The organism is Nocardiopsis sp. iso_238, assembly GCF_056173325.1.
This window is the reverse complement of the sequence record NZ_CM149668.1, coordinates 3,700,637-3,758,307: the sequence shown is the minus strand read 5'-3', so window position 1 is coordinate 3,758,307 and position 57,671 is coordinate 3,700,637. Positions and strand designations below refer to the sequence as shown.

The 57,671-nt window shown below is 71.3% G+C and carries 48 protein-coding genes and 1 riboswitch (2 of these 49 running past the window's edge); of the genes, 29 read left to right on the top strand and 19 right to left on the bottom strand.

What is annotated here, in order from left to right:
* Both AC0VYL_RS17120 and AC0VYL_RS17115 read right to left on the bottom strand, forming a co-directional pair.
* Positions 1–818: the 5' portion of an McrC family protein gene (locus AC0VYL_RS17120; RefSeq protein ID WP_475480816.1), read on the bottom strand. 409 nt of this gene lie to the left of the window's left edge; the window shows 818 of its 1,227 coding nt (coding positions 1–818); the start codon lies at positions 816–818; its stop codon lies off the left edge, out of view.
* Positions 815–2,878 carry an McrB family protein gene (locus AC0VYL_RS17115; protein ID WP_475480815.1) on the bottom strand — a complete coding sequence of 688 codons (2,064 nt, stop codon included), beginning with the start codon at positions 2,876–2,878 and terminating at the stop codon, positions 815–817. Before AC0VYL_RS17115 ends, AC0VYL_RS17120 begins: the two co-directional genes overlap by 4 nt.
* 594 nt (positions 2,879–3,472) lie before the next feature.
* Here AC0VYL_RS17115 and AC0VYL_RS17110 point away from each other — a divergent pair.
* Both AC0VYL_RS17110 and AC0VYL_RS17105 read left to right on the top strand, forming a co-directional pair.
* Positions 3,473–3,823: a hypothetical protein gene (locus AC0VYL_RS17110; RefSeq protein WP_475480814.1), complete on the top strand. Its 351-nt coding sequence runs from the start codon at positions 3,473–3,475 to the stop codon at positions 3,821–3,823.
* Positions 3,823–7,524, top strand: a complete 3,702-nt coding sequence (locus AC0VYL_RS17105) for a caspase, EACC1-associated type (protein WP_475480813.1) — start codon at positions 3,823–3,825, stop codon at positions 7,522–7,524. The genes AC0VYL_RS17110 and AC0VYL_RS17105 overlap by 1 nt, the downstream gene beginning before the upstream one ends.
* Before the next feature lie 60 nt (positions 7,525–7,584).
* Here the strand turns inward: AC0VYL_RS17105 and AC0VYL_RS17100 are convergent, their stop codons facing one another.
* Positions 7,585–8,046: a hypothetical protein gene (locus AC0VYL_RS17100; protein ID WP_475480812.1), complete on the bottom strand. Its 462-nt coding sequence runs from the start codon at positions 8,044–8,046 to the stop codon at positions 7,585–7,587.
* A gap of 124 nt (positions 8,047–8,170) precedes the next feature.
* The gene (locus AC0VYL_RS17095; protein ID WP_475480811.1) at positions 8,171–8,680 is read right to left on the bottom strand and encodes a TspO/MBR family protein; all 510 of its coding nucleotides are present in this window, start codon (positions 8,678–8,680) and stop codon (positions 8,171–8,173) included.
* Positions 8,681–8,981: 301 nt separating this feature from the next.
* Here AC0VYL_RS17095 and AC0VYL_RS17090 point away from each other — a divergent pair, with 301 nt between their 5' ends.
* The 6 genes from AC0VYL_RS17090 (at position 8,982) to idi (ending at position 15,537) form a co-directional block, all read left to right on the top strand.
* Positions 8,982–9,146 carry a hypothetical protein gene (locus AC0VYL_RS17090; protein WP_475480810.1) on the top strand — a complete coding sequence of 55 codons (165 nt, stop codon included), beginning with the start codon at positions 8,982–8,984 and terminating at the stop codon, positions 9,144–9,146.
* Positions 9,147–9,183: 37 nt separating this feature from the next.
* Positions 9,184–10,674: a cryptochrome/photolyase family protein gene (locus AC0VYL_RS17085; protein ID WP_475480809.1), complete on the top strand. Its 1,491-nt coding sequence runs from the start codon at positions 9,184–9,186 to the stop codon at positions 10,672–10,674.
* 473 nt (positions 10,675–11,147) lie between these two features.
* Entirely contained in the window at positions 11,148–12,551 is a 1,404-nt protein-coding gene (locus AC0VYL_RS17080) for a family 2B encapsulin nanocompartment shell protein (protein ID WP_475453992.1), read from the top strand.
* 31 nt (positions 12,552–12,582) lie between these two features.
* Positions 12,583–13,833 (top strand): family 2 encapsulin nanocompartment cargo protein terpene cyclase, encoded by a 1,251-nt coding sequence (locus tag AC0VYL_RS17075; RefSeq protein WP_475480808.1) that lies wholly within the window; start codon positions 12,583–12,585, stop codon positions 13,831–13,833.
* A gap of 119 nt (positions 13,834–13,952) precedes the next feature.
* The gene (locus AC0VYL_RS17070) at positions 13,953–14,831 is read left to right on the top strand and encodes a geranyl diphosphate 2-C-methyltransferase (RefSeq protein WP_475453988.1); all 879 of its coding nucleotides are present in this window, start codon (positions 13,953–13,955) and stop codon (positions 14,829–14,831) included.
* A gap of 112 nt (positions 14,832–14,943) precedes the next feature.
* A complete protein-coding gene (gene idi, locus AC0VYL_RS17065) occupies positions 14,944–15,537 on the top strand; it encodes an isopentenyl-diphosphate Delta-isomerase (protein ID WP_475453986.1) in 594 nt (197 codons plus the stop codon).
* A gap of 72 nt (positions 15,538–15,609) precedes the next feature.
* Here idi and AC0VYL_RS17060 read toward each other — a convergent pair whose 3' ends face one another.
* The gene (locus AC0VYL_RS17060; RefSeq protein WP_475480807.1) at positions 15,610–15,912 is read right to left on the bottom strand and encodes a hypothetical protein; all 303 of its coding nucleotides are present in this window, start codon (positions 15,910–15,912) and stop codon (positions 15,610–15,612) included.
* Between the two features lie 109 nt (positions 15,913–16,021).
* Positions 16,022–16,705 carry an HNH endonuclease family protein gene (locus AC0VYL_RS17055; RefSeq protein WP_475453982.1) on the bottom strand — a complete coding sequence of 228 codons (684 nt, stop codon included), beginning with the start codon at positions 16,703–16,705 and terminating at the stop codon, positions 16,022–16,024.
* A gap of 403 nt (positions 16,706–17,108) precedes the next feature.
* Here AC0VYL_RS17055 and AC0VYL_RS17050 point away from each other — a divergent pair, with 403 nt between their 5' ends.
* From AC0VYL_RS17050 to AC0VYL_RS17025, 6 genes are all read left to right on the top strand, one after another.
* A complete protein-coding gene (locus AC0VYL_RS17050; RefSeq protein ID WP_475480806.1) occupies positions 17,109–18,665 on the top strand; it encodes an ABC transporter substrate-binding protein in 1,557 nt (518 codons plus the stop codon).
* A gap of 69 nt (positions 18,666–18,734) precedes the next feature.
* Positions 18,735–19,646: an ABC transporter permease gene (locus tag AC0VYL_RS17045; RefSeq protein ID WP_475480805.1), complete on the top strand. Its 912-nt coding sequence runs from the start codon at positions 18,735–18,737 to the stop codon at positions 19,644–19,646.
* 3 nt (positions 19,647–19,649) lie between these two features.
* Positions 19,650–20,603 (top strand): ABC transporter permease, encoded by a 954-nt coding sequence (locus AC0VYL_RS17040; protein ID WP_475453976.1) that lies wholly within the window; start codon positions 19,650–19,652, stop codon positions 20,601–20,603.
* Complete coding sequence (locus tag AC0VYL_RS17035; protein WP_475480804.1) at positions 20,600–21,460, top strand: ABC transporter ATP-binding protein; 861 nt, start codon at positions 20,600–20,602, stop codon at positions 21,458–21,460. The genes AC0VYL_RS17040 and AC0VYL_RS17035 overlap by 4 nt, the downstream gene beginning before the upstream one ends.
* Positions 21,460–22,263: an ATP-binding cassette domain-containing protein gene (locus AC0VYL_RS17030; protein ID WP_475480803.1), complete on the top strand. Its 804-nt coding sequence runs from the start codon at positions 21,460–21,462 to the stop codon at positions 22,261–22,263. The genes AC0VYL_RS17035 and AC0VYL_RS17030 overlap by 1 nt, the downstream gene beginning before the upstream one ends.
* Before the next feature lie 50 nt (positions 22,264–22,313).
* A complete protein-coding gene (locus AC0VYL_RS17025; RefSeq protein ID WP_475480802.1) occupies positions 22,314–23,678 on the top strand; it encodes an alpha/beta hydrolase domain-containing protein in 1,365 nt (454 codons plus the stop codon).
* Between the two features lie 84 nt (positions 23,679–23,762).
* Here the strand turns inward: AC0VYL_RS17025 and AC0VYL_RS17020 are convergent, their stop codons facing one another.
* The 7 genes from AC0VYL_RS17020 to AC0VYL_RS16990 all read right to left on the bottom strand — a co-directional run bounded on the left by AC0VYL_RS17020 (position 23,763) and on the right by AC0VYL_RS16990 (position 32,301).
* Complete coding sequence (locus AC0VYL_RS17020; protein ID WP_475480801.1) at positions 23,763–24,860, bottom strand: ArsR/SmtB family transcription factor; 1,098 nt, start codon at positions 24,858–24,860, stop codon at positions 23,763–23,765.
* 76 nt (positions 24,861–24,936) lie between these two features.
* The gene (locus AC0VYL_RS17015) at positions 24,937–25,833 is read right to left on the bottom strand and encodes a GntR family transcriptional regulator (protein WP_475480800.1); all 897 of its coding nucleotides are present in this window, start codon (positions 25,831–25,833) and stop codon (positions 24,937–24,939) included.
* 134 nt (positions 25,834–25,967) lie between these two features.
* On the bottom strand, positions 25,968–26,990 hold the full coding sequence (pdxA, locus tag AC0VYL_RS17010) for a 4-hydroxythreonine-4-phosphate dehydrogenase PdxA (RefSeq protein ID WP_475480799.1): 1,023 nt from the start codon (positions 26,988–26,990) through the stop codon (positions 25,968–25,970).
* The gene (locus AC0VYL_RS17005) at positions 26,987–28,186 is read right to left on the bottom strand and encodes a four-carbon acid sugar kinase family protein (protein WP_475480798.1); all 1,200 of its coding nucleotides are present in this window, start codon (positions 28,184–28,186) and stop codon (positions 26,987–26,989) included. The genes pdxA and AC0VYL_RS17005 overlap by 4 nt, the downstream gene beginning before the upstream one ends.
* The gene (locus AC0VYL_RS17000; protein WP_475480797.1) at positions 28,183–29,247 is read right to left on the bottom strand and encodes a 2-keto-3-deoxygluconate permease; all 1,065 of its coding nucleotides are present in this window, start codon (positions 29,245–29,247) and stop codon (positions 28,183–28,185) included. Before AC0VYL_RS17000 ends, AC0VYL_RS17005 begins: the two co-directional genes overlap by 4 nt.
* Positions 29,248–29,409: 162 nt before the next feature.
* Entirely contained in the window at positions 29,410–29,889 is a 480-nt protein-coding gene (locus AC0VYL_RS16995) for a hypothetical protein (protein WP_475480796.1), read from the bottom strand.
* A 138-nt stretch (positions 29,890–30,027) separates the two neighbouring features.
* On the bottom strand, positions 30,028–32,301 hold the full coding sequence (locus tag AC0VYL_RS16990) for a HelD family protein (protein WP_475480795.1): 2,274 nt from the start codon (positions 32,299–32,301) through the stop codon (positions 30,028–30,030).
* A gap of 366 nt (positions 32,302–32,667) precedes the next feature.
* Here AC0VYL_RS16990 and AC0VYL_RS16985 point away from each other — a divergent pair, with 366 nt between their 5' ends.
* From AC0VYL_RS16985 to AC0VYL_RS16960, 6 genes are all read left to right on the top strand, one after another.
* Positions 32,668–34,875, top strand: coding sequence for an anthranilate synthase component I (locus tag AC0VYL_RS16985; protein WP_475453953.1), 2,208 nt, complete (start codon positions 32,668–32,670; stop codon positions 34,873–34,875).
* 110 nt (positions 34,876–34,985) lie between these two features.
* A complete protein-coding gene (locus tag AC0VYL_RS16980) occupies positions 34,986–35,126 on the top strand; it encodes a GPGG-motif small membrane protein (protein ID WP_475453951.1) in 141 nt (46 codons plus the stop codon).
* 186 nt (positions 35,127–35,312) lie between these two features.
* On the top strand, positions 35,313–36,110 hold the full coding sequence (gene thyX, locus AC0VYL_RS16975; protein ID WP_475453949.1) for an FAD-dependent thymidylate synthase: 798 nt from the start codon (positions 35,313–35,315) through the stop codon (positions 36,108–36,110).
* A 251-nt stretch (positions 36,111–36,361) separates the two neighbouring features.
* Complete coding sequence (locus tag AC0VYL_RS16970) at positions 36,362–37,297, top strand: PRC and DUF2382 domain-containing protein (RefSeq protein ID WP_475480794.1); 936 nt, start codon at positions 36,362–36,364, stop codon at positions 37,295–37,297.
* A 107-nt stretch (positions 37,298–37,404) separates the two neighbouring features.
* Positions 37,405–38,589, top strand: a complete 1,185-nt coding sequence (locus tag AC0VYL_RS16965) for an amidohydrolase (protein ID WP_475480793.1) — start codon at positions 37,405–37,407, stop codon at positions 38,587–38,589.
* A gap of 316 nt (positions 38,590–38,905) precedes the next feature.
* Positions 38,906–39,382: an SRPBCC family protein gene (locus AC0VYL_RS16960; RefSeq protein ID WP_475480792.1), complete on the top strand. Its 477-nt coding sequence runs from the start codon at positions 38,906–38,908 to the stop codon at positions 39,380–39,382.
* Here AC0VYL_RS16960 and AC0VYL_RS16955 read toward each other — a convergent pair.
* Positions 39,347–39,556, bottom strand: coding sequence for a hypothetical protein (locus tag AC0VYL_RS16955; protein ID WP_475480791.1), 210 nt, complete (start codon positions 39,554–39,556; stop codon positions 39,347–39,349). The two genes, AC0VYL_RS16960 and AC0VYL_RS16955, sit on opposite strands and share 36 nt — an antisense overlap.
* 140 nt (positions 39,557–39,696) lie before the next feature.
* On the opposite strand from AC0VYL_RS16955, the gene AC0VYL_RS16950 reads away from it, so the two are divergent.
* From AC0VYL_RS16950 to AC0VYL_RS16915, 8 genes are all read left to right on the top strand, one after another.
* Positions 39,697–41,094, top strand: coding sequence for a flavin monoamine oxidase family protein (locus AC0VYL_RS16950; RefSeq protein ID WP_475453941.1), 1,398 nt, complete (start codon positions 39,697–39,699; stop codon positions 41,092–41,094).
* A gap of 200 nt (positions 41,095–41,294) precedes the next feature.
* Entirely contained in the window at positions 41,295–42,047 is a 753-nt protein-coding gene (clsA, locus tag AC0VYL_RS16945) for a cardiolipin synthase ClsA (RefSeq protein ID WP_475483529.1), read from the top strand.
* Between the two features lie 219 nt (positions 42,048–42,266).
* Entirely contained in the window at positions 42,267–44,771 is a 2,505-nt protein-coding gene (locus tag AC0VYL_RS16940; RefSeq protein ID WP_475463111.1) for a sugar phosphate nucleotidyltransferase, read from the top strand.
* Between the two features lie 824 nt (positions 44,772–45,595).
* Positions 45,596–46,138, top strand: coding sequence for an FHA domain-containing protein (locus tag AC0VYL_RS16935; RefSeq protein WP_049566369.1), 543 nt, complete (start codon positions 45,596–45,598; stop codon positions 46,136–46,138).
* Between the two features lie 171 nt (positions 46,139–46,309).
* Positions 46,310–46,783 carry a bifunctional nuclease family protein gene (locus tag AC0VYL_RS16930; protein ID WP_378743599.1) on the top strand — a complete coding sequence of 158 codons (474 nt, stop codon included), beginning with the start codon at positions 46,310–46,312 and terminating at the stop codon, positions 46,781–46,783.
* 412 nt (positions 46,784–47,195) lie between these two features.
* On the top strand, positions 47,196–47,696 hold the full coding sequence (locus tag AC0VYL_RS16925; RefSeq protein WP_475453938.1) for a MerR family transcriptional regulator: 501 nt from the start codon (positions 47,196–47,198) through the stop codon (positions 47,694–47,696).
* A gap of 151 nt (positions 47,697–47,847) precedes the next feature.
* A riboswitch (glycine riboswitch) is annotated at positions 47,848–47,939 on the top strand.
* Between the two features lie 97 nt (positions 47,940–48,036).
* The gene (gene gcvP, locus AC0VYL_RS16920) at positions 48,037–50,934 is read left to right on the top strand and encodes an aminomethyl-transferring glycine dehydrogenase (RefSeq protein WP_475480790.1); all 2,898 of its coding nucleotides are present in this window, start codon (positions 48,037–48,039) and stop codon (positions 50,932–50,934) included.
* A gap of 265 nt (positions 50,935–51,199) precedes the next feature.
* Positions 51,200–52,459: a tetratricopeptide repeat protein gene (locus AC0VYL_RS16915; protein ID WP_475480789.1), complete on the top strand. Its 1,260-nt coding sequence runs from the start codon at positions 51,200–51,202 to the stop codon at positions 52,457–52,459.
* 52 nt (positions 52,460–52,511) lie between these two features.
* On the opposite strand, the gene AC0VYL_RS16910 is transcribed toward AC0VYL_RS16915, so the two are convergent.
* The 4 genes from AC0VYL_RS16910 to AC0VYL_RS16895 form a co-directional block, all read right to left on the bottom strand.
* Complete coding sequence (locus AC0VYL_RS16910; RefSeq protein ID WP_017544800.1) at positions 52,512–52,700, bottom strand: DUF5999 family protein; 189 nt, start codon at positions 52,698–52,700, stop codon at positions 52,512–52,514.
* Positions 52,701–52,918: 218 nt separating this feature from the next.
* On the bottom strand, positions 52,919–54,349 hold the full coding sequence (locus AC0VYL_RS16905) for a threonine/serine exporter family protein (protein ID WP_475453932.1): 1,431 nt from the start codon (positions 54,347–54,349) through the stop codon (positions 52,919–52,921).
* Positions 54,350–54,566: 217 nt separating this feature from the next.
* Complete coding sequence (locus AC0VYL_RS16900; protein ID WP_475453930.1) at positions 54,567–55,334, bottom strand: response regulator; 768 nt, start codon at positions 55,332–55,334, stop codon at positions 54,567–54,569.
* A 117-nt stretch (positions 55,335–55,451) separates the two neighbouring features.
* Positions 55,452–56,255, bottom strand: a complete 804-nt coding sequence (locus AC0VYL_RS16895; RefSeq protein WP_475480788.1) for a RecB family exonuclease — start codon at positions 56,253–56,255, stop codon at positions 55,452–55,454.
* 120 nt (positions 56,256–56,375) lie between these two features.
* On the opposite strand from AC0VYL_RS16895, the gene AC0VYL_RS16890 reads away from it, so the two are divergent.
* Positions 56,376–57,542 (top strand): site-2 protease family protein, encoded by a 1,167-nt coding sequence (locus AC0VYL_RS16890; RefSeq protein ID WP_475480787.1) that lies wholly within the window; start codon positions 56,376–56,378, stop codon positions 57,540–57,542.
* A 57-nt stretch (positions 57,543–57,599) separates the two neighbouring features.
* On the opposite strand, the gene AC0VYL_RS16885 is transcribed toward AC0VYL_RS16890, so the two are convergent.
* Positions 57,600–57,671, bottom strand: the 3' portion of a protein-coding gene (locus AC0VYL_RS16885) for a hypothetical protein (protein WP_475480786.1). The gene runs 402 nt beyond the window's last position; only the last 72 of its 474 coding nucleotides appear in the window; its start codon lies off the right edge, out of view; the stop codon is at positions 57,600–57,602.

Here is a 57,671-nt window from a genome sequence, read left to right as displayed (position 1 = left end):
GACTCGGAGAGGGCTCGGGTCGCGAAGTCCTCGAAGACCTGCCACATGCGCAGGACGAGACCGTCGGCGCGCAGGGTGTCGTCCTCGCCGAACTCGTAGGACCCCGACCTCAGGATGAGTTCGGCCAGCCTGAGCGGGTTGTGCAGGCGGGAGTTCAGGCGGCTGGGCTGCCACGCGGGGAGCTCCAGGCCTGGCGGCAAGGGGCTGACTCCGTCCAGCCGGGTGAGGATCCTGCGCAGAAGGGCTCGTGTGGTCGGGGCGGTCCCGGGCAGGCGCAGAAGCTTGCGTGCGGCGGTGAGCAGGATGCTGTTCTCGCTGATGTCCGCGGTGTGATCGTCGTATCGGACCTCAGCAGGTAGGAGCATGCCGAACCGGCGACGGGTCTGATCCGCGGCGCGCAGCCTGCCCCGTAACACCGGAGCTGACTCCTCCACGGTTCGGTAGCCCATCAGGACCCCATTGCCCAGTGCACGCTCACACATCCGGGCGAAGGCGTGCGCGACAGCGGGAAGGAGGTCGTCGTGCCCCTGGACCCGCACTTGCTCCCGGTCCCACCTCGTGCCCGTCTGGGCGTAGCCGATCAGGAAGAACAACCGGTGCACGGGCAGTTTGGGGACGATGACCAGGTCGACCGACACCCCGCGGGTGCTCAGCCGCACCGAGCCGACCATCTCTCGGTCCGCGTTGACCCGCCACCGCCCGTCGGGTTCGGGCACCACGGTGGCCAGCCCGGACGCGGCGATCAGAGCCGCCTGCGCCGGGGCCAGGGCGACCCCGCTGCGAGGGCGGTGCTCGGTCAGTCGGAGCGTGTCGCTCATGGCTGTTCGCCTGGCCCCAGGGCCTGGCGGAGCGCGGCCAAGCCGTACCGCCCCGCCACGTCGGTGCCGTCACCGTAGTGGTGTTCCTCCAACAGGGGGAGGATCTGGTGGCGCCACACGCGTTCCAGGCCCTGAGGTGAGGAGTGGATCGACGTCCGCATCAGGTACGAGGGGCCGATCCGGAAGTCACGGTCGTCGATCCGGTTGTTGAGCTCCTCCAGCAGGAGCGCGGAGGTCTCCGGTAGTCCGTGGTGATGCAGCCACTGCCGCAGCACCGAGCCCACCGGCTCGGACGAGGGGTGTAGTTCGATGAACCAGAAACGTCGGCGCATCGCCGTGTCCACGAGGGCGATGGAGCGGTCGGCGGTGTTCATGGTGCCGATGATGACCAGGTTTCTCGGCAGATCGAAACCGGCGTCGCCCTCGGTTCCGTAGAGCAGGCGGACCGACCTGTTGCGGTACTCCAGCAGGAAGTAGAGCTCCCCGAAGACCTTGGCGAGGTGCCCCCGGTTGATCTCGTCGATGATCAGCACGAACGGTTCCGAGGGGTGCCTGCGTGCCGCGCTGGCGAGGGTACGCAGCGGACCGTGGCTGAGGGTGAAACCGGCCGGTCGTTCAGAGTCTCCGGGGTGGGGGCGGTAGCCCTCGAAGAAGTCCTCGTAGGAGTAGGACGGGTGGAACTGTACGAGCTGGACGTTCTCCGGCCGGTCACCGGTGAGGTGCCGGGCCAGTTCCTGGGCCAGGTGGGTCTTGCCGGTGCCCGGAGGACCGTAGAGCACCAATTGTTGCTTGTCGCGCAGTAGGTCCACGCACTCGGCGAGCCACTCACGGTCCATGTACACACTTCGGGCGAACTCGTCGGTGGGTCCGGGGAGGGAGGGCCCATCCGGCGCTGACACTGTCTGTGGGGCGCCGGTGAGGAGCTGTTCCAGGTCCTTTGCGAAAGCAGTGAGGTCGAGCAGGTCGGTGTTGGGTGTGCCGACCCGGGCAGCGAGTTCCCGGGGCAGGTCCCGGGACAGGTCGAGGGGGCTGGACACGGTGTGCCATTCCACCGGACGCAGCAGCTGGTCCGGGGCCGCGGGGTCCTCGGACCGAACCTCGTTGGAGGAGATCCTGCCCAGGTGGATCTCCTGGCCTATGTTGGTCAGCACAAGGTCCCCGGGGCGTATCCGCGAAACGAAGGCGTGCAGGGAGAAGGCGAGGCGTTCACGTTCCTCCACGGTCCAGTGGCCGTTGTTCACGTCGACGTTGTCCCGGACCGCCTTCTCACTCATCCCCGCCCGCAGCGCGCCGGCGGACTCCTCGTGCAGGGAACAGACACCGTGTTCCAGCCAGAGTGAACGGACGAGACTGTTTCCCTGGCTGTCGGTTCCGCGAAGCAGCCAGGCACGCGAGGGTGCCTCGTCCGGGGCCGAGGCTGATTCCCTGTCCAGGGAGGCGAGCTGCTCGGCCAAGTCCTGCTGGGAGAGTCGGTGGCTGGCCAGTGTCCACCCCTCAGGCCCGAGAATGCCGTCCGAACCCAGCAGTTTCAAGGCCTGTGCGCGCTCCTCCTCTGTCAGGTGCGCGGGCCCAGGGGATCCGCCCTCCGAGCTCAGGACACGGTGCCACCCCTCGGGGCGTACTGCGGACAGGTACGGTGCGAGGTCCTCACCGCGCAGCCCGGTCTGTTCGGCGAGGTCGTCCAGGCTGACCCACCACCCCTCGGACAGCGTCTGGAGGAAGTCGCACGCCAATTCATAGCTTTCCTTGGCCTGGTTCCACCTCTGGTAACGCTCGTCGATCAGGCCACCGATGTCGTCGTCCTTGGTCAGCTCCCCGAGCGCGTGGCGGCCGGCGCCGGTCAGCTGCCATGTGCCGTTCCCGTCCTTGCGCAGCCATCCCGCCTTGACGATGCCCGCCGAGTTCCAGGTGAAGCGGGTGAAGGCACCGCTCTTCCCCGTGCCCGCGTTTGCCCATTCCTGCTCCAGGCCGGGGTTCCGGCCGAGGATACGGTTCCACACTTCGCTCTTGTGCAGGCCTGCGGGAAACTCGTCGAGCACCTCGAGGAGTGTGCGCGTCATCCGTGAAGCGAGTTCGCTTCTGGTTGCCAAGGGGATACCTCCAGGCCAAGGCCAGGTCGGTGGGGTTCTGGATGAAATGAGCGTACAAGGGGCGAAGAGGCGAAGAACGGGCAGCCAATCCGACTAGCCGTCGACTCATCCCAGGAAGCGCTGGCGGGTCACGCGTGGCGGCCTACTCGCAGACTGCGACCGGAGAGTCAAGGAGTGGGGCGAATGAACCCGTCCGGTCTTGGGGGACGTCTGCGGGCACCGACTACGGCCGTGCGGCGGTGGTAACGATCTTTGGGTTGGTTCGGGCCTTCGAGGCGGCGTGATTCCGTATCCGGTCACGCTGAACAAGTTGGCAGCCTCTGGTCAGCACGTTGAGTGGATCTGCTCGGACTTGCCGGTCCCGCGCCAGCGTTCAGAGGTCTCGTGTCGCATGGCCGGTTCCGGTCAGTGGTCGAAAGTCCCTGACGAACGACGTATCCGGCTGGTAGACCTGCGTGGCGGAGTGTCAGCGGGTCGTGACGGAGCGGCCCCTTGCCGGGGAATCGGGAGAACGCGCGCGTGGAGCCGAGCGAGCTTGTGGCCAGGATCGTCTTTGAAGAGGACGTGACAGAAGAAGAGGCGGAGCAGCACACCCGGGACCTGGTTCTCCTTTTGGAGGACCTGGACGTCGACGAGGTGGGTGTGCCGGAGGGCGATGCGGGGACGGGAACCAGGTCAGCCGATCCTGCTTGGCTCGCGGGGGCGGTGGTAGTGGCCGGTGCGGTCCTCAAACCGGTGCTCTCCGCTCTGGTGGAGCTCCTGGGGAAGTGGATCGAACAGAGCGGTCAGCGGTCGGTGACGGTGGAGCTCGGCGACGCCAAGGTCACCGTGAAGGGTCGCGTGGCCACGAAGGACGTCGAGTCCTATGTGCGGGCCCTGAACGAGGGGCGCAAGCTCCAGGGGACCGGTGACTGATGCGTCGGACAGCGATCCTCATCGGGGTCAACCGCTACGACGACCTGGCCCCGCTCGACTCACCGCACGAGGACGTCCACGCCATCGAACGGGTCCTGAAGGCCAACGGGCACTACGACCGGGTCCAGCCACTGTTGGACCCCACCCGAAACGAGGCCATGGAGGCCCTGGAGACGGCGCTGTCGGAGGGCAAGCCCGACGACCTCCTCCTCGTCTCCTTCTCCGGGCACGGGGTCAAGGACAAGCGGGGACGGCTGCACCTGGCCCTTCGGGACACGCGCCGCAAGCGCCTGGAAACGACGGCGCTGTCCGCGGAGGTCCTCAAGCGGTTGCTGGAGGACTCTCGGATGCGCAGCAAGGTGCTGTTGCTGGACTGCTGCCACGGAGGGGCGTTCGCCGACGGTTTCGCGACCCGGTCCGGTGGTGGGGAGGAGGCCGAGCCCCTGGATCTGGAACGCCAGCTCAGCGATGGAGCCGGGACCTACGTGATCGCGGCCTCGGGTGCCCTGGAACTGGCTCGGGAGGGTGACAACAGCGCGGGTGTGCGTCCGTCCCCGTTCAGTGCCTCCGTGGTGCGCGGGCTGGCAGGGGCGGCCACCGACTCCAACGGCGACGGGTGGATCGACGCGGTCGACCTCTACCAGCACGTCCACCGCGAGGTCGACCACGTGGAGGGCCAACGCGTCACGGTCTCCTCCCTGGGGGTGCGCGGTTCCCTGGTGCTGGCCCGGCACACGGGGTCGGCGACCGCCGCCGACCTCCCGAAGGCCCAGGCCGGTACAGGGGAGGAGGGCAGTGCGGAGGAACGCGTCGAAGCTCCCGCCGGGGAGGCGGGCCGGGGCGAGCACCGTGCTGGCGGTGTGTGGGGCTGGGGCCCCTACCTCGACTACCTGCGCGACTGCCTGGTGAAGCAGAGCGTGTTGCAGCAGCTGCCGGACGCGAGCGGACGGGACGCGGCGGTCTGCGACATGGGCTCGGAGGTGCTCCTGAGCAGGGCGGAGGACCGGTGGCGACTGACGGGCCGGGCCGAGGGCCTGGCCCGGGAGGCGGTCGACGAGGGCCGCCCCCTGCGTTACGGCTATCCGGCGGTGCTCTTCGACCCGGTGCGGTCCGAGCGCGGCCGTGGCCGCAGGGCCAAACTCGCCCCGTTGTTCGTGATGGACGTGGAGGTCGAGGAGGAGAACGGCGAGCGCTTCCTTGTTCCTGTCGGTGAGCCGGAGCTCAACCGGGAACTGTTGGTCTCGGCCGCCGACCTGGACGAGGGGGACATCGAGGAACTGGTCACCTGGTTCGAGGTCGACTGGGACGGGGGAGGGGTCTCGGGCCTCGCCGACAAGGCGCGCACGGTCTGCGACCGTTTGCGCCTGGCCAGGGTCGACGACCTGATCGCCGGGGAGTTGCGCGGGTCGTTGGACGTGCGGCACGGTGCCCGCAGGGGCGCACAGAACGCCGCCGTCCTCTACCGGGGGGACCCCGCCGCGACGGCCGTCAAACAGTTGCTCGGCGATCTGGACCGGAGGAGTGGAGGGATCCGCCTCGAGAAGATCGACGGGACCGCGCTCGCGACCCTGACCGGTGCCCCGCCGACCACCGGTGGTGCGAGGCCGGTGCTGCCCGTCGTGACCGGTCGCAGCAACACCGCGCAGGAGGAGATCCTCGCCTCCGCCATGAGCCAGGTGCTGACCGTGGCCACCGGCGCTCCCGGAACCGGTAAGAGCGAACTCATCACCTCCGTGGTCACCACGGCCATCGCTGCCGGGCAGTCGGTCCTGGTCGCCTCCACCAACAACACGGCCGTGGACGAGGTGGTCACGAGGGTCAACAAGCTCGGCCCGGACGCGGATCTGATGGTGCGCACCGGGAAGCAGGAGCATCGTGCACGTGAATCCGAAAGACTCAACGCCCTGTTGGCCGCCGAGTGGGGCGCGGCGGACACGGCCACCGCGCACGCGCGTCTGGCGGTCCACCAGAGGGGGTTGGACGCGGGACGTGACGAGCTGGCGGAGGCGGAGCGGACGGAGCGACGGTTGGCGCTGCTGGCCGAGGCACGGAACCGGCTGCGGCGCGGCCTGCCGACAGCGGTCGCCGCGTCCGCTTTCGAGAGGCCGCAGGACCGGGGCCGCTGGACCCGCAGGGTGGAGGCGTCCCTGGAGTCACGTTGGACGGGCTGGTGGCACCGGTGGTTGACGCGTCGGGGGCTCGGCGTCTCGGGGACGGACCAGGAACTGTCCAGCATCCTGGCGTACCTGACCACGGAGAACGAGTGGTGGGAGCTGCGCGAGCGGTCGGAGCGGGGACCAGGCCCAGAGCAGACGGCGGACAGGATGCGTGGCCTGCGCGAGGAGCGGCGCGAAGCCAGCACCGAGTACCTGCTGGGTCAGGTCGCTGACTCGCTGCGCCGGGGGAGGACCGTCGTCGAGGGGCGTCTGCGCAACCTCGCCTCCGGGCAGAACGGGTGGAAGGGCATGAAGGCGTTGGTGCGCACCGTGCCCGCGTGGGCCACGACGTCCCGGTCGGTGCGCGGGGTCTTCCCGCCCGAACCCGGGCTGTTCGACCTGGTGGTGATCGACGAGGCGAGTCAGTGCACGGTCGCTGACCTGGTGCCGCTGCTCTACCGGTCACGTCGGGCCCTGGTGATCGGAGATCCCTACCAGCTGCAACCGGTCAACCCCATGACCGCACAGGACGACCGGCGGATCCTCTCCGCCCACGGGTTGCCCGCAGGGGAGACGGAGGAACGGTCGCTCTCCTTCGGTGGGTCCTCCGCGTACCACGCGGCGGCGTCCGCGCTGGTCGCGGGCGGTGGCGAGGTCCTGTGGCTCGACGAGCACTACCGCTGCCACCCCGACATCGTCGCGCCGGTGAACCGCCGTTTCTACGGCGAGCGTCTGGCGGTGCGCACCAACAGTGCCGCTCTCGCCGCTCCGGGCGACCCCGCCGTGCAGTGGATCGACGTGCGTGGTGCCTGCGAACGTCCCGGAGGACGCTCCTGCCTCAACCGGGAGGAGGCGGAGTCGGTGCTCGACCTGCTCCGTAAGCTGTGGCGGTCCCTGCCCCCGGAGGCGAGCATCGGAGTGGTCTCGCCGTTCGCCCCGCAGGTTCGTCTCATCGAGGACAAGCTCGGGGACGCTGCCACCGACCGCATCCGCGTGGGCACGGCGCACCGGTTCCAGGGTGGGGAGCGTGACGTCGTCGTCATCTCACCCGCGGCGGCCGCCGGTGTGCACCGGAGCAGCGGGAACTGGGCGCGCCAGCAGCAGAACCTGTGGAACGTGGCGGTCACCCGCGCCCGCTCGCGCTTGTACGTGGTCGGCGACCGCGAGTACTGGGCCGACCAGGGCGGGCTGCTGGGCGACCTCGCGACGCAGGAGGAGGCCTCGGGCGTCGGTGCGCTCGATGAGGCCGGCAGCCTGCTGTTCGAGGCGCTGACCGTGCGCGGAAGCAGCCCGAGGGTCGGCCACCGTGTCGAGGGGTACTCCTGTGACCTCCTGGTCCCGGGGGAACACACGGATACGGCGGTGATCGTCGATCGTGCCGGGGTCGCATCCACCGCCGCTCCTGCTCCGGGACGGACACTCCAGCGCGTCCTGGACCGGACGGCCCTGTTCGAGGGGGTCTCCGGCGCACGCACGGTACGCGTACCCGCCTGGCGATGCCTCGCCGAACCCGAGACGGTGGCGGGCGAGCTCATCGGTGGTTGAGCCGGGCCGAGCTCCTGGAACGTCTGGCCATCCATCCGCCCCGCAGGGCGAAGGTGACGGTCAGCGCGGGTTGGGAGCGCCGTTCCAGTAGTGGCCGCAGACCCCGCCCACCTCCTCGGAGAGAGTGGTGGTGAGGTCGGGGTCCCAGCCCTGCTCCATGAGCCAGGCGCGGACGTCGTCGCGTTCCTTGCGGATACGCCGGTAGGCGTCCCGAACCCTCGCGAAGCGCTCCTTGCGCCCAGGGCGTTCACGCCGGAGGTCGCGGCGGGCCTTGGTGATCCTGCGCCCGTAGTACTCCTCGATCACCGCGGCTGCGTTGAGGTGGCTGAGGAAACCGTCCTCCTGCCAGTCGGACAGTTCCCTGGCGCGGAGTTCCTCCAGTTCCCTGCCGGTGCCGCCTGGATCGCCGCCGGAGGCGCGCGCGGCGCGTGCCACGCCCTGGGTGTTCTCCAGGCGGCCGGTGAGGAACTCCTCGATGGCGGCCAGTGCGGTGGATTGCGTGGCCTGTCCGTCCGACGCCATGGTCGCCTCCGGTCTCGGTCCTGTTCGGTACGGGTGATGAGCTACGCGTCACCCTCGAACAGGTTCGCACGCGGGCGGTGCCGAGTGGTCGGCGAGACGGGCCACGGAGTCGGACGGCCGGTGGTCAACTCCCCGTGTTGAGCGACCAGATGGAGAAGTTGAGCGCGGTCGCGAACGCCACCCAGGCCCAGTAGGGCACCAGCAGGGCCGCGGCCCAACGGGACACGCGGGCGAACAGGAGGATGGTCACCGCCAGGGCGACCAACAGCAGCACGATGTCCACCAGGGCGGTTCCCCGGAGTCCGGCGGTGAAGAACAGCGGCGACCACGCCGCGTTCAGGAGCAACTGGGCGGCGAACAGGGACAGTTCCGTGCGGGCTCCCTGCCAGCCTCGCTGGCGCCAGACCAGCCAGCCGGACACGGCGATCATCGCGTACAGCACTGTCCACACCGGGCCGAACAGCCAGGACGGTGGTGCCCACGACGGTTGTTGGAGAGCCGCGTAGTCCCCGGCCGTTCCGGGATTGGAGAGCACCCCCACCAGCGCGGCCGCGGTCACGGCGGCGGCGAACACCAGGGCCGCGAGGAGTGCGGACGCGGTCGACGGGGTGATTCTGGGCGTGGCGGTGGTCATGGCTTCCCTTCGAGCGCAGGAGCGCTGGCTTGTGGTCGGCTGGCGCACTGAGGTGGCGGCGCCGACATCATTGGCTTATTACTCGTATGTCGAGTAACTCGTTTTCCAAACGTTTATCTGTCAGAGAGTATGTGTCCCTGAGCGCAGCGTCCCGCCTCTGTGCCTCCCACTCCCAGGGCGGAGTCGGCCACATACTGTCCCCGTGGGCGATGCGGCCGTCGAGGGAGAGCCCTGCGGGAGCGGAGGACTCCACCGCTCGTCGGCGTGTGGGTGGAGCCCTCCTCGCGCGTTTCCCCGCGTGATGGGTGCGATCACCGTCGGGTACGCCCTCGTCATGGGCGTCGGCCTGCCCACCGACGCCGACCGCTGCGCCGCGTTGGCGGTCGCGGGAGGGTTCGGTGTGCTGTGCGCGCTGAGCGCCGTCGGAGCGCGTCGCCCGCAGCGGTCCGGCCGCGAAGCCATGTGAGCGCGTCCCCAACACGACACCGAAGGAACTGGTGCACATGACCCAGGACAGACCTCTGTGGTTGTTCGGTGACCAGCTCGGCGGGCACTTCCACGGCACCCACCGGAACCGGGGCCGACCGATCCTGTTGATCGAGTCCGAGCTGGCCCTGCGGCGGCGGCCGTACCACCGGCAGAAGCTGCACGTGGTCCTGGCGGCCATACGGCGGTTGGCGCAGGACCTGGGGGACCGGGTCACCTACGTCCGGGCGGCGACCTACCGGGAGGGGCTGCGCCGGTTCGGTCGGACGGTGGACGTGCACGAACCCGGGTCGCACGCGGCGTCGGCGCTGGTCGAAGGCCTTCGGGAGGAGGGACTGGTCGGCGAGGTCCTGCCCACTCCCGGGTTCGTGTTGGGGAGGGCCGAGTTCGCCGAGTGGGCGCAGGGCCGGTCGGGGTTCCGGATGGAGGACTTCTACCGGGACCAGCGCCGCAGGTTCGGTGTCCTGCTGGAACCGGACGGCGGCCCCGTGGGTGGCGGGTGGAACTTCGACAGGCGGAACCGTGAGGGGCCGCCCAGGGCAGCGACGCTGGGGGTGCCCGCGCCGTGGCGCCCCCGGGAGAACTCCATCGACCGAGGGGTCCGGCGGGACCTGGACGCGTTGTGCGGCGAGACCGGGAGCAGGGTGGTGGGCGGGGACGGCCCCCGCCTGTTCGCGGTGGGCCGCGCCGAGGCGGGGCGGGCGCTGCGCCGGTTCCTCGATGGGCGGTTGCCGACGTTCGGCGCGCACCAGGACGCCATGTTGGAGGACGACTGGAGCATGTCGCACTCGCTCCTGTCCGTCCCGCTCAACCTGGGACTGTTGGATCCGCTCAGGGTCGTCGGGGGAGCCGAGCGCCGGTACCGGGAGGGCGCCGCGCCGCTGGCGTCGGTCGAGGGGTTCGTTCGGCAGGTGCTGGGGTGGCGGGAGTGGACCTGGCACCTGTACTGGCACCTGGGCCCGGACTACCTGCGGTCGAACCACTTCGGGGCGACGACGGAGCTGCCCGGGTGGTGGCGCGCACTTGACCCCGAGGGGACCGAGGCCCGGTGCCTGAGCCGGACCATGGCGGGGGCGCGCGAGCGGGGCTACGCCCACCACATCGAGCGGCTCATGGTGCTGGGCAGTCACGCGCTCCAGCGGGGGTACCGGCCCGACCAGTTGAGCGCGTGGTTCGCCACCTCGTTCGTGGACGGCTTCCCCTGGGTGATGGCCACCAACGTCATCGGGATGAGCCAGTACGCCGACGGCGGGCAGGTGGCCACCAAGCCCTACACCTCCGGTGGGGCCTACATCCGTCGCATGAGTGACCACTGCGGCTCGTGCCGGTTCGACCCCGGGGTGCGGGTGGGACCCCGGGCCTGCCCGTTCTCCGCCGGGTACTGGGCGTGGATGAGCCGCAACGAGGAGGCGCTCGCCGGCAACCACCGGATGGCGCGCCCCCTCGCGACGATGCGGCGGCTGCCGGATCTGGAAGCACTCGTCGAACAGGAGCGGCAACGGGAGTAGCCGTGGGTGATTTGGGCCTTTGGGGTGGTTTCTTCGGTGACCGAAAAGGGGCGAGTTCGGTGGTCATGGATCCCCGAATGAACCCGGCCTTGGTCCGATTTTTGATCATTTCTTGGTTGCTTGGGTGATTATGTCCGCGTGTTGTGGGTGCTGGGCAGCGAGAGGGGTCGGGGTCTCATTGCTGCTGATCATGTGGGGTGCTTCGCTGATCGTGGTGGGCGATCTGTGGCGAAGATCCCGATTTGGGAATCGGAGATTTGCGGGTTGCTCTTCTTGTGTCTGAAAATGGGATTCCTGTGATTTCGCGGTGGTGTTTCTCGTAAGGTGGGCCGCGGTTTGTGGGGGACGGTTCGGGAGCGGTCGTATTGCGCCCGTCCCGGTGCTTTCCGTCCCCTTCGCCCTCTCAGTCCGTGCACGGCGGCTCCACCGTCGAGCACGGGTACACGCGACCACGATGAAGAGAGACACCTCCGATGTCGATCGACTCAGCCCCCGAGGTTCGGACCAGCGATCAGCAGAGCCTGGCGACCGCGGCCGCGCGGAACCTGGCGACCACCACCAAGTCCGCTCCGCAGATGCAGGGGAAGAGCTCCCGCTGGCTGCTCAAGACGCTCCCCTGGGTGCAGACCGACGGCGGCGCCTACCGGGTGAACCGCCGACTGACCTACACCATCGGCGACGGCCGGATCGACTTCGAGCAGACCGGCTCCGAGGTGCGCGTGATCCCGCGCGAGCTCGGGGAGCTGGCCGTGCTGCGCGGCTACGACGACATCGAGGTCCTGGAGGCCCTGGCCGGGCGCTTCACCCAGCGGGAGTTCGAGCCGGGTGAGGTCCTCGCGCAGGAGGGCACTCCCGCCGACCGGCTGTTCCTCCTGGCACACGGCCGTGTCCACAAGACCAGCGAGGGCGCCTACGGGGAGACCAACCGCCTCGGTGTGCTCGTGGACGGCGACAACGTCGGTGAGCGGTACCTCCTGGACACCGACCCCGTCTGGGGATTCACCGTCAAGGCGGCCACCGCGGGCACCCTCCTGGAGCTCCCGCGCCGGGAGTTCATCGCCCTCCTGGACGACTCACCCAGCCTCCAGGCCCAGGTCCAGGCGTTCCTGTCGGTCCCCGGACGCAGCCAGAACAAGTACGGCGAGGCCGAGATCGCCCTCTCCTCCGGGCACTCCGGTGAGGTCGAGATCCCCGGCACCTTCGTCGACTACGAGCTCAGGCCCCGTGAGTACGAGCTGAGCGTCGCCCAGACCGTGCTGCGCGTGCACACCCGGGTGGCCGACCTCTACAACAAGCCGATGAACCAGACCGAGCAGCAGCTGCGGCTGACCATCGAGGCGCTGCGCGAGCGCCAGGAGCACGAGCTGGTCAACAACCGCGAGTTCGGACTGCTGCACAACGCGGACTTCCGCCAGCGCATCCAGACCCACTCGGGCCCGCCCACCCCGGACGACCTCGACGACCTGGTGAGCATGCGCCGCAACACCCAGTTCATGTTCGCGCACCCCCGGGCCATCGCGGCCTTCGGCAAGGAGTGCAACAAGCTGGGCCTCAACATCGGCACCGTCGAGGTCGGCGGCCACCACCTGCCCGCGTGGCGCGGGGTTCCGATCCTGCCGTGCGGCAAGATCCCGATCTCCGAGCACCAGACCTCCTCGATCATCGCCGTGCGTACGGGCGAGGACAACGAGGGCGTCATCGGCCTGCACCAGACCGGCCTGCCCGACGAGGTCGAGCCCGGCCTCAACGCCCGGTTCATGGGCATCGACGACAGGGCGCTCATCTCCTACCTGGTGAGCACCTACTACTCCGCCGCCGTGCTCGTCCCGGACGCCCTGGGCGTCCTGGAGAACGTCGAGGTCCGCCCCCGTGCCTGAACGATCCACACCGTCAGGGAAGGAGGCCTGAGTGTCACTGCTGTCCCGGATGTCCTCGACCAGCGCCGGACACTCGACGGCGGAGCTGGTGCGCTCGCTGCTGCGCGACCCCCAACGCCCGGGCAAGGCCGACCTGTTCGCGGCCCCGGCGAGGTCCGCGGGCGGGCTGAGCCTGCCCGGCGGACCCACCGGCCTGGGGACCTCGGCCGCCAGGATCCTGCTGCCCGACCGGTCGCCCGTGTCCGAGCCGAGGGGCGCACGGACCGCCACCCTGGTCCCGCCCGCGCCCGTGGGCCCCGGACTCCCGAAGGACGACGGCGGCTCACCGGTCCCGGTCCTGTACTGCCCTCCCGCGGTCCGGGACGACCCGGCCCTGGGGGAGGAGGTCAACGACCGGCTGGTCGAGTGGGCCGAGGAGGTCGGGGTGTACCCCGGTCAGCTGGACCGGGTGCGCGCGTGCGACTTCGGCCGCCTCATCATGCTCGCCCACCCCGAGTCCGACGACCCCGAACGGCTGCTGGCCGCGGCCAAGTGCGCGCTGTCCGAGTGGTCGGTGGACGACCACTACATGGACGGTGAGGTGGAGGAGGCCCGGCCCGAACTGCTCGGGCAACGGCTGGCGATCGCCCACTCGGTGATCGACCAGGCGCACCTGCCGCTGCGGTACGCCCCGCAGCTGGAGGAGGTCGTCCAGGCCGACCCGGTGATGGTGGCGCTGCGCGCCGCCCTGGACAACCTGTCCGACCACGCGTCGTCCGCGCAGGTCCGCCGGTTGCGGCACGAGCTGGCCATCATGTTCGTGGCCTACAACCAGGAGGCGGTCTGGGCGGCGACCCAGCAGCGGCCCCCGGTCTGGGAGTTCCTCATGCACCGGCACGAGAACAGCTTCGTGCCCTGCATGGTGCTCATCGACGCGGTCGCCGGTTACGAGCTGTCCCAGGGCGAGTTCTCCGACCCCCGGGTGCGGAGGGTCTTCACCCTGGCGGGGTCGGCGAGCGTGATCGTGAACGACCTCTACTCGATGGGCAAGGAGGACCCCTCCGACTTCAGCGTGCCGAGGCTGATCGCCACCGAGGAGAACTGTTCGGAGCGCGAGGCGATCGAGCGCACCGTCCTGCTCCACGACGAGATCATGCACACCTACGAGGCGGAGGCGGCCGCGCTCGCCCTCTCCGGCTCACCGGAACTGCGCCGCTTCCTCGCCGGAGTGTGGGCCTGGCTCGGGGGAAGCCGGGAGTGGCACGCCCGGACCGCGCGCTACCACGGCGCCGCCGCCAGCTGACCCCACCGCATCCGAGACCCCTCCGAGCGGGGGCGCGTGCCCCCGCTCAGGTTCGGTGTGCCCCGCGAACGCGGTGCGCCCCCGAACACAACACGTCATCCATGACAAGGAGCAACACGATGACCACCACCATGCCCTCTCACAACCCGGTGCGAAACCAGGGCCCGGTACTGCGGACCGCCTACCAGCAGTCCGTGGCGGACTACTGGAACGCGGAGAAGGACCCCGTGAACATCCGCCTGGGTGAGGTCGACGGTCTCTTCCACCACCACTACGGGATCGGCGACTACGACCCCTCCGTGCTGGAGGGCCCCGAGGAGACACGCGAACAGCGGATCATCGAGGAGATGCACCGCCTGGAGACCGCGCAGGCGGACGTGCTCCTGGACCACCTCGGTGACATCACTCCGGACGACCGCATCCAGGACACCGGCTCCGGCCGCGGCGGCACCAGCTTCATGGCCAACGCCCGGTTCGGCTGCCACGTGGACGGTGTGAGCATCTCCGAGCAGCAGGTGGAGTTCGCCAACGCCCAGGCCCGGGAGCGGGGCGTGGACGACAAGGTGCGCTTCCACTTCCGCAACATGCTGGACACCGGCTTCGAGTCGGGTTCGATGCGGGCCAGCTGGAACAACGAGTCCACCATGTACGTGGACCTGTTCGAGCTCTTCAGCGAGCACTCCCGCCTGCTGGAGTACGGCGGCCGCTACGTCACCATCACCGGCTGCTACAACGACGTGACCGGCGGCCGGTCCAAGGCGGTCAGCCGGATCGACGAGCACTACACGTGCAACATCCACCCCCGGAGCGAGTACTTCCGGGCGATGTCCGCCAACAACCTGGTGCCGATCAACGTCGTGGACCTCACCGCCGCGACCATCCCGTACTGGGAGCTGCGGGCGCAGTCCCAGGTCGCGACCGGGGTCGAGGACCCCTTCCTGACCGCGTACAAGGAGGGCAGCTTCCACTACCTGCTCATCGCGGCCGACAAGGTCTGACCCTCCCTCCCGCACACGGCCCGGTGTCCGGGGCGCCCCTCCCTCAGGGGCCGCCCCGGCCCGGGCCGTCACTCGCGGCACACCACACCACCGTCGAACACGAAGGGCGCTCATGACCACCGACACCCATGCCGGGTCCGTGAACGAGACCGTGCGGGACGAGCCCCGGCCGATCATGCTCGAACTGGTCGACGAGGACGGGAACACCACGGGCACCGCCGAGAAGCTGTCCGCGCACCAGGCCCCGGGACAGCTGCACCGGGCGTTCTCGGTCTTCCTGCTGGACGAGCGGGGCCGACTCATGCTCCAGCGCCGCGCCCTGTCCAAGTACCACTCGCCGGGCCTGTGGTCCAACACCTGCTGCGGCCACCCGGAACCCGGTGAGCTCCCCTTCGTGGCGGCGTCCCGGCGCACGGGAGAGGAGCTGGGGGTGGCGCCGGCGCTCATGCGCGCGGCCGGAACGGTGAGCTACCACCACACGGACCCGGTCTCCGGGCTCGTGGAACGCGAGTACAACCACCTGTTCGTCGGGGTGGTCCGCGGCCGGACCCGGCCCGACCCCGAGGAGGTGGCGGAGACGTCCCTCGTGGACGCCGCCGGGCTGGAGCGGCTGCGCGCGGCCGCCGAGTTCTCGGTGTGGTTCCCCACGGTCCTCGACGCCGTGCGGCCCTCCCTGCGTGAGCTGGGACCCGAGGCCGGCTGGTGAGCCGAAGGCCGGGGCGGCGGGTGCGACCCACCGCCCCGGCCAGGGCGTTCGGACCCGGACCGGTGCCGGGATTCAGACGTCGCAGTCCTTGCAGCGGCTGGTGGCGACCCGGTCGGTGTTGCCGTGGGTGGCCCGCAGGGGCGAGCTCTCACTGATCCGGCGCCACACGGAGGGATCGGCGTCGAGGACCCATCCCCACCGTGGGGCGCTGACCCCGCTCGGGTACTGGTGCTGGCAGCCCGGAAGGTGGGCCCTTCCGCTGCTGTGGATGTGGATCTCGCTCACGGGGGTCGCCTCGCCGCGACGACGGTCGGTTCCGAGAGCGCAGGCGCAACCGCCGTCCAGGGGGAGTTCGCAGAAATCACAGCGTTTCATCGCACCATCATGCCGAGAGGGTGAACCGTGCGGAAGCCCCCTTCCGCCATCGCGCCGAACACGTCCGGGCCGTGTGGACCAGCGTCCACACGGCCCGGATCGTCGGGGGTCAGCAGCGGGCGTTGATGGTGCCCTGGATGGAGGACTTCTCGGCGCTGGTCACGGACAGGCCGTAGCGGTGCTTCACGTTGACCCAGGCCTTGACGTAGTCGCAGTGGATCGCGGTACGCGGCGGCATCCAGGCGGAGGGGTCCCGGTCGCCCTTGGAACGGTTGCTGCTGGCGGAGACCGCCCACAGCTGGGGAGCGGAGACGTCGTTGGCGAAGGCGCGCCGCTGGTTGGCGGACCAGTTGTTGGCGCCCGACCGCCAGGCGTCGTGGAGCGGCACCATGTGGTCGATGTCGAACGAGGACGCGTTGTCGGTCCACACCCCGTCGTACTCGCTGGACCACCGGCCGGACGTCGGCTGGCAGTTGCCGTCCACCTGGACGGTGTGGCCGTCGCGGCGCAGGACGGTCTCGCGCGCGTCGCAGGGGCTGGTGATGACCACCCAGTGCGGGAAGAGGCTGCGGTCGTAGCCCGCACCGTTGTTCTTGGCGCGGACGGTCAGGCCGTTGAGCTGCGACTGCGCCGCCGAGGTGGAGGGGATACCGGGCGGCAGGACGTGGTGGGCCAGGGCCGGGGTGGCCCAGCCGAGGACCGCGACGAGAACGGCGGCGGTGAGGGCGGACAGGGCGCCGACCACCGTCCGGCGCGCGCGGGTGAGGGGGAACGTACGGGGGATCGCGGGCAACGCTGCTCCTTGGGGGAGGAGGGAGTCGGTCGAACCCTCACACCATGGTGTGTCTCGGCCGGTATGACCAGACCCCTCCGCGTGAAATCCGTGCCGTGTTCCGGTGGCGGCGCGGTGACGGGTCGGCGGACGCCCTGCCCCCGACGATCGACCCCACCCGTGTGCGGCGCCCACCCGGCCACGCCGGGGGTGACCGCTCCGTCCGAGGAGGACAGCCCGATGTGGTCGCTGTGAGTGGGGTCACGGACACCCACGGTCCCACCAGTCACACCTGTAACTTCCGTCACCTGATCGTTTCTTACCGGGGTCGCGGTAAACGATGCCTTTCACGTGGGTGAACCATGCCTAACCTGTGGGTGTCCCCACGGGACCACCATCCCGATTTCCCCGAAAGGCCTGATCCGTGATCTCTCAGCGCAGCGCGGCCGCACTTGGACTGGTGGGCGGTACGGCACTCCTCCTGTCCGGCTGCGGCTCCCCTCAGGGCGGCGGAGCCTCCTCGGAGCCGGTGACCGGAGGCGAGCTCGTGGTCGCCTCACTGCCCGCCGTCATCGATCCGCACGCCACCACCTCGCGTTCCAACTGGATGGTCGCCGCCTCGGTGTGTGAGGGCCTGTTCGCCAACGCGGCCGACACCTCGATCCAGGACGGCCTCGTGGACTCCTACGAGTACGACGTCGACGCGGGCGTGTACACGCTTCGCCTGAGGGAGGGCGTCCCGTTCCACGAGGGCGGCCAGCTCACCGCCGCCGACGTCGTGGCCTCGCTCGACCGCTACGCCGACTCCGACCCGGGTGAGCTCTTCAACAGCCTGGTGGAGGAGGTCGCCGAGACCGACGACCTCACGGTCACGATCACCACCGTCAACCCCACGGGCGCGATCCCCGCCCTGCTCTCCACGCCCGACACCGGCGCCTACGTGATGTCGGCGTCCTCGCTGGAGGCCGCCGGGGACGACGAGCTGTCCTCACTGGACTGCACCGGCCCCTACCGCCTCGACGAGTTCACGGTGGACCGCCAGGCCACGGCCTCCCGGTTCGACGAGTACGCCCCGCGCGACGAGGACCCGGACGGCGCGGCGGGGGCGAAGACCGCCCACGCCGACACCCTGAAGTTCGTCCCGTTCAACGAGTCGAACACGCTCAACCAGCTGCGCACGGCCGAGGTGAACGTCGCCCCGCAGTTCCTCGGCGTCGACCAGCTGGACGTCTACGAGGCCGACCCCTCGCTCCAGGCGGTGCTGAGCGAGGACTCCGAGTTCTCCATCATGCAGTTCAACCTGCGGTCCGAGCTGATGGGCGACGTGCTCATGCGCCGCGCCGTGCTCAACGCGCTGGACTTCGCGGAGATCGAGACCCAGTACCTCGGCGGAACCGACTACTTCACCGAGGACTCCAGCTTCTTCCCGCCCGGCTCGCCCTGGTACTCCGACGCCGGATCCGAGGCCTACACGGACCGTTCCGCCGAGGAGGCCGAGCGCCTGCTCGACGAGGCCGGGTACGACGGCACCCCGGTGCGCGTGCTCTACCGCCCCTCCAACGACAACTACGGCCCCATCGTCCAGCAGCAGCTGGAGGCGGTCGGCCTCAACGTCGACCTCCAGGCGATGGACGCCGCCACCTTCGGCTCCACGCGGACCGAGGAGGACACCTGGGAGGTGTTCCTCGGCGGGGGCGCGGCCTACTCCGACCCGCTGACCGTGGTCTTCCTCAACGACGACTTCCCCGGCTGGTGGGCCACCGAGGAGAAGGCCGAGCTCATGGCCGCCGTCACCGAGGGAGAGGACACCGAGAGCCGTAAGCCCGCCTGGGACGAACTCCAGGAACTCATCTGGGAGGACGTCCCGTTCATCCGCTTCGGCCACGAACCCCGTCTCGCGGTGACCTCCGCCGACGTCGGCGGTTTCGAGGCCACGCAGGGGACCGTCCGGGGCTTCTACAACATCTGGATCGACCAGTAGGACCCCGCCGCCCGGCGGCCCGCCGCACGGTCGCCGGGCCCGGAACCCACCGCGCACGAAAGACTCCTCATGAGAACCACCCTGCGGTCCCTCTCCAGGGACCCGAGCGCGATGACGGGCGCCGCGATCGTCGCGGTCATCACGCTGCTGGCACTCCTCGCCCCCGTCCTGGGCGGCGACCCCGACCTGCTCCGACCGAGCGAGCGACTCCAGGCCCCCGGAACCGGTGGCCCCCTGGGCACCGACGAGCAGGGCCGCGACATGTGGACGGTGCTGCTCCACGGAGCCCGCACCTCGCTCGGCATCGCCGCAGCCTGCACGGTGCTCGCCATCGTCGCCGGGTTCCTCACCGGCGTCGTCTGCGGCTACTTCCGCTGGGTGGACGCGGTCGTCATGCGCGTCATCGACGGGCTGATGTCGTTCCCCAACATCATCCTGGTCATGAGCCTGGTCGGCGTTCTGGGCCGGGGAGTGGGGCCGGTCCTGTTCGGCCTCACCGTGGTCCTGGTACCGCCGATCGCCCGGGTGGTCCGCGCGGCCGCGCTCACCGCGCGCTCCGCGCCCATGGTGGAGTCCGCCCGCGCGCTGGGGGCCCGTGACTCCTGGATCCTGTTCCGCTACGTGGCACCCGAGTCCGTCTCGGTGCTCATCGTCCAGGCGACCATGGGCTTCGCCGCCACGGTGCTGTCCATCGCGGCCCTGAGCTTCCTCGGTATCGGACTGCCGCCGGACGTGCCCAGTTGGGGCGCGAGCCTGTCCGCCGCGCAGCAGTACGCGGCGGTGGCCTGGTGGATCGGGGTGTTCCCCGGTGCGGCGATCCTGCTGACCGTCCTCGGGCTCATCCTCCTCGGAGACGGGCTGCGCGACGCCATGGACCCGCGGGCCCGGCGCCTGGCCGAGCTGGCGCGCTCCTCGAAGTCCTCGGCCCGGTCCTCGCGGCGGGCCCGGACCACCGTCCCCTCCGACGAGAAGGACGGGTGACCCGTGCTCTCCTACGTGTTCAAACGCCTGTTGGCGCTCATCCCGACCGTCGCCGTGCCGATGGTGCTGCTCTTCGTCCTGCTGCGGCTCACCCCGGGCGACCCGGCCGCCGTCATCCTCGGTGAGAACGCCACGGCGACCGAGATCGCGGAACTACGCACCGAGCTGGGCCTGGACGCCCCGATGTGGCAGCAGTTCCTCGACTGGCTCGCCCGGATGGCGCGGTTCGACTTCGGGGAGTCCATCTTCCTGCACGCTCCCGTGGCCGAACTGGTCCTGTCCGCGGCGCTCGTGACCGGCCAGCTGGCGCTGATCTCCATGCTCCTCGCGCTGCTCATCGGCCCCGCGCTCGGCGCCGTCGCCGGAGCCACGAGGTCGAGGGCCCTGGACCGGACCATGGTGGTCGGGTCGGCGGTGGGCGTGGCCATGCCCACCTTCTGGCTGGCCATCCTGATGGTCATGCTCTTCGGGGTGACCCTCCAGTGGCTGCCGGTCGCGGGGTTCACCCCGATCACCGAGGACCCCGTCCAGTACGTGCGCCACATGGCGCTGCCGTGCCTGGCGCTGGGCACCCTGGAGGCGGCCACGCTCTTCCGGTACTCGCGCAACGGCGTGCTCGACGCCAAGCACCAGCCCTTCGTGGCCACGGCCCGGGCCCAGGGCCTGCCCGAGCGCACCATCACCCGCTCCTACGTCTTCCCGGCCGCGCTCGCGCCCCTGGTCACCGTGGTCGGGCTCTCCCTGGCCTCGATGCTCGGCGGAGCGGTCGTGACCGAGAACGTCTTCTCTCTGCCCGGGCTGGGCAAGCTGCTGCTCACCGCCGTCGAGCGGCGCGACTACCCGCTCATCGAGGGCTGCATCTTCTTCATCGCGGTGGCCTTCGTCCTCGTCAACCTGCTGGTCGACGTGGTCGCAGCCACACTCGACCCCCGCATCAGGCTGGAGGCCAAGGAGTGACCACGAACTCCACCGACGACATCCTGCTGGACGTGCGCGGACTCGACGTCGACGTCCTGACCCCGGAGGGCCCGCGCCGCGTGGTGCACTCCCTCGACCTCACCCTCCGTGGTCGGGGCACCCTGGGCATCGTGGGCGAGTCCGGTTCGGGGAAGTCCATGACCGCCACCGCCGTCATGGGCATCCTCCCCGAGACGGCGCGCGCCTCCGGGCAGGTGCTCTACCGGGGCCGCGACCTGCTGGCCCTGCCCGCCCGCGAACGGCGCGCCATGGCCGGACGGGAGATGGGCTTCGTGTTCCAGGAGCCCATGAGCGCCCTGCACCCCACCAAGACCATCGGCGGGCAGATGGCGGCGCCCCTGCGCCTGCACCTGGGACTGACCCGGCGCCAGGCCCGGGCGCGCAGCGCCGAACTCCTGGACCTGGTCGGGATCCCGCCCTCCCGGGGCGTCCTGGACGCCTACGTGCACCAGCTCTCGGGCGGCATGCGCCAGCGCGTCATGATCGCCATGAGCATCTCCTGCGAGCCCGCCCTGCTCATCGCGGACGAACCCACGACCGCGCTCGACGCCACCATCCAGAAACAGATCCTCGACCTCCTGGCCGACCTGCGAGAGGAACTCGGGCTGTCCGTGCTGCTCATCAGCCACGACCTGGGACTGGTCTCCCGGTACACGGACGACGTCGTGGTCATGCTCGACGGTCACGCCATGGAGTCCGGCCCCACCGACCAGGTGGTGTCCGCACCGGAGTCCGGCTACACCCGCGGCCTGCTGGAGGCCTCACCCCGGCTCGGGCACAGCCCGGACCGCCTCCCCGTCATCGACAAGAGCCGATTCACCAAGGCGGTGCAGTGATGAGCACGACCGACGGCGCCGCGGGAGCCGAACCCGTCCTGCGCATGGAGCACGTGACCAAGAGGTTCCGCCTCGGCGGGATCCTGCGCCGCACCGCGCACGTGGCGGTCCGGGACGCGTCACTGGAACTGGGGCGCGACGAGGTCCTGGGCCTGGTGGGCGAGTCCGGTTCGGGCAAGTCCACCCTGGGCCGCATGGCCATCGGACTGATCCGGCCCACCTCGGGCTCGGTGACGGTGCTGGGCCGGGACATCCTGTCCATGCGCCGGTCCGAACTGCGGACCTACCGCCGCCGCATGCAGATGGTCTTCCAGGACTCGTCCAACTCCCTCAACCCGCGCATGACCCTGCGCGAGCTGCTGGAGGAGCCCTACCGGGTCCAGGGGCTGCACACCCCCGCCGAGCGGGAGGGTCGGGCCCTGGCGCTCGCCGACGAGGTCGGGCTGGCCCGGTCCTGGATGGGGCGCCTGCCCCACGAGTTCTCCGGTGGCCAGCGCCAGCGCGTGTCCATCGCCCGCGCCCTGGCCCTGGAACCCGAACTGATCGTCGCCGACGAGCCGGTCTCGGCACTGGACGTGTCCGTGCAGGCCAAGGTCCTCAACCTGCTCAAGGACATCCGCCGGGCGCGTGGCCTCTCCCTGCTCTTCGTCAGCCACGACATGGCCGTCGTGGACTTCATGTGTGACCGCGTCGCCGTCCTGAACGGCGGCCGGGTCGTCGAGTCCGGGCCCACGTCCCGGGTGCTCCGCGCCCCCGAGGACGACTACACACGCACTCTGATCGAGGCCGTGCCCCGACTCTGACCGCACGTTCCCGCCCGTCCCGCCCCCTTCCGCTCTGGAAGAAGGAGAACATGACCACCCGACACGCGCAGGCGAAGCATGCCCTCATCCGGGGACCCGTCCCCGAGACCGAGGGGAACCGGGCCGTGGTGCTCGAACCCTACGGGGTCGACCGCATCCCCACCTACGACTACGTCCAGGAGGAGTACCTCGTCTCCGGCACGGCCGCCGACGACCCCTACAGCACCCGCGTCCTCATCCGACGTCCCGCGGACATGTCGCTGTACACGGGGCGGGCGCTGGCCGAGGTGAGCCACATCTGGGGCGGGAACTCGGTGTGGCGGGCCTTCAACCGCCAGATCATGCGCGGGGGCTTCATCTGGGTGGGCATCGACTCCCAGGCCCCGTCCGCGCTCGACCTCATCAAGGGGGTCGACCAGCGCCGGTACGCGGAGATGACCTTCTCCTCCGGGGAGCTGGCCAAGGACTTCGCGGGCAGTATCCCCTTCACGGAGAACCCCACGCCGGAGGTGCTGGCCCGCGAGTACGACGAGTTCAAGGAACGGTGGTGGCGGGCCACGCCGCAGTCGTTCGAGATCATCGCCCAGGTGGCCAACGCCCTGAGGGAGGGCCTGCCCGGCCTGCCCGAAGCCGCCGTGCGCACCCTGCTGTTCGCGGGGATCTCCCAGACCGGCGGCGTCGTGCGCAGGTTCGTGGAGCGCCACCACGCCGCCCTGCGACGGCCGGACGGAGGACCCGTCTTCGACGGGTACATGCCCTGTGCGTCGGGAGGGCCCGCGCTGCCGGACGTGGACGTGCCCGTCATGGAGGTCCTGGGGGAGGCCGAGTTCCAGTCCGTGCGCTGGGCGTGCGGGGTCTCGGGCCAGGTACGGGGGCTCACGCACCGCAGGCCGGACTCGCCGTTCTTCCGGCTGTACGAGGTGGCCGGGATGGCGCACCGGGAGACCCGGCACATGAGTGACCGGGACCGCGAGCGGCTCCGGGACTGCCCGCTCCCCGAGGGTGCCCGGTGGTCCACCTTCCCCAACTCCCACGTGTACAACGCCCTGCTGGAGTCGCTGTCCGCGTGGGCGCGGGGCGAGGCGACACCCCCGGCCTCCCGCCTCCTGGAGACGGAGGGCGACACCGACACCGTGCTCAGGGACGGGATCGGCAACGCCAGGGGCGGGCTCCGCACCACCCACACCGACGCGCCGCTCTCCACCCTGGTGGCAGCCACCCCGATGGGTCGACCCTCCTGGTACCACGGCAGTGAGACCCCGCTCGCTCCCGAACGGCTCGTGGAGCGCTACGGGGACGCGGACGGCTACCGTCGCGAGCACTCACGGGCCCTGGACCGCATGCTGGCCGACGGCTTCGTCCGGCCGGAGGACGCCGAGCAGCTGCGGCTGGAGGCGGAGCTGGTCGACTTCTGACCGGCGCGGATCCCGTTCGGCGCGTGTGCGGGCCGGGGCCCGGGGAGGGGGTGGGACACCGGGCGCGGTACCCACCCCCGGGCCTCACTGCACGAGCCGGGTGAGGAACTGGTGTCCCAGTGAGTAGACGGTGCCGAGTCTGATGCGGTGGCGCACCAGCCTGCCGTCGCGTACGGACTCCAGCAGCCCGGCCTCGCGCAGGCGTCGCAGGTGTCGGGAGACCTGGGGTTCGGTCATCCCGACCCGCGCCGCCAGCTCGCCGGTGGTGCAGTGCTCGTTGACCAGGTGTCGGCACAGCACCAGGCGGGCGGGGTCCGAGAGCACGGCCATGCGCCGCTGCAACTCCTTGAGAGGGACGTCGATGGTGCCCATCTCGGTGATCGGGAACTGCACCACGATGGGCAGGTTCGCGCGGGGCTGCGCCTCCTCGAACTTCACCACCAGGTGGGGGCGGGTGAACAGGCTGGGCACCAGGACCAGATCGCGTCCCGCACAGGAGACGAAGGCGTTCTGGAGCTTGTCGTAGGCCACCTGCGCGGTCTGCGGCAGGTAGTGGCCGCCCGGTGTGAGGGAGGCCAGCACGACCCCGAGCCGGTCCTGGGAGAAGCGCCCCCGCACCTCGCGTCCGGCCGTGGCGAGCTGGGGCAGGGTCGCCTCCCAGCGGGCACGGAAGAACGTGTCGTGACAGTGCTGGAGCAGGTCGGACAGGTTCTGGCGGAAGGCCGCGCGGTCCGCCAGGAAGAGCTCGCCCAGCTCCTCGCGCTCCTCGCTCTTGGCTCGGCAGACCTCCAGGAACTCCGCACGGTGGTCGTGGGGGTCACGCAGGCCGTAGTAGCGCTCCCAGCTCCCGCTCGCGATGGTCTCCGCCACCATGGAGTCGAACACCGGCGCGGGCATGGCGTTCATCAGGGCCAGCTCGTCCTGGAACGTCGCGGGGTGGCTGGTGTCCAGGGGCAGCAGCGCGCGCAGTCGGAACCTGGCCCACAGGGGCGCGAAGGTGCGCAGGCGCCGCTCGGTGGCCCGGTCCACCCCGGACCGCACGGCGCGGATGTCCCGGCTCGCCCCCGGGTGGTGGCCCGGTTCGGCGACGCTGTGCAGGAACGCCATCAGTTCGGCGAGCGGCGAGGGCCGCACCACCACACGTGAGGCGTCGGTGCTGACCAGGTCGAACACGATGGGCATGCCCAGATCCTAGTGACCCCCGGGACCCGACCCGCCGTGCGCCCCTCGGCGCGGGAACCCCGAGGGGTCGGGAGGCTCAGCCCTCGGCGCGCAGACGGTCGAGTTCGGAGCGCAGCTCGGCGGCGAGGGCCACGGCGCGGTCGAGCCCGCCGTGCGGGGCGGGCTCCCCGGACGAAACGGCCGACGGAGCCGGGCCAGCGGCCAGCGACGGACCCGGCGCGATCCGCACCTGGTCGGTGGCGCCGTCCGCCTCGATGTCGAAGACGACGCGGTCGGAGCGGTGCCAGCTCTCGAACCACTCCAGGGGCAGGCCGTCCTGGTCGAAGGTGCCGCCCTCCAGGAGCAGGAGCGGGACCCCGTCCGGGACCCCCAGCTCACGGGCGATGCGCGGGTCGGCCGGGACGGCGCGGATCTGCCTGCGGCCACTGCTGGGCACCGCGCCGAAGCGGACCTCCATGAGCCGGTGCAGGGAGGCGTTGGCCAGCATGGCCGAGTCCAGTTCCGCGAAGCGGTCCGCCGGGAGCCAGGTGCGCACGTAGGACAGGGCCTCGTCGTCGACCGACCGGACGCGCTCCAGCCGCAGCAGATCCTCGGTCACCAGGTGGTGGACGGCGGAGGGCGGGCCGGTGCGGGCCCGTTCCAGGGAGAGCACGGCGGTGCGCAGGCTCAGCCCCTCGGCGGAGAACTGGTCGAAGAGCCCGGTCACCCGCTGCACGAGCCGGTGGTGTTCGGTGGGGACCGCGGCGACCGGAGCCCGCCCCCGGGTCCGGCGGACCGATCCCTCGTCCTCCAGGGTGGCCAGGGCCTGGCGGACCACACTCCGGGAGACACCGAAGCGCTCACGCAGGGCGGCCTCGCTGGGCAGGGCGTCACCGGGCGGGATCGAGCGGTCGCGGATCTCCGCGCGCAGGGCGTCGGCCACCTGGGCGTGCAGGGGCCGGGAGTCGGAGCGGTCGACAGGCATGGCCGTCATTCTAGGGCGTGTGGCGCGGGAGCCACGGAGCGCCGGAGCATCTCCGGCCGCGTCCGACGGGCCGCCGGACGCGGCGCGCCCCCGTCCCCCGGAACCGGAGGGGGACGGGGGCGCGCCGTGGTGCGTCCGCCCGGTCAGGAGGCGGTGGCCTTCCACACGTGTCCCCAGCCGGGAGCGAGCTCGGCGGCCCGGCGCAGGGCCAGGACCAGACTGGCCTCGCGGGCGATGCCCTGGCCCGCGATGTCGAACGCGGTGCCGTGGTCCACCGACACCCGCACCACCGGAAGCCCGGCGGTGATGTTCACGCCGTCGTCGCCGTAGACGGCCTTGAAGGGCGCGTGGCCCTGGTCGTGGTAGCAGACCGCGACCAGCTTCCACTTGCCCCGGACGGCCGCCGGGATGAGCGCGTCGGCGGGGATCGGCCCGTGGGCGTTGATCCCCTCGGCGCGGGCGCGTTCGACGGCCGGGGCGAGCACGTCGGCGTCCTCGTCGCCGAACAGGCGGTTCTCCCCGGCGTGCGGGTTGAGCCCGGCCACGCCGATGGGCTCGTCCGCCTCACCCTGGGCGCGGGCGAAGGCGCTCATCAGCCGCAGGACCTCCAGGGTGCGTTCCTGGGTGACGTCCTCGATGGCGCGGCGCAGGGAGACGTGCGTGGTCAGGTGGAAGAAGGACAGCTCACCCGCGGACAGCACGAGGCTGTAGTCGCTGACGCCGAACTCGTGCGCGAGCAGCTCGGTGTGGCCCGGCCACTGGTGCCCGCCCAGGTGCATGGCGGCCTTGTTCAGCGGGGGAGTGACGATCCCGTCGACCAGGCCACGCTTGGCGAGGTCCACGGCCTCGATCACGAAGCGGGCCGCTCCGTCGCCCGCCTCCGCGCTCAGTTCGCCGTAGGGCACGTGGCCGAGCGAGGGGCCGGTCTGCACGACGTCGATCACACCGGGTGTGTCGGCCGCGTCGGCGGGTGAGTCGATCGGGTTGACCGCCGACGCGTCCCCGCCCACGGCGGTGACGGCCCTGCGCAGGGCGTCCGCGTCACCGACGACGACGGGCCGGGACAGTTCACGGACCTCCGGGTGGTGGAGGAGCGCCTTGGCGGTGATCTCCGGACCGATACCCGCGACGTCGCCGAGGGTGACCGCGAGGGTGGGGCGGCTCATGTGCTGCTGCCTTTCGTGTTGCGGACCGCGTCAGCGGCCTCGATGAGGGCGGTGGGGGAGCCGAAGCCCCCGGCCTTGGTGACGATGGCCAGCCCCTCGCGGGGGCCGCCCGCCAGGGTGCCCAGCGGGATGCCCGGGGCGACCTCGCCGGTCAGGGCGATGGCCCTGGCCCGGAGGGACGCGGTGAGGGCGCGGGCCCCGTCGCCACCGGTGACGACGAACCCGGACAGCGGGTACCGCTCGGCCACGCGCGCGGCCAGCTCCCCGAAGCGCCGGGCGACCAGGGCGGGGTCGAGCCCGCTGGTGCGGTCGTCGGGGGCCACGAGGGCGGTGTGCGGGTGGGAGGGGTCGAAGGTCTCCAGGACCCGGTCGGACCACTCCCGCCAGGCGGTGTCGTCGGCCAGCGCGTGGGCGTCGGGCTGCTCCACCCGTGTCCACTCGTCCGCCAGGAGCTCCGCGACCTGTCCGCGCGCGGCCTGGTGGAGGGAGGTCACCACCACCAGGGCCGGGCCGGGCTCCAGGACCGGGCGCCAGGTCTCCGCCAGCCGTGTGGCGAGGCCGGCCGAACCCACGGGGACGGCGCGGTCACCCAGGAACGTGACGGCGGCGGCGACCCGGGCCAGGTCGGCGTCGGTCTCCGCGTCGACGACGGCCACGGGCGCGGCGTCGCGGAGCAGGGCGGCGTTCCGCTCGGGGTCGTCACCGGTCAGCCGGACGTACCGGGCGTCCAACAGCTCGGCGATCCGGCTCTCGGTCACCGGGGAGACCGGGTCGTCCCCGACGGCGGTCCGGTGGACCTCGACCCCGTCCACCAGGAGGACCCCGTCGCGGACGACGCGGCCGTTGGCGGGGAAGGCCGGGCAGACCACGGCGACGGTTCCGGGCGGGGAGACGGACAGGACCCCGTCGATCTCCGCGCGGATGGGGCCGCGCAGGGTCGAGTCCACCTTCTTGTAGACCAGGTCCGCGCCCGCGTCGCGGAGCCCGCGCACGGCCTCGGCGGCCGCGGAGGCGGCCCGCTCCGGCGGCAGGGCGCGGGAGTCGGTGGTCACGGCGACCACGTCGGCGGTGGACTCCGCGGTGCCCAGCTGGAGTTCGGTGCTCCAGCCGGCGCGTACGAACTGGACGGCGGTGTCACCCGCGCCGGTGAGGTCGTCCGCGACCACGGCCACGCGTGGTGTGCGTGTGTGGGTCATGACCGTGTCTCCTCGGTCTCCTCGGGGTCGGTGTGGTCGGTGGCCGTGGTGGCGGCCTCCTGCCGTTCCGCGATCTCCTGGCGCTCGGCCTCGGCGGGCGAGGCACCGGCCCGGCGCAGCACCCAGGTGGTCACCAGCGGCGCGAGCAGGGCGGTGACCAGGACGCTCGCGGCGACCTGGGTGGTGGCGGTCCCGGCGTAGGAGAGGAAGGACGGGTCGGCGGCGGCGATGATGGCCGGGGTGGCGACGGCGTTGCCCGACGCGGTGCCCGCGGCGAAGCCGATCCCCGACTCCTTGCCGCGCCGCAGGAGGAAGCGGTAGCCGAGGTAGACGAGTCCGCCGGTGACGAAGGTGATCGCCACGCCGAGGAGGATCCCGGACAGGCCGCCCCTGGCCACGTCCGCCAGGTTGATGCCGGTACCCAGGGCGAAGGCGAAGAACGGGATGACGATCGCGGGCACCGGGGTGAGGAGCTCACGCCACTGCGAGTCGATGTTCCCGACGAGGACGCCGAGCAGGAACGGGATGATCGCGGCGAGCAGGGTGAGGACGGGGATCTGACCGATCCCGGAGGCGCCGATGAACAGCAGGGCGAAGAAGGGACCGTCGTTGACGGCGCCCGCGATGTAGGCGCCCCGGTCCTTCGTCCGTCCGTACTGTCCGGTCAGGGCGAGCCAGAGGCCGCCGTTGGCGTTGGTCGCCGCCGCGAGCATCGCCATGATGGAGATGCCCAGGACGCCCTCGGGGCCGGTGACCATCGCCAGGGCGATGATGAGCAGGCCCGGGATGACGCTCTTCCCGAGGAGGACGACACCGGTGGTGGCCAGCACCGGACCGCTGGTGCGGAGGGTGACCTGGGTGCCCGTCGCGAAGATGAGCAGGGCGATCAGCGGCATGGCGCTGTCCTTGAACAGCGCGGTGGTGAAGCTGCCGATGTCCAGGGCCGCCGGAGCGAAGGTTCCCAGGACCGATCCGAGGACGAGGGGGATGAGCATGGCCCCGCCGGGGACCTTGTTCATCCATTTGAGGAGGGGTACCAGCGACCCCTGGCTGTCACGCATAAGAGTCCGTTCACATGGGACCGGGATCGTGGACCGACGTCACACACGGCACCGGTACACGCGTTGTCCGTACAGATTGTACGTACAATTTCGCGAGAGTCCACCGAACAGGCACAGAACTTCACAACACGGATGACCAGGGCGTCCCCGTCGGGGCCGTTCCTAGCCGCGTGTCCGGGACCTCGGCATGGGCGGGATCGGGCGGTCGATCCGCGCGTTCCTGCCCGCCTGGCGGGGCACGCGGTCGTCCCGGACGCACTCCAGGACCTCCTTGGCCGCGTACCGCCCCGCGACCTCGAAGCTCCAGCGGTTGGAGTCGATATCGCTCCACAGCGCGTCGCGGAGCACGATCCGCGTCGCGTAGGCGGACCTGCCCCCGCCGCGGAGCTCCAGGCTCGTACGGACGCCCTCCCCGAAGGCGTGCCTGAACTCCTCGGGGAGGGGCTCGTCGGGGCGGGGGCAGGTCGCGGGCAGATCGTCGACGAACTCGAAGTCCGCTCCGCTGCGCGCGGGTTCGGCGTCCAGCCACACCAGGGCGAAGTAGCCGGGGCACGCGGTCTGCATGACGTTGCGGACGAACACTCCGGTGACGGTCCGGGGGAGTGGGGGGAGAGGAGGCAGGGGGTTCGGGGTGAGGGGCATGGTCCCTTTCTAGCCCCCGGCCTGCTGCGGATCGTGATCCAAGTGTGGTGTCCCGGGGCGTTGGAGGGTTGCGGGTCCGTCGGAGAGACCTGACCGGTGCCCGCCGGAGACCCCGGGGAGCCTCCGGCGGGCACCGCCTCACCCCAGGCGCCCGAGGAGTTCCGGCAGGTCGCCCTCGTGCGCGACGGTCAGGCGCCTGGTCGCGCGGGTCACCGCCACGTACAGGTCGTTCGCGCCGCGCGGCTGGGCCAGCAGTTCCCCGGGGCGCACCACGATCACCGAGTCGTACTCCAGCCCCTTGGACTCCGTCGCGGTCAGCACCACCACGGCGTCCCCGGGGGCGTCGCGCCCGCCCGGGTCCGCACCGGGCAGCGCGCCCGCCACCTCGGTCAGGGAGGCGTCGGAGGTGATGACCGCGATCCGGCCCTCACCGACGGCCTCCCGCTCCCCGGTGACCAGCGCGGACAGCTCGCGCAGGTCCCCGATCCGGACGGCGAGGGGGGCGTCGCCGTCCTCGCGCACGGACTCGGGAACCTCCTGGTCGGGCGCGGCCGCACGCAGCACGTCGGCGGCGACGGCCATGATCGGCGCCGGGGTCCGGTAGTTGACCCTCAGGTGCTCCACGTGCACCTTGCCCGGGGCGTACGGTTCCAGGGCGGCCTCCCAGGAACCGGTCCCCGCCGCGCTGCCGGTCTGGGCGACGTCCCCGACGACGGTCAGGGACCGGGTCGGCACCCGGCGCATCACCGTGCGCCAGGCCATCGCGGACAGCTCCTGGGCCTCGTCCACGATCACGTGCCCGTAGGCCCAGTCGCGGTCCGTCGCGGCCCGGTCGGCGGTGCTCAGGTCCGGGCCGGTGTCATGGTGGCGGTCCGCGAGCAGGTGCGCGTCCAGCCCCTCCCTCGGATCCTCCGTCAGCCCGGTGAGGTCCAGGACCCCCTGCGCGTACCGGACCTCCGCCTCCCGCTCGGCGTCCCGCCGCCGCTGACGGGCCCGCAGGTGGCTGTCGTCCCGGCCGAGGAGGTCGGCGGCCTCGTCCAGGAGCGGGACGTCCTCGACGGTCCAGGGTGCCCCCGATGGGCGGGCCAGCCGTGCGGCGTCCGCGACACCGGCCCCCGTTCCCACCCTGAGCAGGGCCTCGCCGTCGGCGTACAGGTCGCGGAGCAGCCGCTCCGGGGTGAGGTCGGGCCACAGGGCGTCCAGGGCGTGCTGGACGGGTTCCTCCTGCCAGAGCCGTGCTCCCACGTGCGGGAGGTCCTCGTCGGAGACCGGGCGCCCGAGCCGCTGGGACTCGACCCGCGCGAGCTCGCCGAGCAGCGTGTTCACCAGGTACTTGCGCGCGGTGTTGTGGGGCAGCCGCAGGTTCCGGGTGGTCTCCAGGACGTGTGCGCACACGTCACCGGGCACGACGAGGGTCCCCGCGTCGGTCTCCACGCGCAGGTCCGCCTCTCCGAAGGCGCGCAGGGGCGATCGCTGTCGGTCCCGGACGGCGGCGCCCACGAGGTCGACCATGCGCGGGGACCCCTTGAGGGTCGCGACGGCGTGGGGGTCGCGGGCGGAGGCCTCCACACCCGGGAACAGCTCACCGACCGTGCGCATCACCACGTCGGTCTCCCCGAGGGAGGGCAGGACGTCTCCCACATAGCGCAGGAACGCCGGGTTGGGCCCCACCACCAGGACGCCCCGGCGCTCCAGGACCCGCCGGTGCGTGTAGAGGAGGTAGGCGGCGCGGTGGAGCGCCGCGACGGTCTTGCCGGTGCCCGGACCGCCCTGGACGACCAGTACTCCGGCCAGACGCGCGCGGATGACCCGGTCCTGCTCGGCCTGGATGGTGGAGACGATGTCGGCCATCCGTCCCGTGCGGCCCCGCTGGAGGGAGGTGAGCAGGGCCGCCTCACCGACCAGTTGGCGGCGGTCGCCCTCGGTGAGGCCGTCGACGTCGAACACCTCGTCGTCCAGACCGACGACCCTCCTGCCACGCACCCTGAGGTGGCGCCGCCGGGTGACCCCCTCCGGGGCGCTGGGCGTGGCCGCGTAGAAGGGGCGGGCGGCGGGGGCCCGCCAGTCCACGAGGATGGTGTCGTACTCGGCGTCGCGCAGCCCGATCCGCCCCACGTAGCGTGCCTCGGTGTCCCCGGGGCCGTGGGAGACGTCGATCCGGCCGAAGCACAGCCCCTCCTCGACCGAACCGAGCTGGGCCCGGCGGCGGGCGTGCTCGTAGGAACGCGTCTCGCGCTCCACGATGGCGGCGTATCCGGCGCGTTCCTGGAGGTGGGCGTCGGCCAGCCGCCGCCCGGTCTGGGCGCGCAGGGCGTCGAGGCGTTCGTACATGGTGCTGACACGGACCTGCTCGACCGTGATCGCGGCCTTCTCAGGGGAGGGGGTCGAGCGGTCGGATTGACAGGAGTCCATCTGGTGGCTATCCTTGCGATTAGGAAGTTCTGTGATGGCTATTTCTGTGGGACGTGGATCCCGAAGCTTAGCAGAGCTCCCACTCGTGTGTCGGGCCGTGCTCGGTCAGCGCGCCGAACCCTCTCCCGGAACCGGGCGGGGGTTTTTCGTTTTCGGGCCCCTTCTCCGTCTCGCACCCGCTACACTCGGCCCATGCGAACCAGTCCGATCCACCAGGGACAGTGGTGGCGCCGCTCCTAGGCGGCGCACCGACAGTTCGCGTTCCACGAACACCGCAGCGACCGCCCCGTACCGGCGGTCGTTTGTCGTTTCCCGACGGCCCCGGACGGCGATGACCACCGACCGCAGAGCGCCAAAGGACCGGCCGTGAACCCCAGCGACGCACAGACCACCACGTACCGCACCCCGAGCGGCGTGACCGTCCACCGCACCGTCACCCCGTGTGACCCTGAGATCCTGACCGAACTCGTCGCCTCCGTGGAACACCGCCGGGGCGGGGTCCTCTCCTCCGGAATGGAGTACCCGGGCCGCTACGACCGGTGGCACCTGGGGTACGTGGACCCCTGCCTGGAGATCAGCACCCGGGGCCGCCGGGTCACCGCCACCGCCCTCAACGACCGGGGCCGGGTCCTGCTCCCCGTCCTGGCCGACGCGCTCGACACGGTGCCCGGGGCCGCCGACCGCGCACAGGGCCCGGACCACGTCGCCGTCACGGTTCCCGAGCCCGACCCGGACGCCTTCTTCACCGAGGAGGAGCGCAGCCGCCGCCCGAGCGTGTTCACCGCCCTGCGCGCCGTTGTCGCCGCCCTGCGCAGCCCCGAGGACTCCAACCTGGGCCTGTACGGCGCCTTCGGCTACGACCTCGCCTTCCAGTTCGAGCCGGTTGAGCGGCACATCGACCGGGACCCGTCCGACCGCGACCTGGTCCTGCACCTGCCCGACGCGATCGTGGTCCGCGACCGCAAGCGCGAGACGTGCGTGCGTCACACCTACGAGTTCACCGTGCCCGCCACGGAGACCCGCGCCGAGGCCACCACCGAGGGGCTGCCCCGCGAGACCGGCCCCACCCCGCCCGTGGTCGCCGCCGAGGTCCCGCCCGGCCCCCAGCCCGGTTCCTACGCCGAGGTGGTCGCCGAGGCCAAGAAGCGGTTCCGCCGGGGCGACCTGTTCGAGGTGGTCCCCGGCCACCGCACCTACGCCCGCTGCACGTCCCCGGCCCGCTTCTACGAACTGCTGCGCGGGCGCAACCCCGCGCCCTACGAGTTCTTCTTCAACCTGGGCGAGGGGGAGTACCTGGTCGGCGCCTCCCCGGAGATGTTCGTGCGGGTCACCGGCGAGCCCGGCACCGGCCAGCGGGTGGAGACCTGCCCGATCTCCGGGACCATCCGCCGGGGCGAGGACGCGCTGGGCGACGCCGAGAACATCCAGGAGCTGCTCTCCTCGGTCAAGGAGAAGTCCGAGCTGACCATGTGCACCGACGTGGACCGCAACGACAAGTCGCGCGTGTGCGAGCCGGGCAGCGTCAAGGTGATCGGCCGCCGCCAGATCGAGATGTACTCCCGTCTGATCCACACCGTCGACCACATCGAGGGCACCCTGCGTCGGGACTTCGACGCCCTGGACGCCTTCCTCACCCACATGTGGGCGGTCACCGTCACCGGGGCGCCCAAGACCTGGGCGATGCGGTTCATCGAGCAGCACGAGACCAGCCCCCGCCGCTGGTACGGCGGCGCGGTCGGGGTGGTCAACTTCGACGGCTCCATGAACACGGGCCTCACCCTGCGCACCGCGCACATCCGTGACGGGGTGGCGGCCGTGCGCGTGGGCGCGACCCTCCTCTACGACTCCGACCCCGAGGCCGAGGAGAAGGAGACCTTCCTCAAGGCCCGCGCGCTCCTGGAGACGCTGGCCCTGGGCGAGGAGGCCGCCGACGAGACCGCCCCGGCCGTCAGCGCGCCCGCCCCGCAGCCCGGCGCGGGTATGCGGGTACTGCTCGTGGACCACGAGGACTCCTTCGTCAACACCCTCGCTGACTACGTGCGCCGCCACGGAGCCGAGGTCACCACCGTCCGTTACGGGTTCGAGCCCGAGCTCCTGGACCGGATCGCGCCGGACCTGGTGGTCCTCTCGCCCGGTCCGGGCCTGCCGGTGGACTTCGCGATGTCGGACCTGCTCGACGCCCTGGCCGCCCGCGGCCTGCCGGTGTTCGGGGTGTGCCTGGGGCTCCAGGGGATGGTCGAGCACGCCGGGGGAGAGCTGCGCACCCTGGACGAGCCGGTGCACGGAAAGCCCGGCCGCGTCCGGGTGTCCGGCGGCCGGCTGCTGTCCGGCCTGGGTGAGGACGGCGCCTTCCCCGCCGCGCGCTACCACTCCACCTACAGCACCCCGGACCTGGTGAAGAACTTCGAGGTCACCGCCGTGCTGGACGGCGACGCCGGTGAGGAGCCCGTGGTCATGGCGATCGAGGACCCGGCGGCGCGCTGGTACGCGGTGCAGTTCCACCCGGAGTCGATCCTCACCGCCAGTGTCGGTGAGGGCATCGTGGCCCGGGTCCTGGAACTCGCCCGGCGCTGAGCCTACGACCTGCGTCACAGTGGCCGCCGCTCACCTGGGGCGACGGCGTGTGAAGGAAACGAACCCGAGGGGTGAAGTTTGATCGGATCGTGACCGGACAGGGGTTGCGTATGGGTACTTTGCTGACTGTCCTAGGAATCATCCTCATTGTCTCCGGTGTCCTGGGGGTGCTGCGCGGGCAGCTCCTCTGGGGCATCATCGCCATCGTCGTCGGACTCTTCGTCGCCCCGGGCTACTTCTACGGCCTGTGACCGTCCGGAGCGGCGGGTGCCCCGACCAGGGGCCTCCGCTCCCGGGCCGACCACGGCGAAGCAACGGACGTGTACCCTCGGGGGAGGTCAATCGGCCCCGCCCCACACACGCTCCCGTGCTCCGGAAACCCCTGGTCGCGGCCATGACGCGTGCCCTGGGCGGGGGAGTTGCTAGGAGAGGGTGCCGTGAAGAAGGTCGAGCCCCAGGTCCGCCTGGTTGCACGTCCGCAGGTGGACTACGACGCGATCACCGACTACCTCAAGGAGGTCGGGGGCGAGGCGTGGTTGGAGCGGTTCGACCGGGGTGAGCTGGACGCCCACCTCAACGACCCCCAGAACCTCGCGGAGTTCGCGGGGCGCCTGTGCTACCGCTCGTGGGAGCCGGGCCTGAACCCGAACGTCACGCGGGTGCGCAAGGACCAGGACGCCTACCTGGGCAACATCCTGGCGAGTCTGCACGGTTCGGTGCTGGAGCACGTCAGCTTCAGCTTCGTGCTGCACAACGTCTCGCGGGTGCTCACCCACGAGCTCATCCGCCACCGCCCCGGTGTGGCCGTCTCGCAGGAGTCCCTGCGGTTCGTGCGCCTGACCGACCTCCCGTTCTGGTTCCCCGAGTGGGCCGAGGACGACCCCGAGCTGATGGAGCGCGCCACGGCGATGCTCCAGCAGATGGAGGAGTTCCAGTTCTGGATGGCGGAGCACTTCGGCCTGGACGACGAGGGCGTGAAGTTCGCGGAGAAGAAGCACAAGACCTCCTTCATGCGCCGCTTCGCCCCCGAGGGTGTGGCGACCGGCCTGGTGTGGACCGCCAACGTGCGCACGCTGCGGCACACCCTGGAGGCCCGCACCGCTCCCGGAGCGGAGGAGGAGATCCGCCTCCTGTTCAACCTCATCGGGGAGACCCTGAAGGAGGAGGCCCCCGCGCTCTTCGGTGACTACACCGTCGAGGACGGCGTGTGGGTGCCCCAGCACCGCAAGGTCTGATCCGTCCGGAGCGCCCGCACCCGAACCGGGTGCGGGCGCTTCCTCGTTCTCGGGCCGCGCCGGACGTCAAGAGGCGTGTCATGGGCCGTCATGTGGGGTTCACGGTAGTCCTCCCAGGCCAAGTGGGGTTTTATGGCCGACACTTCCTTGTTCAGGGAGTGGCCGCAGAGCCTTTGCGAGCTCCTGTCGGGGGTACGGGCCCGGCGAGTGCGGGGCGCACGTCCCGTTCCGTGAACCAGGAGGTGTGCTCCGTGACAGGAGAACTCGTACCAGAGAACCTCGTCGGCCACCGCGTGCTGGACGCCGAGGGTAACCAGGTGGGCAAGATCAACCAGGTGTTCCTCGACGACGACACCGGGGAACCGAGCTGGGTCTCGGTCCACACCGGGCTGTTCGGCATGCGGGAGACCCTCGTTCCGCTCCAGGGGGCGCGTCCCGTGGAGGAGGACATCCAGGTCCCCTATGACAAGACGGTCGTCAAGGACGCCCCGCAGGTCGACGCCGAGCGACACATCACGCCGGAGGACGAGGCGCTCGTGCGCGACTACTTCGCGCGACAGGGCGGGTTCCCCCGGCAGGCCCAAGGGGAGGTCGACACCAGGACCGCGGACCCGGACGCCGGGACGGCGGTCCGGAACTCCGGGACCACGGACACGGGCGTGCCTGCGGGGCCCGGCAGCCACGGTGACTTCGCGGACCGGCGCGAGGGGCGGGGGGACGAACCGCGGGCCGGCGACCCGTTGGACCGCTACCACGGCGAGGAGCGCCTCGGCGGGTCCCGCGCGGGCGACACCGATGACCTCTCCGTCCTGCGCCACGAGGAGCGGGTGGACATCGGGGTCGAGCGCCGCGAGGGCGGGCAGGCGCGGATGCGCAGGCACGTCGAGACCGAGCGCTTCGAGGAGACCGTCCCGCTGCACCACGAGGAGCTGGAGGTCGAGCGGCGACCCATCACCGACCCGTCCCAGGTCATGGACCCGGGGCACATGGAGGAGGACGAGCGCACCTTCACCCTGTACGAGGAGCGCGCGGTGGTCTCCAAGGAGGAGGTACCGGTCGAGGAGGTCCACGTCCGCAAGCGGGACGTCACCCGTGAGGAGCACATCGAGGGCGAACTCCGCAAGGAGCGCATCGACTTCGAGGACGAGGACGGGCTCCCTCCACGGGGCCCCGACGACGCTCCCTGACCCGACGCGTCGTTCACGCGACCTCCGAGTGGCCCCTCGACCGAGGGGCCACTTGCCTGGGGCGGGTTCCTCGGTATTTTTGGTATACCGCTACCAGGAAGGCTGTCATGACCGAGCAGAAGCCCCCCACGATCTTCCGCGACGTTCGCCCCATGGGCGGCGACACCGTCGACCTGGTGGTGGTCGACGGGGTGGTGGCCGAAAGCGCCCCCGAGGGTGCGGTCGAGGTGGTCGACTGCGGCGGGCGGATCGCCCTGCCCACGCTGGTCGACGCGCACATCCACCCGGACAAGACCTCCTGGGGCGAGCCCTGGCAGTCGCGGCGCCCCGCGAAGGGGATCGCCGAACTGGGTGAACAGGACGCCGAGTTCTTCCGGACCTGCCCCAGCCCCGTGGCCGACCGCGCCGAACGCCTCATGGGCCATGCCGTCACCCGCGGCACCCGGGCGATGCGCGCGCACGCCGACATCGCCCCCGCCTACGGGCTGGACGGGCTCCACGGCGTGCGGGAGGCCGCCCGACGCCTGGCGCACGCACTGGACGTGCGGATCGTCGCGTTCCCCCAGCACGGGGTCCGGCGCGCTCCCGGCACCGACGCCCTGCTGGCGGAGGCGCTGCGCACCGGCGCGGCCGATCTGGTCGGCGGGATCGACCCCGAGGGCTTCGACGGCGACCTGGACGGCCAACTGGACCTCGTCTTCGGCCTCGCGGACCAGTACCGGGCGGGGGTCGACATCCACCTGCACGACAGCGGCTCCGTGGGTTCGCGCACCATGTGGGCGATCATCGAACGCACCCGGGCCCTGGACATGGGCGGCCACGTCACGGTCAGCCACGCCTTCGGAGTGACCCCGGCGGCCGAGGACTTCGAGGCCGTGGCGGCCGGTCTCGGGGAGGCCGGGATCGCGCTCACCACCGTGGCCCCGGACCCCTCCCGCGTGCTCCCGGTGGCGCGGCTGCGCGAACACGGCGTGCGGGTCGGCGTGGGATCGGACGGAGTCCGTGACTCCTGGAGCCCGTTCGGGGACGCCGACATGCTGCACCGCGCCCACCTGCTGGCCAGGGCGCTGCGGGCACGGCTCGACGACCAGCTCTCGGACGCCTTCCTCACGGCGGCGCACGACGGAGCGGCCCTGGCGGGCCTGCCGCGCGCCGACTTCACGGTGGGTGCGCCCGCCGACTTCCTGCTGGTGGACGGCGAGTGCCTGCCGCAGGTCGTGGTGGACCTGCCCCGGCCCCACGCCGTCGTCCGCGCGGGCCGGGTCGTCGCCCGCGAGGGCGGACTCCTCTGACCGCCTCCCGGAGCGGAAGAAATCTGAAAGCATTGCGCACTAGGTTTCCTGACTGACGGACGCCGGGGCGGCGGTGGTGACACCATGAGCCCCGGTGCGGACGTGGACCCGGGCGCTGCCACCCGGGTACCCGGAGTGGTCAGGACGGGACCACTCGTTCGTTCGGGCCGGCCAGGACGGGACGGGCCCGTGTACGTGGGGGCGGCGGTGAGTAGGAAGAGCGCTGACCGCCGCCCCGCCTGCCCTCGTTTCGTCCCCACCCCGGGTTAGGGTCGTGGCCCACGCCCGGACCGACCGGGCGGAGACAGGAGACCGGATGAGTGCGGCGGAGAACGGGCGGGTCGACCGGGCGGAGCGGACCATCGGGGCGCCGCCGTCCGAGGTCTACGGCGCGCTGACCGACGGCGCCGCCCTCCAGGCCTGGCTGCCCCCGGCGGGCATGTCCGGGCGGATCGAGGACTTCGACCCCCGGCCCGGCGGCGGGTTCCGGATGGAGCTCACCTACCGGGAGGCCGACTCCGGGCACGGCAAGACCTCGGAGACCACCGACGTCACCGACGTGCGGTTCGACGAGCTCGTGCCCGACGAGCGGATCGTGCAGTTCGTCGACTTCAACTCGGACGACCCCGCCTTCCTGGGGACCATGGTCATGACCTGGCGGCTGGAGCCGGTCCCCGAGGGCACCCGGGTGACGATCGAGGCGACCGACGTGCCCCCGGGCATCCGGCCCGAGGACCACGAGGTCGGCCTCACCTCGTCACTGGCCCACCTGGCCGCGCACGTCGAACCCTGACCGGTCCAGGCGTTCGCGCAGCCGGTCCGGGGTGTGCTCGGGTGAGCGCGGGTGGTACGCCTGGTCCAGGGCGAAGCTGAAGTTCGAGGGATCGACGTCGAAGGTCGTAGGCGCGCTCCTCGTCGTCCCCGAGTTCCTCCTCCGCGCCCTCTGGGGTCGGGGGAGTGGGTACACCTCCTTGTGTATCGGACGCGGCCGACAACCGAGGCGGGTCCCGGTCCGCGCCGGGGTCCCCAGGTGTGTCCTTCCCTGGTCGGGACAGACCGGGCGCTTAGGGTCACACTTGTCGGCCGCCGACACGGAGGGGGAACGCCATGAGCGAGGACGTGGGCGCGGAGATCACCGAGGAGGAGGTCTCCGGCGAGGAGCACGAGCAGGGGGAGGCCCCCCGTGCGGAGCCCGAGCCGCGTGGACGCGAGGCCGAGCCCGGGCGCGGCCACACCATCGTCGTGGGTGCCGGGATGGCCGGGCTGGCCGCCGCCGACCGCCTCGCGGAGCACGGCGAACGCGTCACCGTGGTCGAGGCCAGGGACCGCACCGGCGGCCGCATCCACTCGGTGCGCGACTGGGAGGGCTCGACCCTGGACGTGGGGGCCTCCTGGATGCGCGGTGAGGAGAACAACCCGCTGTCCCGGCTGGTGGAGGAGGTGGGCGCGCGCACCGCCGTGTTCAACCGCTCCACCGAGACCGCCTACGACCCCAAGGGCCGCAGGCTCCTGTTCGACCGGCACCGCCGCAACCTGGAGGACGTCAACCTCCTCCACGAGCACATGTACTGGGCGACGGTCGGCGCGAGCCCGGAGGAGTCGATGGAGGAGGGCATCAACCACGCCCTCTACGACGTCAACCTCGTGCGCTCCCGGGCCAGGGACGCCGCCGAGATCGTCCACCGGGTCGCGGAGGCCGACCACGGAGCCGACGCCGAACAGGTCGCCTTCGCGGCGGTCGCCTCGCGGCACGAGTTCAGCGGCGACGACGTGGTCTTCCCGGACGGCATGAGCCAGCTCACCGACCACCTCGCCCGGGGGCTGGACGTCCGCCTGGAGCACGTGGTCCTGGGAATCACTCACGACGACCAGGGGGTCGGAGTGCGGGTGGACACCCCGGACGGTGAGGAGACACTGACCGCGGACCGGGTCCTGGTCACCCTGCCCCTCGGCGTCCTCCAGTCGGGACAGGTCGACTTCTCACCGGACCTGCCCGAGGACAAGCGGGACGCCCTGGCGCGCCTGGGCAACGGCCGCCTGGAGAAGCTGTTCCTGCGCTTCGACGACGTCTTCTGGGGTGACGCCGAGGTCCTGGTCCACCTGGGCACCGAGGAGGGCACCTGGTTCCACTGGTACGCCGGACAGAACGTCCTGGGGCAGCCCATCCTGGTCAGCCGCAACGGCGGCAACGCGGCCAGGTTCCTCGCCGGGATGGAGGACGGGGACGTGGTCGAGCACGCCATGGCCTCCCTGCGCGGCATGTTCAAGAAGGCCCCGGACCCGGTGGATCACCACGTCACGCACTGGATGGACGATCCCTTCGCGCGCGGCGGGTTCTCGTTCACCGCCGTCGGCGCGGGCGACGGGGACCGCGTGGCCCTGGGCGACCCGGTCGGGGACCGCCTCTTCTTCGCGGGGGAGGCCACCGAGATCGAGCACTCCGCCACGGTGCACGGCGCCCTGCTGTCCGGACGGCGGGAGGCCGACCGTATCCTCGGCGGCTGACCCACCGCCGGAGCGTGCGTCCCCGCAGGTCGAACCCGGGTCCCGGGTGAAGTCCGTACACGGTACGATCAGCGTGCGGACGTCCGTCCGGGCTCCGGGATCCGGCGGGGCGCGTGGTGGCGGGAACGACGGTCCCGCCCGTTATCGTTGGCGGTATGGGGCGATCCGCGGAAGAAGGCAGACACGAAGCGGGGGGCAGCGTGGTCAGCCCGGTGGTCAGTGACCGCATCTGGACGGTTCCCAACCTGTTGAGCATGCTCCGGTTGTTGGGCGTGCCGTTGTTCCTGTGGCTCGTCCTGGTACCCCAGGCGGACTGGTGGGCGCTGCTCGTGCTCGCCCTGGCCGGGCTCAGCGACTGGCTGGACGGCAAGATCGCCCGGGCCTGGAACCAGGCCACCAAACTGGGCCAGATCCTCGACCCGCTCGCGGACCGCCTGTACATCTTCGCGGCCCTGCTCGGCCTGGTCCTGCGCGGCATCATCCCGTGGTGGCTGATGGGCATCCTCGTGCTGCGGGACGTCCTCATCCTCGGCGCGCTGCCGCTGCTGCGCCACTTCGGCTACGGGCCGCTGCCGGTCAACTTCGCGGGAAAGGCCGCCACCCTCTGCCTGCTGTACTCGTTCCCGCTGCTGTTCCTCGCCGGGTACGCGTCCATCGTCGGAGATGTGGCACGGATTATAGGTTGGGCCTTCGCGCTGTGGGGAACGGCTCTGTACTGGTGGGCCGGACTGCTCTACGCCGTCCAGGGACTGCGTCTGATCGACCAGTCCCGCCGCGACGAACGCGATGATCTCACGGGTTCCCCCAGGGGTTCCCGGGACAGCGACCCCGCACGCGGCGACGGCGTGGACCGACCCGATCCGTCCGCTCCGGCGACCGCTGACGGCGCACCCGGCGCGGAACCCGAGGGCTCGGACGGACCGGGCCTGCCGGACCAGGGCCGGACGCCCTGATCCACCGAGCGAACCGGCGGACCGGCTCACCAGAGTCCTGTCGGATCGAAAGGGAAGTGTCGTCTCCGCAATGAGAACATGTCCCACCGCGCGCGACCGTGCGCGTTCCGAGAAACCGTCCTTCGCCGCGTCTCCCGACCGCACCGCCGTTCGGGGGTGCGCGCGATGACCGCACCCGATTCCGCGCCCGTCCCCCCGGGTGAGGCCGCGGCACCCCCCATGAAGGCCGTCGTGATGGCGGGCGGCGAGGGCACGCGCCTGCGCCCGATGACCGCCAACCAGCCCAAACCGCTCCTTCCGGTGGTCAACCGCCCCATCATGGAGCACGTGCTGCGCCTGCTGCGCAAGCACGGGTTCACCGAGACCGTGGTCACCGTCCAGTTCCTGGCCACGCTCATCCGCAACTACTTCGGTGACGGCGAGGAGCTCGGTATGAAGCTCCACTACGTCGCGGAGGAGGTTCCACTCGGCACCGCCGGGAGCGTCAAGAACGCCGAGGAGCACCTGCGCGGCGAACCGTTCATCGTCATCTCCGGTGACGCGCTCACCGACATCGACCTCACCGACATGGTCCGCTTCCACAAGGAGCGCGGCGCCAAGGTCACCATCGCCCTCAAGCGGGTGCCCAACCCGCTGGAGTTCGGCATCATCATCGTGGACGACCAGGGTCGCATCCAGCGCTTCCTGGAGAAGCCCACCTGGGGTCAGGTCTTCTCCGACACCGTCAACACCGGCATCTACATCATGGAACCGGAGGTGCTCGACCGCGTCGCCGCGGGTGAGGTGGTCGACTGGTCCGGCGACGTCTTCCCCGAACTGCTGGAGGAGGGCGCGCCCCTGTACGGGTACGTGGCCGACGGCTACTGGGAGGACGTGGGCACCCACGAGAGCTACCTCAGCGCCCAGGCGGACGTGCTCTCGGGCAAGGTCGACGTCGAGATCGACGGCTTCGAGGTCTCGCCGGGGGTGTGGGTCGGCGAGGGAGCCGAGGTGGACACCAGCGCGGTGCTCAAGGGCCCGCTCTACATCGGTGACTACGCCAAGGTCGAGGCCGGGGCGGAGCTGCGCGAGTTCACGGTGGTCGGCAGCAACACGGTGGTGCGGGCCGAGGCCTTCTGCCACCGCACCGTGCTGCACGACAACGTCTTCATCGGCCGGGGCGCCAACCTGCGCGGGACGGTGATCGGCAAGAACACCGACGTGATGGCGGCCGCCCGGATCGAGGAGGGCGCGATCGTCGGCGAGGACTGCGTCATCGAGTCCGAGGCGTACGTGAGCAACGACGTCAAGGTGTACCCGTTCAAGACCATCGAGGCCGGTGCGGTGGTCAGCACCAACGTCATCTGGGAGTCGCGCGGGCAGCGCTCGCTGTTCGGCCCCCGGGGCGTGTCCGGCCTGATCAACGTCGAGATCACCCCGGAGCTCGCGGTACGGCTGGCCAACGCCTACGCCACCACGCTCAAGAAGGGCGCGATCGTCACGACGTCCCGTGACGTCTCACGGGCGGCGCGCACGCTCAAGCGCGCGATCATCAGCGCGCTCACGGCCGCCGCGATCGAGGTCCGGGACCTGGAGGTGGTCCCGCTGCCCGTGGCGCGCTTCCACACCTCGCAGAGCGGCATCAGCGGCGGCATCACCGTGCGCACCAGCCCCGGTGACCCCGAGTCGGTGGACATCATCTTCCTGGACGGACAGGGCGCCGACCTGTCGCCGGGGGCCCAGCGCAAGCTCGACCGGGTCTTCTCCCGGGCCGAGTACCGCCGCGCCTTCCCGGGGGAGATCGGTGAGCTGTCCTTCCCCTCCCGCAACGTGGAGAACTACTCCCACGAACTGCTGCGGTCCGTGGACACCTCCGGTGTGGCCGAGGCCGAGCTCAAGGTCGTGGTCGACTGCGCGGGCGGCACGGGTTCGCTGATCCTGCCCTCCCTGCTGGGCCGGATCGGCGTGGACGTGCTCACGGTCAACAACCGGCTGGACGAGGCCTCGCCCACCGACACGGTCGCGAAGAAGATGCGGGACCTGGAGCGGCTGGGCGAGCTGGTCGCCAACTCCGGTGCCGACTTCGGCGTGCGCTTCGACCCGGTGGCCGAGCGGCTGTACATCGTGGACGAGAACGGCGAGCTGGTGGACGGCGACCGCGCGCTCCTGGTGGTCCTGGACCTGGTCGCCGCCGAACGCGGCGGCGGGCGGGTGGCGCTGCCGGTCACCACGACCCGCGTGGCGGAGAAGGTGGCGCGCTCGCACGGGGCCGAGGTGCTCTGGACGGCCACCGCCACGGACGAGCTGACCAAGGCGGTGCTCTCGGAGGGCGCGGAGATCGTCTTCGCCGGGGACGGCCGGGGTGGTTTCATCGTCCCCGAGTTCAGCCCGACCAGTGACGCGATCGCCGCCTTCGTACGCCTGCTCGGTCTGGTGGCGCGGACCCGGCGCTCGCTCGGCCAGATCGACCGTGCGATCCCCCAGGCGCACCTCCTGCGCCGTTCGGTGCCCACCCCGTGGGCGGTCAAGGGGAGTGTGATGCGCGCGGTCGTGGAGGCCGCCGGAGAGCGCGAGCTGGACACCACGGACGGGGTGCGGGTGATCGAACCCGACGGCAGCTGGGCGCTGGTCCTGCCGGACACGGCGGAGGCCGTCACCCATCTTTGGGCGGAAGGTCCTGATTCGGACACGGTGCAGCGTCTGCTCGACGAGTGGGCCGCCGTGGTGGAACGGGCCGAGAGCTAGGGAGTGTTTTTTGGATGCTTTCGCTGGTGGCGGCGGAGCCGCCATCGATGCGATCGGCCGTCCAGGCAATCTCTCGCAAGCCGTGGAGTGAAGGTCAGCCCGGGTTTGGCTGTCCGAGCTTCATCGGCGCAGTGAGAGGCAGCCTGGTGGTCGTGAGCGCGGAATGATCCAAAAAACACGACCTAGCGGCCCGGGCCCCGCAGGCCGGGGCGTGTGGGCGCGGGCGGAGTGTGACGCCCGCGCCCACGGTCCGTGCCCGGGTCGCGCCCCGGGGTGTTCGCGCCCCGTGGCGGGGTCGGGGATAAAGTGGACGAAGGCGCAGGTCGAGGCCGGGGCCGGAAGTTCGTGGAAATCCACCCGGCGCGGCGGAGAACCAAACGCCCGGGCCGGGCATCTGCTCCAGAACAGGTGTTGGTCTCCCACGAGGCCTGTCACCGGTCGCGGCGGCGTCCCGGACGCCGACGGGACCGGACCCCGCCAAGCGGGCGCCCCGGCGGGGTGTTCGCGGCGGGCCGAGGGGGAGCGAGACCCTGTCTGGACAGGGATATGGTTTAAAGTCGAGTGTTCCCTGAAGCACCGTGTCACCACCCGCCACGGAATCCCGGCAACGGCGGACATCCAACGGGGGTGACAAGGAGTCCTACTTGGGGGATGAGACCTAGCGACCGACCGTGTGAGACGACCGCTGCCGCGACCGTGGACAGCGGACCGACTCACCGTGTTCCGGACGGTGGACGGGCCCCGTTGCCCGCCTGGCGCCCGGAACACGCCACCGATCAGCCGAATCAAGCACCGCCCCGTGCGGTAGGAGGCCGAGCCGACCTATGTCGAGCGTTTACTGCACGCAGTGCGGTCACGCCGTTGCGGATGATGCCCGTTTCTGCTCCCACTGTGGAACACCGGTCCGCAGGGCCGAACAGCAGAGCCCACGGCCCAACGCCGGCGGCGACTCCGCGGGAGATGTCACGTCGACCATCTCCATCTCCGGTATACAGGCGCTGGAGGAGGAGGAACAGGGCGATGAACTCGGCGGCGACGACCCCGCCAGCACCGACGCGCTTCCACCCGGAACCGCCTTGCTGGTGGTGCGACGGGGCCCCAACGCCGGGAGTCGTTTCCTCCTGGACAGCGACGTGACCACCGCTGGCCGACACCCCAACAGCGACATCTTCCTCGACGACGTCACCGTGTCCCGACGCCACGTGGAGTTCTTCCGCCGCGGCAACGGCTTCGGGGTTCGTGACGTCGGCAGCCTCAACGGCACCTACGTCAACCGCGAACCGGTGGACGAGGCCGAGCTGGGCGGCGGGGACGAGATCCAGATCGGCAAGTTCCGGATGGTCCTGCTGACCAAGCCGCGCCGATGACGGTGCGCTGACCACGGTCGACGGGGGCGGGTGTGCCGAGGAGGTTTGCGGCCCCCCGCCTCCGGAGAGCTTTGTAACGAAGGGTGCCGATTTTCGCCCTCGGGTCCTGGTCCGACGGGGGAGCAGGGACGAGCGCCCATCCGGCATGACGACTCGTGGGACGGAGCCGCTGTGAAACACATGGAGGTCGTCGGCGTCCGGGTTGAGATGCCCTCGAACCAACCGATTGTCCTGCTCAAGGAATCCGAGGGGGACCGCTACCTGCCGATCTGGATCGGTGGGGTGGAGGCTTCCGCGATCGCGCTCGCCCAGCAGGGTGTCTCGCCCGCGCGCCCGCTCACCCACGACCTGTTCCGTGACGTCCTCGACGCGTTGGACACGGGGCTGGAGACGGTGAACATCACCGGTCTGAGTGACGGCATCTTCTACGCCGAGCTGGTCTTCAGCAACGGTGTGGAGGTCAGTGCGCGCCCCTCGGACTCCATCGCCCTGGCCTTACGGACCGGTACCCCGATCTACGCCCACGAGGACGTGATCGAGGAGGCCGGTATGCCGATCCCGGACGAGCAGGAGGACCAGGTCGAGGCGTTTCGGGAGTTTCTGGACAACATTTCGCCGGAGGATTTCGGCCAACGAGGTACCTGAACGGTCGGGGCTCGCCCTCCGCGGGCCCCGATATGTTTTTCGCGGCCGTGACCTGCGGGTTCACGGGTCGCACCGGTGATAGATTAGGTGAACGGAGTGGTCGTGGAAGGCGCAGCCGAAAACCGCTCGGCGGGTTTCGGCCCGGCGGGGGCCGGTACCGCGACTCCTTTGGTGTGCGCACTTGGCGACGCGCCGCGCGCCTTCGTTGACGCTGCCCTGCGGTCGTCCTACCGTCAGTGCTGTGAAACCCACGGCGCGCCCGTTCCCTGAGTGGACTCCCCTGTCGATGCCGCCGTGGGACGAGAAGCCGGAGGTCGGCGTGGCGGTAGCGAGCGGCAAGCGGGATCACCATGACAGGCGGTCCGCGCTGCGGCTAGCGGGGCAGCAGGGCCTACTGTGCGAAGAGGACGTGATGGCGCTGCCTACGGACGTCGGGTATCGGGGCCCAGCGGCGTGTACGGCCGCCGGGATCACCTATCGACAGCTGGACTACTGGGCCAGGACCGGCCTGGTGGCTCCCAGCGTGCGCACGGGCGCCCAGAACGCTCCCCTGTACAGCCTCCCCGACATCCTGATGCTGAAGGTGGCCAAGCGGCTTCTGGACACCGGGATATCGCTCCAGCAGATCCGCACGGCCGTCGACCACCTGCGCGGCCGCCCCGCCGCCGAACTGTCGCGCATCACCCTCATGAGCGACGGCGTCAGCGTCTACGAGTGCACCTCGCCCGACGAGGTCGTCGACCTCATGCAGCGGGGGCAGGGGATGTTCGGTCTGGCGTTGGCCAACGTCTCCCGTGAACTGGAGGAGGCGCTCGGCGTGGTCCCGGCCGAGGAGAGAGCCGATCTGCCCGCGGCGGCCCCCCAGGTCGTGGACGAGCTGGCCATGCGGCGCCGGGAGCGGCGGACCGGCTGAACCCGGTACCCGCGCCGGTGCGACGTCCACGGTGAAAGGTGTGCCCTGACTCGGTGTCAGGGGGTCAGATCGAGTACGGTCGTAGTCACAACGGGGATGAAAACCGACATTCGCCCTGCTTGTACACACATACAGAGCGTCAGCAGGCCGCTGATACCGCGCGGGAGAGACCTCGGGCAACGGGGCGCCGACGGGGCAATACTCCCCAGTAACCTCTCAGGCACCATGGACCGCGCGGAGTAGGCCGCTCTGAAGCCTGGGCGCGGTCGTGCCCGGTGACAGAGGGGGAGACCGTGAGGAACACCGCCGACCCGATCGGCCCTGTCACCAGGAGGTCTCCGTGCCTGACCCGTCGAACGTCCCCACCCCGGGCGCCCCCGCCCGGGTGTTCGCGGACCGCCACATCGGACCCGCCCCCGCCGAGACCGCCGAGATGCTCAAGACGGTCGGCTACGGCTCCACCGCCGAGCTCATGAACGCGGCCGTGCCCGCGTCCATCCTCAGCGCCCCCGGCCAGAGCGCCGCGCTCGACCTGCCCGAGGCGATCGGTGAGGCCGAGGCCCTGGCCGAACTGCGCGACCTGGCCTCGCGCAACAGGCCCACCACCCCGATGATCGGCCGCGGCTACTACGGCACGCTCACGCCCCCGGTCATCCTGCGCAACATCATGGAGAACCCGGCCTGGTACACGGCCTACACGCCCTACCAGCCCGAGATCTCCCAGGGCCGACTCGAGGCCCTCATCAACTTCCAGACCATGGTCTCCGACCTCACAGGTCTGCCCATCACCGGCGCCTCCCTGCTGGACGAGGCCACCGCCGCCGCCGAGGCCATGACCCTGGCCCGCCGCGTCAGCAAGGTCAAGGGCGACGTCTTCGTGGTCGACTCCGACGTCTTCCCGCAGACCCTCCAGGTGCTGCGCACCCGCGCCGAACCCCTGGGCATCGAGGTCGTCGTCGCCGACCTCACCCAGGGCCTGCCCGAGGGCGACGTCTACGGCGTCCTGGTCCAGTACCCGGCCTCCAGCGGAGCGGTGCGCGACCCCGGCGCCGTCATCGCGGAGGCCCACGAGCGCGGTGCCCTGGCCGTGGTCGCGGCCGACATCCTCGCGCTGACCCTGCTGCGCAGCCCCGGCGACCTCGGCGCGGACATCGCGGTGGGCTCCACCCAGCGCTTCGGCGTCCCGCTCGGCTTCGGCGGCCCGCACGCCGGATACATGTCGGTGGGGGAGAAGCTCCGCCGCCAGCTGCCCGGCCGCCTGGTCGGCGTCTCCGTGGACGACGCGGGCAAGCCCGCCTACCGTCTGGCGCTCCAGACCCGCGAGCAGCACATCCGCCGCGAGAAGGCCACCAGCAACATCTGCACCGCCCAGGTGCTCCTGGCCATCATGGCCGGGATGTACGCCGTCTACCACGGCCCCGACGGGCTGCGCGCGATCGCCCGCCAGGTCCACGCCCGTACGGCGGCCCTGGCCGACACGCTGACCCAGCGCGGATTCGAGGTGCTCCACGGGGCCTACTTCGACACCCTGCGCGTGCGCGTGCCCAGCGCCGACCGCGTGGTCGAGCGCGCGCTGGAGGCCGGGATCAACCTGCTGGGCGTCGACCAGGGCACGGTCGGCCTGAGCGTGGACGAGACCACCACCGTGGCCGACCTGGAGAAGGTCCTGGCCGCCTTCGGGGAGGCCGACCGGGGTGCCGAGCGCGGCCCGGTGTCCGTGGACGGCGACGCCGACCGCCTGCCCGCCGACCTCGCGCGCGGCGTCGACTACCTCACGCACCAGGTGTTCAACACCCACCGCAGCGAGACGTCCCTGCTGCGCTACATGCGCCGCCTGTCCGACCGCGACCTCGCGCTGGACCGCACGATGATCCCGCTGGGCTCCTGCACCATGAAGCTCAACGCCACCGCCGAGATGGAGTCCATCACCTGGCCGGAGTTCGCGGGCCTGCACCCGTTCGCCCCGCTCGACCAGGCGGCCGGGAGCGTGTCGCTCATCCGCGACCTGGAGGGGTGGCTGGCCGAGGTCACCGGCTACGACGCCGTCTCCCTCCAGCCCAACGCCGGTTCCCAGGGGGAGCTCGCCGGTCTGCTGGCCATCCGCGGCTACCACCGCTCGCGCGGCGACGACCACCGCGACGTCTGCCTCATCCCCAGCTCCGCGCACGGCACCAACGCGGCCAGCGCGGTCATGGCGGGCATGCGGGTGGCCGTGGTGGCCTGCGCCGACGACGGGAACGTCGACCTGGACGACCTGCGCGCCAAGATCGCCAAGCACGGCGCGGAGCTGGCGGCCATCATGGTCACCTACCCCTCCACCGCCGGCGTGTACGAGGACACCATCACCGAGGTCTGCCGAGTGGTCCACGAGGCCGGCGGCCAGGTCTACGTGGACGGCGCGAACCTGAACGCCCTGGTCGGCTGGGCCAAGCCGGGCGAGTTCGGCGCGGACGTCAGCCACCTCAACCTGCACAAGACCTTCTGCATCCCGCACGGTGGCGGCGGTCCGGGCGTGGGCCCGGTCGCGGTCCGCTCGCACCTGGCGGGCTTCCTGCCGAACCACCCGGGCCAGCCCGAGGCGGGTCCGCACACCGGCGTCGGCCCGGTCTCCGCCGCGCCGTTCGGCTCGGCGGGCATCCTGCCGATCTCCTGGGCCTACGTGCGGATGATGGGCGGCGACGGCCTGCGCTCCGCCACCGAGACCGCCGTGCTCTCCGCCAACTACGTGGCCAAGCGCCTGGAGCCGTACTACCCGGTGCTCTACACCGGCGCCAACGGTCTGGTCGCGCACGAGTGCATCATCGACATCCGCCCGCTCCAGAAGGCCAGCGGCATCAGCAACGAGGACGTCGCCAAGCGCCTGATGGACTACGGCTTCCACGCGCCGACCATGTCCTTCCCGGTCAACGGCACGCTCATGGTGGAGCCCACCGAGAGCGAGAACCTCGCGGAGCTGGAGCGGTTCATCCAGGCGATGATCTCCATCCGGGGCGAGATCGATCGCGTGGCCAGCGGCGAGTGGGACGCCGAGGACAACCCGCTGCGCGGCGCCCCGCACACCGCCGAGGCGGTCACCGCCGACGAGTGGAACCGCGCCTACACCCGCGCGGAGGCCGCGTACCCGCTGCCGTCGCTGCGCCAGGACAAGTACTGGCCGCCGGTCGGCCGGATCGACCAGGCCTACGGTGACCGCAACCTGGTCTGCTCCTGCCCGCCGCCGGAGGCCTTCGAGCTGTAGGCACCGGAGCCGGGACACGCGTGTCCCGCGAACGTGCGAGGGGCGCCCACCCGTGAGGGGGCGCCCCTTCCGCGTCCCGCGAGGCGGTCGGGAGCACCGGCGGAGCCGCAGACCGTGCCGACACCCGACCCACGGGCCCGCGACGGCCGGGGGAGGGCGCGTTAGAGTTTGCACAGCCGCGGAACCGCCGATGCCGGACGCGGCCACGCCTGCGGCCCGCGCTCCCCGTCGCGCGGGCCCGACACCCCCATGGAAAGCGGAACGAATGACCACGACGTCCGGACCTCCCGCACGCTCTGGCCCCGCCGACCCCTCAGACCCCGGACCCCGGGCCACGGACCCCGACGACGCCGAGGACGCCTCCGCGCCGACGCCGGAGGGCGCCCCGGACCTGTGTGACCAGGCCCAGGACCTCGCCGAGAACGGGCACCTCAAGCGGGCCGCCAAGCTGTACCAGCGGGCCGTCGCGGCCAATCCCCCGCCCCGCGTGCAGGCGAGGGCCCTGCTCGGCCTGGCCGTGGTGCAGGACCAGCGCGGCGACCCGGCCGCCTCCCGGAAGGCGGCGCGCCGCGCCCTCTCCACCGGCGACACCCGGTACGCCCCGCGCGCCGCCTACCATCTGGCGCTCTCCCTGGAGCAGGAGGGCGCGCACGGCGAGGCCGTCCGGATCTGGCACCGCCTGCTCGATCTCGGCGGCCCCGCGTACGCCGCCGTGGCCCACTACGGACTGGCACGCGAGGCGGAGCTGCGCGGCGAGGAGGACGAGGCCGAGGAACACTGGGAGACGGCTCTGGAGCTGCCGCCCGGAGACGCCGCGATCAGCCGCCTGCACGCCGCCACCGTGGTGGAGGCCGCGCGCGACCTGGCCGGTCGGCTCCTGGAACGGGGGCGGCCGGACGCCGCCGCCGTCGCGGTCGAACGCGGTCTGAGCGTGGGCGACGACCCCGGGCTGCGGATGCTGCGCGCCGCCACGTACCTGGAGAGGGCGATCGCGGACGTGGGCTCCGTGGTGGACACCGGACCGCCCGACGGGGACGCGGGTCCCCGCCCGGAACCGCGCACCTCCGGCGCCGCGGTGGAGCTGCTCGCCGGGCTGCTCTCCCTCAAGGGGGAGTCGGACGCGGCCGAACAGGTCTGGCGGGCCGGCCTGGACAGCCGTGACCGGAACACCGCCGACGCCGTACGGGGACGTCTGCGGAGCCCCTTCGCCCACCCGCCGCAGGACGGCGGGGAACAGCCCGAGCCGTGGTGGGAGGTCTACCTGGAGGAGGCCGTGGCCACCTCCAGCGCTCCCGCGCTGGCGGGGGAGCTGTTCGCGGTCGTCACACAGATGCACGCACTGCTGGCCGTCCCGGTCGTCGAGGGCGAGTCCCGGCCGGCGGCCCTGCGCGCGGCCATGGAGACGGCTCTGCGCACGCCGAGTGAACTGGTGTGGGGGAGCTCCGTGCACGCCGACTTCAGACGTCGGCTCAGCGCGGCGATGGGTGAGGACGTCCTGCCGGAGCAGTGGCCGGACGGAGGCTGAGCGAGGGGCCAGGGACCGGCCCTGGGGACGGCGCTTTCGGGAGCGCTCGGGGTCAGGCGGCGACCCGGGGACGGTGCGGGGCCACGACCGCGCCGTCGGGGAGGAGCTCACCGGTGTCGTCGAAGAGGACGACGCCGTTGCAGAGCAGGCTCCATCCCTGTTCCGGGTGGCTGGAGACGACCCGGGCGGCCTCGCGGTCGGTGTCCTCGAAGGAAGGGCAGGCGGGTGAATGGCTGCACATGTCAGAGCCTTTCGTCGGGGTGCTCCTCGTTGAGCTGAGGCCAACATTAGTGGCTGACATCACATGATGTTGTCGGTTTAGGTCGACAACGTTCGTCGGCGTGTCTTGTTGACCTTCGCCAAGTGAGACACGCCACACGCCTGACGGGTTCTGTCCGAGGGCTCCTTTTTCCCGTCCGGGTCGGCCGCACCGGCCGCCGAGGGCCGGTGCGGCCCCGCTCAGTAACCGCCTCTGGTGCGGCGCGCCGCGGGACGGCCGCGCATCCCCGCCCCCGCCAGACCGCCGCGCTGGAACGCCCGCACCAGCTCACCGCCGAGGTTGACCCCGGCGCCCAGCGCCAGCGCCACCATGACCGCCTCAGCGATGCTCAGCAGCCCCGAGACGGCCGTTCCCTGCGTGATCTCGATCAGACCCCGGTACAGGATGCTTCCGGGCAGCAGCGGCGCGATGGAGGGGATCAGGTAGGGCAGCACCGGCCGCTGCGTGCGCCGGGCCAGCCAGTGCCCGACCACGCCCACCGCCATCGCGCCCACGATCGTCCCGACCACCGGCGGCACCTCCAGGAGCAGGCGCAGACCCGCGTAGATCAGCCAGATCATCACGCCCAGGGCGCCGATCGTGGGCAGCATGCGCGGGGGCACCGCCAGGGAGATCGCGAAGGCCATGGCGATCCCGGCCGCGCCGATCAGGACCGGCGCGTCCATGGCGGTCCCCGCCGAGGGCAGGTTCTCCAGGTCCAGGTCGATGCCCAGACGGGTGGCGGTGTAGGCCACCGAGACCACACCCGCCACGATCGCGCCCAGGATGAAGAAGGTCTCCAGCAGCCGCGCGGCCGCCGACACGTAACTGCCGCTGATCCCGTCCTGGAGGCTGGAGACCAGCGGACGGCCCGGCAGCAGGGCCATGATGTTACCGGTGATGATCGCGCCCGCCTGGAGGCCCAGATCCAGCTCGGTGCTCACCCACAGCAGACCCACGCCGATGGAGGAGGCCACCACGGCCGCCGCCGACATCTGGTAGAACTCCGCGACCCCCCGGTTGGCCAGGAACACCGAGGTGCGGTCGCCCAGCACCGTGGCGAGGAAGGCGACGGTGGCCACGATCAGGCCACCACCCACCATCAGGCTCGCGCTGGAGGCGATCAGGCCGAAGCCCACCGCGATCAGCCAGTTGGGGTAGGGCATCCGGGCCCGGCGGATCTGCTCCAGGCGGGCGCTGGCGTCCTCCAGCTCCAGCAGCCCGAGCGCCGCCTGCTGGACCAGTGTGTGCAACTCGTTGACGCGAAAGTAGTCGAGGGTTCGGCGACGCACCACCCGTTCCCCGGTGACCGGGTGGCTGTCGCCGCCGGGGTGGGTGGACAGGGAGATCGTGGTGAAGGTGACCGACACCTCCGAGCGGGGCAGGTCGAAGGCGACCGACAGGCTCAGCATGGCCTCGCTGACCGCCTCGGTGCCCTCCCCGCTGGCCAGCATCAGTTCGCCCACACGCAGGACGAGGTTGATCACCCGGGCGTCAGGGAGGCTGACGTCCTCGCCGTCCTCCAGGCTGTCCGGGGTCAGCTCGCGTTCGTGCTCGGCGCGCCAGTCGCGCATCCGGCTGAGCATGAACTCCTCGCTCGGCGGCCCCGAGCGATCCCGCTTGCTTGGCATGGCTGTACTCCGTTTCCTCCCCGTCGCCCGCACCCCAGATGATCTGCGTACTGCCTCGGCAACCCCAAGGGGGACGCCGCGCCCGTGCGCGCGGTTCGCCCTCCGGCCGCGGCGGCGGCGGTGAGTTCGGTCACCGGATCATCCTGTCAAGGGGCGTGCTTCGTCATGGTGGGCGACGCGCCGGGTCTCGGGCGCTCGCGGGGCTCGGTGACGGTGTTCAGGACGGAGGACCCGGGGCACGCGGGTCGCGTGCCCCGTCCTGTTCCGTGTGCTGTCCGGGGCGGACCAGGCCGCTCTCGTACGCGTGCACGACGGCCTGCACGCGGTCGCGCAGGCCGAGCTTGGTGAGGATGCTTCCGACATGGGACTTGACGGTGGTCTCCCCGACCACCAGGTGCGCGGCGATCTCCCCGTTGGACCACCCCCGCGCGATGAGTCGGAACACCTCGCGTTCGCGGGCGGTGAGGGAGTCCCGCTCGGGTTCGGGTTCGGGCTCGTGGCTCGGCAGGAGGGGCGCGAAGCGGTCCAGGAGGCGGTGCAGGACGGTGGGGGAGACCACGGAGGCGCCCCGGGCGACCACCTCGACCGCCGAGACGAGTTCGGCGGGAGGCGCGTCCTTGAGGAGGAAACCGGAGGCGCCCGCGCGCAGCACCCCGACGACGTACTCGTCGAGGTCGAACGTGGTCAGGGCGAGGACGTGCACCCGGTGGCCGAGCGGGCGGGCCCACTCGACGATCCGCCGGGTGGCCTCGATGCCGTCCACGCCGGGCATGCGGACGTCCATGAGGACGACGTCGGGGAGCAGGCTCCGGGCCGAGCGCACGGCCTCGCGGCCGTCCGAGGCCTCACCGACGACGGACAGGTGGGGGGACGACTCCAGGATCATGCGGAAGCCAGCGCGGACGAGGGGTTGGTCGTCGGCGAGCAGGACGGAGACGGATACGGAGTCGGACACGGCCCGATTCTCCCCCAAGTCGGCGGTCATCGGGGCCGTAAACGCCGTGACCCACCCGTGATCTGGGTCGGAGTTGCGTCACACTACCCGTGTGCGGGAGACCTACACCACCGATCTACCCGCGTCCGGGGTCGTCGGCGGAGCGCCTCAGGCGGTCGGCAGCGGCGGCGGGGTGCCGCCGAACTCCGGGCACAGGGCCTGGTGCTCGCACCAGCCGCACAGCTTGCTGCGCCTGGGCTCCCAGGTCCCCGCGCGCCCGGCCGCCTCGATCCGCGCCCAGATGTCACCGATCTCCGCCTCCGCCGCCAGGAGCTCCTCCTCCGTGGGGTCGTACCAGCGCACCGAACCGTCGCCCAGGTAGACGAGCTGGAGACGGGCGGGAACCACGCCCAGGTCGCGCCAGATCATCACCGCGTAGAAGAAGATCTGGAACTTGGCCTTGTCCTCGAACCGGGGGTGCGGCGACTTGCCGGTCTTGTAGTCGACCACGCGCATCCGCCCGTTGGGAGCCACGTCGAGCCGGTCCACGTAGCCGCGCAACCTCAGGCCGGTGGGGAGCGCGACCTCCAGGCGCATCTCACGCTCGCGCGGCTCCAGGCGCTCGGGGTCCTCCAGGTCGAAGTAGCGCCTGACCAGGGCCCGGGCCGAGTCCAACCAGTCGGCGAGCCCCTCCTCGCCGGGGAAGAGGTGCTCCGCGACCTCGGGTTTGCCGTCCCGGATCCGGGCCCACTGCGGCTCGACCAGGCTCTCCGCCGTGCGCGGCGTGCGGGCGTCGGCGGGCAGCTCGTACAGGCGCTCCAGACAGGCGTGCACCAGGGTGCCCCGCAGGGCGGCGGCGCTGGGCGCCTCGGGGAGGCGGTCGATGGTACGGAACCGGAACAGCAGCGGGCACTGGAGGAAGTCCGAGGCCCGGGAGGGCGAGAGGGCGGTCGGAAGCGGCGCGGTGGTCATACACCGAGCCTATGAGAGGAGCGCACCCGCCGGGAGCGGGCGGAGCCACCGTGAACCGACCGGGAGGGCTCAGCTCCCACCTGCCGGGGACCCCGGCGGAACAGGGCCTAGTGTGGAGCCGTGAGCAGAGGCAGTGACCAGTCCCGACCCCGTCCCGACGACACTGAACGGAAGAAGCCCGGGTTACTGCTGGGCCGCCCCTTCGGGGTCCCGGTCTACGTCACCTCGTCGTGGTGGATCGTCGCCGTCCTGATCACCCTCGTCTACGGAGGGATCGTCCAGGCGCGCCTGGCCCTGGGCCCCTCCGCCTACCTGCTGGCCTTCGTCTTCGCGGTCCTGCTCTACGCCTCGGTGCTCGTGCACGAACTGGCGCACTCGCTCGTGGCCCGCTGGTACGGACTGCCGGTGCGCCGCATCGTCCTCTACGTGCTGGGCGGGGTCTCGGAGATCGACCGGGAGGCGCCCACACCGGGCCGTGAGTTCTGGATCGCCTTCTCCGGACCGCTGCTGTCACTCGTGCTGGCGGCGGTCGCGTTCGTGCTCGCGCTCTTCACGGACCCCTTCAGCGTCCCCGGGGAGCTGCTCTTCCAGCTGTGGATCGCCAACCTCCTCGTGGGCGTGTTCAACCTGCTGCCGGGGCTTCCGCTGGACGGCGGTCGCCTGCTGCGCGCCGGGGTGTGGAAGATGACGGGCCGCCCCCACACGGGCAGCGTCGTGGCCGCCTGGGGCGGCCGGGTCCTCGCCCTCGTCGTCGTGGCGCTGCCGTTCCTGTTCGCGTGGAGCGCGGGGAGCACCCCGGGACCGTGGGCGATCGTGTGGGGCCTGGTCCTGGCCGGTTTCATGTGGATGGGGGCCACGGAGGCGCTCAACAACGCGCGCGTCCGGGCCCGGGTGCCGGGGTTGAGGGCACGCGCGCTGACCCGCCGCGCCGTGGCCGTCCCGGCCGACCTCCCGTTGGCCCAGGCCGACGTCCGCGCCCGGGAGGCCGGTGCGGAGGCGGTCGTGGTCACCGACAGCGCCGGAACGCCGATGTCCGTGGTGCATCCGGCGGCGGCCGAGGCGATCACCGACGCGCGCCGGGCCTGGGTCCCGGTGTCGGACGTGGCGCGGGCGCTGACGGAGCACTCGACCGTCTCCGCCGACCTGGAGGGCGAGGAGCTGTTGACGGAGCTCACCCGGCAGCCGCTGCCCGAGTACCTGGTCCTGGAGGCCGACGGCTCGATCCTGGGAGTGCTGCGGGCCTCGGACGTCAACGCCGTGATCACCGGACGGGCCGGAGGCCGTTAGCCGGGAGCGTCGAGTGGCGGGCCCGGGCGCCACCGCGGGCGCGGACCCGGCACGGGTTCAGCGGCGGGCACCCTCGGGCCACAGGACCGTGACGGGGCGGTCCACCCGGTGCGCGTAGGCCACCACGTC

Coding starts and splice junctions, on each gene's coding strand:
- AC0VYL_RS17045 (WP_475480805.1), top strand. CDS start 18,735: ATGAGAACCACCCTGCGGTCCCTCTCCAGGGACCCGAGCGCGATGACG.
- AC0VYL_RS16950 (WP_475453941.1), top strand. CDS start 39,697: ATGAGCGAGGACGTGGGCGCGGAGATCACCGAGGAGGAGGTCTCCGGC.
- AC0VYL_RS17085 (WP_475480809.1), top strand. CDS start 9,184: ATGACCCAGGACAGACCTCTGTGGTTGTTCGGTGACCAGCTCGGCGGG.
- AC0VYL_RS17025 (WP_475480802.1), top strand. CDS start 22,314: ATGACCACCCGACACGCGCAGGCGAAGCATGCCCTCATCCGGGGACCC.
- AC0VYL_RS17000 (WP_475480797.1), bottom strand. CDS start 29,247: ATGCGTGACAGCCAGGGGTCGCTGGTACCCCTCCTCAAATGGATGAAC.
- AC0VYL_RS16915 (WP_475480789.1), top strand. CDS start 51,200: ATGACCACGACGTCCGGACCTCCCGCACGCTCTGGCCCCGCCGACCCC.
- AC0VYL_RS16925 (WP_475453938.1), top strand. CDS start 47,196: ATGGCGCTGCCTACGGACGTCGGGTATCGGGGCCCAGCGGCGTGTACG.
- AC0VYL_RS17020 (WP_475480801.1), bottom strand. CDS start 24,860: ATGCCCATCGTGTTCGACCTGGTCAGCACCGACGCCTCACGTGTGGTG.
- AC0VYL_RS17080 (WP_475453992.1), top strand. CDS start 11,148: ATGTCGATCGACTCAGCCCCCGAGGTTCGGACCAGCGATCAGCAGAGC.
- AC0VYL_RS17115 (WP_475480815.1), bottom strand. CDS start 2,878: ATGACGCGCACACTCCTCGAGGTGCTCGACGAGTTTCCCGCAGGCCTG.
- AC0VYL_RS16935 (WP_049566369.1), top strand. CDS start 45,596: ATGTCGAGCGTTTACTGCACGCAGTGCGGTCACGCCGTTGCGGATGAT.
- AC0VYL_RS16940 (WP_475463111.1), top strand. CDS start 42,267: ATGAAGGCCGTCGTGATGGCGGGCGGCGAGGGCACGCGCCTGCGCCCG.
- AC0VYL_RS17090 (WP_475480810.1), top strand. CDS start 8,982: ATGGGTGCGATCACCGTCGGGTACGCCCTCGTCATGGGCGTCGGCCTG.
- AC0VYL_RS17060 (WP_475480807.1), bottom strand. CDS start 15,912: ATGAAACGCTGTGATTTCTGCGAACTCCCCCTGGACGGCGGTTGCGCC.
- AC0VYL_RS17095 (WP_475480811.1), bottom strand. CDS start 8,680: ATGACCACCGCCACGCCCAGAATCACCCCGTCGACCGCGTCCGCACTC.
- AC0VYL_RS17015 (WP_475480800.1), bottom strand. CDS start 25,833: ATGACGGCCATGCCTGTCGACCGCTCCGACTCCCGGCCCCTGCACGCC.
- AC0VYL_RS16900 (WP_475453930.1), bottom strand. CDS start 55,334: ATGACCGCCGACTTGGGGGAGAATCGGGCCGTGTCCGACTCCGTATCC.
- AC0VYL_RS16895 (WP_475480788.1), bottom strand. CDS start 56,255: ATGACCACCGCGCCGCTTCCGACCGCCCTCTCGCCCTCCCGGGCCTCG.
- AC0VYL_RS16910 (WP_017544800.1), bottom strand. CDS start 52,700: ATGTGCAGCCATTCACCCGCCTGCCCTTCCTTCGAGGACACCGACCGC.
- AC0VYL_RS17070 (WP_475453988.1), top strand. CDS start 13,953: ATGACCACCACCATGCCCTCTCACAACCCGGTGCGAAACCAGGGCCCG.
- AC0VYL_RS16965 (WP_475480793.1), top strand. CDS start 37,405: ATGACCGAGCAGAAGCCCCCCACGATCTTCCGCGACGTTCGCCCCATG.
- AC0VYL_RS17105 (WP_475480813.1), top strand. CDS start 3,823: ATGCGTCGGACAGCGATCCTCATCGGGGTCAACCGCTACGACGACCTG.
- AC0VYL_RS16980 (WP_475453951.1), top strand. CDS start 34,986: ATGGGTACTTTGCTGACTGTCCTAGGAATCATCCTCATTGTCTCCGGT.
- AC0VYL_RS16990 (WP_475480795.1), bottom strand. CDS start 32,301: ATGGACTCCTGTCAATCCGACCGCTCGACCCCCTCCCCTGAGAAGGCC.
- AC0VYL_RS17005 (WP_475480798.1), bottom strand. CDS start 28,186: ATGACCCACACACGCACACCACGCGTGGCCGTGGTCGCGGACGACCTC.
- AC0VYL_RS16995 (WP_475480796.1), bottom strand. CDS start 29,889: ATGCCCCTCACCCCGAACCCCCTGCCTCCTCTCCCCCCACTCCCCCGG.
- AC0VYL_RS16905 (WP_475453932.1), bottom strand. CDS start 54,349: ATGCCAAGCAAGCGGGATCGCTCGGGGCCGCCGAGCGAGGAGTTCATG.
- idi (WP_475453986.1), top strand. CDS start 14,944: ATGACCACCGACACCCATGCCGGGTCCGTGAACGAGACCGTGCGGGAC.
- AC0VYL_RS17100 (WP_475480812.1), bottom strand. CDS start 8,046: ATGGCGTCGGACGGACAGGCCACGCAATCCACCGCACTGGCCGCCATC.
- AC0VYL_RS16960 (WP_475480792.1), top strand. CDS start 38,906: ATGAGTGCGGCGGAGAACGGGCGGGTCGACCGGGCGGAGCGGACCATC.
- pdxA (WP_475480799.1), bottom strand. CDS start 26,990: ATGAGCCGCCCCACCCTCGCGGTCACCCTCGGCGACGTCGCGGGTATC.
- AC0VYL_RS17030 (WP_475480803.1), top strand. CDS start 21,460: ATGAGCACGACCGACGGCGCCGCGGGAGCCGAACCCGTCCTGCGCATG.